This is a genomic window from Deinococcus sp. LM3 (assembly GCF_002017875.1).
Classification (GTDB): domain Bacteria; phylum Deinococcota; class Deinococci; order Deinococcales; family Deinococcaceae; genus Deinococcus.
The window spans coordinates 1876735-1932380 of the sequence record NZ_MUFV01000001.1 but is presented as its reverse complement, the minus strand read 5'-3'; the positions used below and the strand labels follow the sequence as shown (position 1 = coordinate 1932380).

Below are 55646 nucleotides of genomic sequence, written 5' to 3'. Positions count from 1 at the left end.
AGCGCCAGGTCCCGCACGCGCTGGGTGTGGCCCTGCGTCTCGAAATCCCGCGCTTCGAGCGCCACGCCCAGCGTGTTCAGCGAGGCTTCCAGCGTGGCGCGCAGGTCGTTCAGGTGCGTGCCGCGCTCCATGACGCGCGTGCCGACGCTGGCGAGCATGGCGGCCAGCGCCTCGTCACTGGCCTGGAAGGGCCGGTGGGCGCTGCGCAGCAGGCACAGCACGCCCAGCGGCTGCCGCTGGTGCGACAGCAGCGGCACGGCCATCAGGGCGCGGCGGTCGGGTTCCAGGTTCTCCGGGCGGTACGCGCCGGGCGTGGTCATGATGTCCGCCACGCGCTGCACCTGCCCGGTTTCCAGCGCCAGCCACGACATGCCCTCGCCGCGCCGCAGCCGCACCGGGGGGCCGTCCAGCGGGCTGGCCCCGGCACGGGCCGCGCTGATCAGCATGTCCTGCGTGGCGTCGTAGCGCAGCAGGACGGTGTAACTGGTGCGCAGCAGGGCGTGGGCGGTGTCGGTCAGGTGCCCGGCGATGGCGTCGTCGTCGAGGCTGAGGCTCAGGTCGCCGTGCAGCCGCGCCAGCTGCTCGAGTTCCCGCCAGCGTTCCTGCAACTGCAGCAGCGCCGCGACCTGCTGCGCGAACACCCCGGCGTCCTGCATGACGGCCGGCGTGAACACGTCCTCGGAACTCATGGAATCCAGGTTCAGGTGCGCGATCACCTCGCCGCCCAGCACGACCGGCAGGCACAGGTTCGCGCGCAGCTGATCGCGGCGTCCCAGCTGCGCGAACAGCTGGTCCTGACCGGGCTGGTGCGACTCGTCGGCCGACGCCCAGGCCCGCTGGATCTCGCCGGGCCGCAGCACGCGCGGTTTGCCCGCCAGCCAGTCCTCCAGGCTTCCGCCGTACCATTTGCGCTGCGACCGCTCGGTCAGGGTCAGGCCGGTCAGGCCCTCGTCGTACCCCTCGGAGGCGCACACGCGGAACACGCTGCCCTCGCGGACGTTCAGGGTGCCGGCCTCCACGCCGTCCACGGTCTGCACCGCCAGTCGCAGCAGCTCGTGCCAGTCGTCGTCGGTCAGGGTGCGGCGCTGCGTGAGCAGATTGACGGTGGTGCGCTGCGCCTGCCACAGCGAGTAGCGGGGGCGGATGTCCGGCAGCGCCACCTCGGCCGTGGTGGGCCGCGCGCTGTACTGCTGCACGACCAGCCGGTTACGGCCGTTCGTCTTGGCGAGGTACAGCGCCTCGTCCGCGCGGGACATCAGCTCGCTGGGCGTCTCGTGCAGCAGGCGGGTCGCCATGCCGGCCGACAGGGTCAGGTTCGCCCAGGGCAGGCCGCCGGGCTCCGTGACCTGCGCCTGGATCCGCTCGACCAGCGCGCGCGCTCCGGCCTCGCTGCCCACGTTCAGCAGCAGCGCGAACTCCTCGCCACTCAGTCGGTACGCGGCGTGCGGCGCGACGTCCGTCATGACCTGCCCGATGTAGCGCAGTGCCCGGTCCCCGACCGGCGTGCCGTGCCGCTCGTTCAGCGACCGGAAATCGTCGATGTCCAGCATCACGAGCTGTCCGCCCGTCTCCAGCCGCGCGAGATCCAGATCGAAGCGTCGCCGGTTGCCCAGTCCGGTCAGTTCGTCGGTCAGAACCTGCCGTTCCAGTTCGGCGGTGGCGCGCAGCAGGCGCAGCCGGGCATTCAGGACGCCCAGCACGGCCACGGTCGCCAGCGAGTGCAGCGCCAGCATGGACGGGTACAGCACCCACGGGGACACGCCGGGCGGCTGGGGCGTGAAGAACAGCATCAGACCCACGCCCAGATAAGGAAGCGGCAGTTTCCAGAGGTCCCTGCGCCCCAGGTCCCGGAAGTTCAGGTATCCGCGCAGGATTCCCGACAGGCCCACGACGCTCAGGGCGTTCACGAGCGCCGACAGGCCGCCCAGGTCGGACTCCAGCACGCGCAGCACGACCGGCCCGGCCGCAACCAGCAGGCCCGGCCCGACGCCGTACCGCAGGGTGATCAGCGCCAGCGGCACGAACCGCAGGTCGATCTTGTACGGCCCGACCTCCTGGGTGTTCAGCAGCAGCAGCACCGAGGCGACCGCCGCCAGCACGATCCGCAGCTGATGCTCGGCCGAGCGCGCCGGCACCGGCCACTGACGGTACGTGAGACTCAGCAGAAACGTGCAGGTCAGTAATAAACAGAAATTCAGCAGCACGTCCCCCCCCTTCCTCACGGTAAGGGACCGGCCCTTACATGCCTCTTATCACCCGGAAGCTACAGGAGAGCCTCAATCAGCCCTTCACCGGCCCCGTCCGGCCCGCGCCCACCACCAGGGCCCAGGCGGAGTGGCGTAGCGCGCTGACCGCCCAGCCGACAGAACCGGTCCGGGAGGACTGGACGCGCGCCGCGCACCCAACTCCCCGGACCGGAATCCCGCCCCATCCACAATGTCGAATTTCTTACAGGCCCCTCCCCGTCGGGCAGCCTGTCAGCGGGACCGCAGGGTGGTCTGCACGGCACTCATGAATTCCGCGCGGGTACGCGGGTCGCTCTTGAACAGGCCGCGCATGGCACTCGTGCTGGTGCTGCTGTTCTGCTTCTGCACGCCCCGCATCGCCATGCACAGGTGCACGCCCTCCATGACGACCGCCACGCCCTTCGGCGCCAGCAGTTCCTGCACGGCGTCCGCCACCTGCGTCGTGATGCGCTCCTGCACCTGCAGGCGGCGCGAGTACAGGTCCACGATCCGCGCGAACTTACTCAGGCCCAGAATCTGCCCGTCCGGAATGTACGCGATGTGCGCCCGGCCGTAGAAGGGCAGCATGTGGTGCTCGCACATGGAGTAGAACTCGATGTCCTTCACGATCACCATCTCGCTGCCATCGGCGGCGAACACGGCGTCCCCCACCGCCTCGTGCAGCGTCTTCTGGTACCCGGCCGTCAGGAACCCCCAGGCTTTCGCCACGCGGTGCGGCGTCTTGATCAGCCCCTCGCGTTCCGGGTCCTCCCCGATGGCGCCCAGCCAGCTGTGGGTCAGGGCGCTCAGGCCCGGCACTTCCTGCTTCTCGTCAGCGGCGCTGATCACTGTTTCAATCGTCAAGGGAATTGCTCCTTCTCACGCGCTCCCGGTCCGGGGGCATGAACATGAATGCCGCGAGTGTAGGCCGTAGCCCCTCGCGGCAATTGTCAAAAAAGATTCAGGAACCCCCCACGCCCCTCCCGGACATGAGGGAATCCGCCGTCACATGGAAGCCGCTCGGATTGAACGGTTTTTGCAAAAACCATTCAATCCGAGTCCGGGTTACTTCCAGCTGACCTCGCCGTACGTCTGCTCGCGGGCCGGGCCGGCCGAGAAGATCACCACGGGGCAGTTCACGGTCTCCTCGATCAGGTCCAGGTACGCCTGCGCATCTTTGGCCAGGGTCGCGCGGCTGTCGGCGCCCTCGGTGGTCGCCCAGCCCTTCATGCGTTTCATGACCGGCTGACCGTCCGCGTCGTAACCCACGCAGACCGGCACCTCGTCCAGACCCGCCAGGACGTCCATCTTGTTGATGACCAGCCCGTCCAGGCCGTTCACGTCCACCGCGTACTTCAGCAGGTGCAGGTCCAGCCAGCCCACCCGGCGCGGACGGCCGGTCGTCGTGCCGAACTCGTCCCAGGGTTTGCTGCCGTCGCCGCGCAGGCGCAGGATGCCCGCCTCGTCATGCACCTCGGTCAGGAACGGCCCATGCCCGACACGGGTGTTGAAGGCCTTCGCCACGCCGTACACCTTGTGAATGGCCTTGTGGTTCACGCCCGCCCCCACCAGAATGCCGCCCACCGTGGGGTGGCTGCTGGTCACGAACGGGTACGTGCCGTAGTTCAGGTCCAGCAGGGTCGCCTGCGCGCCCTCGAACAGCACGTTGCGGCCATCACGGATCGCGGCGCGCAGCTGCTCGCCCGTATCCTGAATGAACGGCGCGAGCGCCTCGCGGGTCGGGGCGAGGGACTCCATCGCCACGTCCACGCTCGTCCAGCCCGCGTCGCGGGTGCTGTTCGGCTTGGCCTCCAGCAGCCGCTCGATCCGCTCGCGCAGCACGCCGTCGTCCAGCAGATCACCGAACCGGATGCCCACGCGGCGCGCCCGGTCCGCGTACGCCGGGCCGATCCCGCGCCCGGTCGTGCCCACGAAGTCCTTCCGGCCATCCACGAACTTGTGGTGAGGCAGCACCAGGTGCGCCCGGTCACTGATGCGCAGGTCCGGGGTCAGGCCACCCGCGATCAGGTTCCGGCGTTCCTCCATGAACTTGTCCGCGTCGATGACCATCCCGTCACCCAGCACGCTGACCGTCCCGTCATGCAGCACGCCGCTGGGCAGCAGGTTCAACTTGAACGTCTGCCCCTTCGCCGTGACCGTATGCCCGGCGTTCGCGCCGCCCTGATACCGCACCACGAACTCGGCTTCCGGCGCCAGGAAATCCGTGATCTTCCCCTTGCCTTCATCGCCCCACTGAGCGCCAACAATCGCAATTCCAGGCATTCAAGCCCTCCACGCCACGCGCACAGACTTGCTCCCCTTACCCGCACCCCACCAGGGGGCCAGAGCAAAAAAAACACGGCGCGCAGCACCGTAACTCAGTGTACGGGAAACGGCAGGCCACCCGGCGGGACTTGTTTACCAGAGACGGACAGACGACGCCCGAACATCTCTGAAAAAACCTCAACCCCTATGCCGTTCAGACTGGCCTGCCATCCCGGTAATGCTCGTGTGGACGGTACGCACTCGTGAACCGACCGATGAATGTCGGCGTGGTGTGTTCAGATCGTTTCGGACGGAAGGGGCTGTGCGTGACTGCCCAGTCGTACAACCCTTCATCCAGAGGGTAGGAGGTCAGCAGGCCTGTCAGGCCATGACGTCGAATCCAGGCTTCCGCCTGCTCGCGCGTGGAAAACACACCTGAAGCCAGCTGGGCCTGCTCGGCATGAAAGATCCAGACCTCGTTCACCCTTCCTGCCCCGTCAGTGTGAGGATCAGTCTTCTGGGGCCGCCGTGGTCGCGGTGTTCGCAGAGGTACACGCCCTGCCACGTGCCCAGCGCCAGCCGACCGTCCCGCACCGGCAGCGTCAGGCTGGGGCCCAGCAGGCTGGCCTTGATGTGCGCCGCCATGTCGTCCGGTCCCTCCAGGGTGTGCGTAAAGGGCTCCCAGCCGTCCGGGACGGCGTGATCGAAGTACGTTTCGAAGTCACGGCGGACGTCCGGGCTGGCGTTCTCGTTCAGGGTCAGGCTGGCACTCGTGTGCTGAATGAACACGTGCAGCAGCCCCGCGCGGGTGCGGGCCAGTTCCGGGACGGCCCCCGCGACCTCCCGCGTGATCAGGTGAAAGCCGCGCCGCCGCTCGGGCAGGGTCAGAAGATGCTGCGCCCACATACGGCCCAGGGTAAACGCCGTGGCGCCCTCATGCACGCCCGTTACCCTGAACGCCTGATGCGCCGCGCCCCCACCCGACCCCTGACGCGCCTTCTCACGCCCCTGGTGTTCACTGGACTCATGACCGCCCAGGCCGCCCCCAGCACCGCCAGCAGCGCCCCCACCAGCACCCTGACCGTGCCGGTCACCGTGCCCCTGGCGGGCGTGCAGGTGGCCGCGAACGCCCGCGTGCCACTGGAATTCGCGCGGGTCGACGAGGAACGCGCCTTCCTGGGCGGCCTGCTGCGCGTCACGCTGAAAGGCACCGTCACCCGCGCCGGGCACGTGCAGATCAGGGCCCTGCCGGACGGCTCCGGGCTGCGCATCAGCGTCCCCATCCGCGCCGCCTTCCGCGCCGAACCGGGCGGCGCCGGCGCGTTCCTCGCGCGGGACTTCGGAGGCGAGGCGACCGTCACCCTGACCGTCACGCCCACCATCACCCCCGACTGGGAAGCGGACGTCACCATTCGCGGCGAAGCCAACTGGACCGACCCCCTCAGCGTCGAACTCACCCAGGGCGTGCGCGTCAGCGTGCAGTCCCTCGTCGACACGCAGGTACAGGCCCAGCTGGACACCCTGGCCGCGCAGGTCCGCACCACCGTCCGCGAACAGGCCCGCCTCCGCCAGCGCGCCACCACCCTCTGGACCCGCGCGCAACAACCCTGGACGCTCCCCACCCCCGACCCCGCCTACGCCCACGCCACCCCCCTCACCCTCAGCGTCACCCCCTTCCAGTTCACGCCCGACGCCCTGAACATCACCCTCGGCGCCCAGGTCCGCCTGAACGCCAGCCTCGGCCGACCCACCCCCCACACCCCCACACCCCTCCCACCCCTGCGCCGCACCCCCACCCTCACCCCCGACCTGCACCTGCGCGTCCCCGCCCGCCTCCCCTACCCCGAACTCTCCGCCGCCGCCACCCGCGAAGCCGCCCGCCGCACCCTCACCCTCCCCGTCCCCACCTCACCCACCCTGCGAGTCACCCGCGTCACCCTCAGGCCCACCGGCACCACCCTCACCGCCACCATCAACCTCCAGATCACCGGCCCCCTCGGCCTGAAACTCAACGCCACCACCGACGTCCGCGGCACCCCCACCCTCGACCCCGCCACCCAGACCCTCACCCTCGAGAGCCCCACCGTCACCACCCGCCGCCAGGGCCTCACCGGCCGCGCCCTCGCCTGGCTCGCCGACGCCCGCGCCCAGGCCTACATCAAACAGGCCGCCCGCATCGACCTCACCCCCCACCTGAACGCCGCCCAGAGCAACCTGCAACGCCGCCTCCCCTTCACCCCCGCCCCCGGCATCACCCTCGCCGGACAGGTCCGCACCCTGCGCCTGACCAGCCTGAACGTCACGCCCGACGCGCTGATCGTCACCGCCGAGGCGACCGGGACTCTCGGGGCCAACGTTCAGGTGGAGTAAGGGGGACTTGGACTCCTGACGGTGTGCTGCTCTCTGACTGGAAGGTGGGCACCTGTGGCCAGCTTTCCGGGTGCTGCCCCACCCCCCAGCCCCCTACCCCAGGGGGGCAGGGGGAGCAGTCGCTGCGCTCGGCAAGAGATTCGACTGATAGTGCTTGGGTCGTGCTGAGCGGTGACGTGTCCGGCTTCGACGCCATCCTGCCGCCCCCCCGCAAGGCCCGCGCGCTGCGCGCACGACGGCCGATGGAAGCCTGCGGAAACTGGCCGGGCAACGGGTCGAGGGCCGCTGATCGACTTCAAAACCCGCTTTGGCAACAGCCCACAAAGTAGAACCTTCCAGCACGCACCGAGGTGGCTGGCCCGCCCGGCGTCGTGGCAACGCGGCCCGTCGTGCGCGAAGCGCGCGGGGCGAACGGCGCGAAATCGAAGGATGGCGTCTAGGACGTGGCCGTACCCGCCCAACCCTCCCCCAAAAAACCCGCGGAATACCTGCCCAGTGCCAACGCTGGCTCCCCCTGCCCCTCTGGGGTAGGGGGCTGGGGGTGGGGAGGCCCGCCGCCAGGCGCACCCCCTCCATCGGGAAAGCCCGCCGCGCAGCCGAAACCCCCGCCTGTTAGCCTGAGCGCATGACTGATCACCCGAACTGGACGTCGTTGATTGAGGATGAGGTTCAGCCGTGGGAGACGCTGGAGTCCCGGCAGCTCGTGTCGGGGTTCCGCACGGTGTTCGAGGACCGCGTGCGGCTCCCGAATGGCGCGGAGACGACTTATCAGTACCGTCCGCGTGGGCCGCGCGCCGTGTTTGTGTTGCCCGTGACGGCTCAGGGTGAGGCGGTCCTGATCCGTCAGTACCGCTACCCGCTGCGCGCGACCGTCACTGAGGTCGTTGCGGGTGGCGTGGAGCGCGGCGAGGACCTGCTCGCGGCGGCCCGGCGGGAACTGCACGAGGAGGTTGGGGGTGTGGCGGCGGAGTGGGTGGCGCTGCCGGGCTTCTACCCGCAGCCGAGTATCAGTGGCGTGATCTTCTACCCGTTCCTGGCGTTGGGGGTGTCGCTGGGCGACATGCATCATGAGGACACCGAGACGATCGAGCGTGTGGTGGTGCCTCTGGCGGAGGCGTACCGTCGCCTGGATGCCGGGGAGATCCTGGATGGGTCGAGCAGTCTGACGTTGTGGCATGCGCGGGCGGTGCTGGCCGGGCGGGGGCTGCTCTGATACGGATTCCGTTTGTTTCGTTAACAACCCGGTACAGCACCGGGTTGCCAACTCCACGTCCGGAAACCGCTTCGCTCCTACTCGCATCCGCTCGGATTAAACGGTCTTTGCAGCCCATTCAATCGGAGTCAGTATGAGCGTGGTGGGTTCGGATCTGCCGGCGCCGTTCGTGACTCTGGCGGGGCCGCACCGGTCTGATGCGGTGATCGAGAACAGTGAGTTTCTGGCGTTCGCGGACCGGGCGGATTCGCCGGAGGAGGCGCTGGCGCAGCTGGGGGCGTTGCGGGAGCGGTACCCGGATGCGACGCATCACTGCTGGGCGTACCGGATTGGGGGTGCGTACCGCTTTGGTGATGATGGCGAGCCGGGTGGAACGGCGGGCGCGCCGATCCTGCGGGCCATCGAGGGGCAGGGCGTGGACCGCGTGATGGTGGTCGTGGTGCGGTTTTACGGTGGGGTGAAGCTGGGCACGGGCGGGCTGGTCCGGGCGTATGGGGGCGGGGCGGCGGAGTGCCTGCGGACGGCGGCGCGGGTGACGGTGCGGGCGCGGCGGGCGCTGGCGGTGTCGGTGCCGTTCGAGTTTCTGGGGGGCCTGTATCACCTGCTGGGGTCGCTGGATGTGGTGCGCGGCGAGGAGGCTTATTCGGGGGCCGGGGTGTCGCTGCGGGTGGAGGTGTTTCCGGAGGACGTGGCGGGGTTCGTGGTGGCGTTGCGGGATGCGTCGCGGGGGGCGGCGGAGGTCGTGGAGTTGCCGTGGGGTGAGGAGTGACGACCTGACTGGCGGGCTGACTGGCCGGGCGGTTGGGGTGCGGGGAACGCGCTAGCATGGGCGCTTGATGAGTCGGGAGGCGGGGACGTTGATCACGCTGGGGGACCTGCATCTGGGGTCGTTCCGGAAGGTGAAGTCGCTGCTGCTGCTGGTGTTCGTGGGTCTGGAGGGGCCGGCGCCGCGCCGTCAGCTGGCGGCGCTCCTGTGGCCGCGCGCGGCGAAACCGGAGGGGAGCCTGCGGGTGGCGTTGCATGCGCTGCGCGAGCATGACGGGTCGGCGCTGGGCGGTGATGAGCGGCTGGTGGCGGGCGTGGCGTGTGACGCGGCGGCGCTGCTGACGCTGCGGGGCGAGGCGGCGTGGGAGGCGTACCGGGGGCCGTTCCTGCATGGCGTGAACCTGCCGGACGTGTCCGGGGAGTTCGAGGAGTGGGTGCTGGCGCAGCGGGAGCGGCTGGCGCGGCATGTGCAGGATGAGGCGTTGCGGGTGGCGGAGGGCAGTGATCCGGCGCGGGCGGCGGTGTGGGCCCAGCGGGCGCGGGACGTGGCGGGGGCGCCGCCGATGGAGCCGGCCAGTCTGGCGCGCCTGCTACCGCTGACGCTGCCGGGCAGCGCGCTGGAGACGGAGGTGCGTGCGGAACTGGCGGACCTGACAGCCGGGGCGCCCGCAGAGGCGCGCGGTTCAGGGAAGGCACCCGCTCACCGGATGCTGGGCCGCGAGGCGGAACTGGACGCGCTGCTGGCCTGGGCGGCCGCGCCGGGTGGGGGGGCGGCGGTGGTGGTCGGGCCGGGCGGGATCGGGAAGAGCACCCTGACGCGCGAGGTGCTGCGGGAGTTGACGCGGCTGGAGCGTCCGGTGGTGCTGGTGAACGCGGAGGGCGCGCAGTCGGACGCGGACGTGGCGGTGCGCGTGGCGGCCGCGTGCGCGCCGGGCCGGCCGGTGCCGCAGGGCTTCGGGTTCCTGCGGGACGTGCTGGGGGCGGGGTCGGTGGTGCTGTTGGACGGCCTGGACGCGCTGGATGACCTGTCGGGGCTGCTGTCTGTCGTGCGGGAGGACCTGCCGGACGTGCGGTGGGTGCTGACGGGTCGCCGTGTGCCGCGCGGCGGGCCGGACGGTGGGCTGGACACCGGGACGTTCCTGCTGCCGCTGGCGGGCCTGGAGCAACCGGGTCCGGAGGCGGACGTGACGCAGATCGCGGCGTCGGGCGCGGCGCAACTGTTCGTGCGGGAGGCGGGGCGGGTCCGGCGGGACTTCACGCTGGGGGCCGGGAACGCCGCGCTGATCGCGGGCATCACGCGGCGTCTGGTGGGGCATCCGCTGGCGATTGCGCTGGCGGCGTCGTGGTTGCGGGTGGAGGACCTGGATGCCGTGTACGCCCGCGTGCTGCACGAGGCGGGCGCGCTGACGGCGGCGGGCGGCGACAGTGACGGACGGCGCGGCCTGAACGTGGTCGCGCAGCGGTCCTGGGACCTGCTGCCTCCCGGCGCGCGGGCGGCGGCGCTGCGCCTGAGTGTCGCGCCGGACTTTGATCCGCTGCACGCGCCGGCGCTGGGCGTGACGCCCGACGAACTGGACGCGCTGCTGACGCATTCGTTCGCGGAGGCGTACCTGCCGGGCTCGGAGCGGTTGCGGCTGTACCCGGCGCTGGGGGGCCTGCTGGCCGGGCAGGGCGAGGCGCACCCGGATCTGATGCGTGGGGCGCGGGAGGCGCACGCCGCGCACTACCTGGGGTGGTTCACGGCCCGGCCACCCGAGGACCCGGCCGTGGACGCCGAGCGGGAGAACATCCTGATCGCGTGCCGCGCCGCCCTGACGCTGGGCACGCTGAAGGCCGAGCACGCCGAGCACCTGCTGGCCCACCACGACCGCCGGGGCCTGCACGGGTCCGGCACCGAGACCTTCGCGGCGCTGGCCGACGACGCCGAGGACGCCCAGGCGCCCGCACAGGTGCAGGCAGCGTTGCAGGTGGCGTGCATGTGGCTGGCCTTCGGCGCTGGGCGGCTGCTGGATGCACAGACGCTGGCGGGGCAGTTCCTGGCCGGGCCGCTGGCAGCAGATCCGGCCAGCCGCATGAAGGTGCTGAACACCCTGTCTTCCGTGCGAGGCGTGCAGGGGCAGATTCAGGCATCCGTGGACCTGCTGGGGCAGGCGCTGGCGCTGGCCGTGGAACTGGGCGACCGGACGCGGACGCTGTACTACCGTCTGAACCTGCTGACGCACCTGACCTTCCTGGGCAACTCGCCGGAGTTACGCCTCCAACTGGCGGCGCTGGAGGCGCAACTGCCGGACCTGCCGCCCATGCTGGCGTGGCAGGTCCGGCAGTCGGCGCTGGGTGTGCGCGTGTACCTGCCCGCAACCGACGAGGAACGCGGGGCGCAACTGGTCGAGGCCGGCGCGCTGCTGGAGGCCGGGCGGACCCTGCGCGTGCAGTCGCTGGAATTTCACGGGCACGAGTTCCGGACGCAGCTGGCGCTGCACCTGCGCCGCTGGCGGCAGGCCGAAGGCTGGCTGGCCGAGTGGAGGGCGCACATCGCCGGTTCCGGGAAAGTGCCGGACGAGACCAGCCTGACCCTGGTGGACACCGAACTGCACTACGCGCGGGGCCGCACACCGCAGGCCCGGCGCAGCGCGCGACTGGCGCTGCGGGCCTCGGAACGCAGCGGGAATCCCTGGCAGGTGCTGCAACTGCTGCTGCTGAGCGCCCGCGACCTGAGTGCCCGCGACCCGGACGGGCTGCGGCGCTGGCTACTTCAGGCGGCGCAGGCTCCGAACGCCCACAGCCAGCAGCGCGCCCAGGCCGGGGCGCTGCTGCTGGAACTGTTCGGGCTGCCGCCACAGGGTTCAGCCGACCTGTTGGATGTCCCGGCCCTCCGGGTCTGGCTGACCGGACACCTGGCAGGCTAGGCAACGGACCGCGCCGGGGAGTGCGGCACCCTTCAGGGGCCCCAGACGCCCGGAGGCCAGCCCGGATCGCCGTCGTCCGGCGCGCCCTGCGGGTCGCCGCCCTGGACCATGGGCGGGTCCATGCCGTCGCGCGCGGGTTCGAACATGGCGGGCTGGGCGTCGTTGGTGCCGCTGGCGTCCAGGCCCGGCACGTAGTACAGCGGCCAGCCCCGGTACACCATCTGGTTCCAGGGCCGCTCGGGGTCGCCGGTGCGGGCCTGCTGGGTGATGTCGGCTTCCAGGGTGTCGGGCAGTTGTTCGGGCGTCAGGACGGGCATGGGCACGTACTGCGTCACGAAGTCCACGGTGTACGGCGGCCACTGCGGCGCCAGGGGCACGTCGTAGCGGCCCGCGTAGGCCTGCCGCAGCGGGGCGTACACGTACAGGGGCATGGGCTGCCCGGCCCGGTTGATGGCGTACAGGCGCCCGCCGAAGACGGTCAGGGTCAGGAAGTCCAGGGGGGGCTGGGTGGGTTGGGTCATGAAACCTCCGGGTGGGGTGGGGTGCCAGGGCAGTCTGGCAGACATGAGAATCAGATGAAGATAAGTTTTATACGCCTCGTCTCCGGGCGAATGGTCTGCAAGAACCGTTCAATCCGGGCGAAGGCGAGTAGGAGCAAAGAGGATTCCAGGCATGGAGTGGGCCACCCGGTACCGCTACGGGTTGCCCACGAAGCAGACGGAATCCGTATCACGGCCCGTGCCCGCGTGCGCCGGAGGGCGGCAGGGTCGGCTGGCCCACCAGGACCACCTCGAACAGGTCCGCGACCTCGCCTGCCGCCGCCGCGCCCGGCTGGTCGTGCAGGAACAGGTACAGCGGCCACCCGCCGTACGTGGACTGGTCCCAGGGGCGCAGGCCGTGCGGGTCGCGCGGTTGCGTGCCCAGCTGCGCGGCGTACGGGCCGGTCGCGTGCGGCAGCGTGGGCAGCGGCTGGTAGCGGTACAGGAACAGTTTCATGTGCTCGGGCCACTCGGCGGCGTAGGGCACGCGTTCGCCGCACAGCACGGCCGCCTGCAGGGGCGTGAACCGGTACAGCGGCAGCGGGCCGCGCGGGGTGGTCACGTGCAGTTGTTCGCCGCGCACGGTCAGGCCCAGCAGGTCCGTGCGGACAGGAAAGCGCGCCAGTCGGCGGCTGCGCGCCGCGCTCAGGACGCGGGAGGATTCGGGCGGCATGGAGAGCGTCACAGCGCGGCACTCAGGTTGTTCAGTCCGGAGGGTTCGGCCGTGGTCACGCGGCCCAGCAGGCGGCCCAGTTGCGTGGTCAGGCCGCCCCGCCGGTCGCGTTTGCTGCGGGTCAGCTGGGTGTCGGCGTGCTGCAACAGGGCGTGCAGCGTGTCGCCGTGCTGCGGCGCCTGCGCCAGTCCGTACGAGAAACTGCCGCTCGGGATGCCCAGGCGGCCCAGCGTCTCCCGGAACCCGACTTGCAGGGGGCGCAGGTCCTCGCCGGTCAGGGCGTGCGGGGCGCACAGCACGAACTCGTCGCCGCCCAGGCGGTAGGCGTGCAGGTCGCCGGCGCGGGCGGCTCCCGCCAGCAGGCGTGCCAGCGCTTCCAGCACGCGGTCCCCGGCGGCGTGACCCAGGGCGTCGTTCACCTGCTTGAAGCGGTCCACGTCGATCAGGGCGAGGCTCACGGTGGGCTGCGCGGCGTCCAGCAGCAGGGCGCGGCGGTCCGGCAGGCCGGTCAGCGGGTCCAGGTGGTAGGCGTGCACGTCCTCGACCACGGCCAGCCGGTCCCCGTTCGGCAGGGTGCTGAGGGTCACGCGGCACACGCGCGGCTCGCCGGTCCGGCTGGGCAGCCGGGTCAGGTGCGCGCCGTCCGTCCAGTGCGGCAGCGGGCTGCACAGCGCGCCGGGGCGGAACGCGCGGCTGAAGGCGGGGTTCACGCGGGCGTGACCGTCACGCCTTCCCTCTCGCACGGAGGGCCACTGAACGGCCGGAACGGGCAGCTGCTGGAACAGGTCGTTGTCGAGGTGCATCGGTGTCTCCAGGGGGAGGGAGGCGGAGGGAACAGCGGGCTTTCTGACCTTCAGCGTGCCGGACGGGGCGTTAAGGAGGCGTTACGCCGCGCCGCGCGATGCGCCAGACTGCGTGAATGAGTGCATTGCCGTTCCGGATCGGATTTGGAGAGGACGCGCACCGCCTGGAAGCCGGGCGGCCGCTGGTGCTGGGAGGCGTGCCCGTGCCGCACGCGGAACTGGGGGCCGTGGCGCACAGTGACGGGGACGCCGTGCTGCACGCCGTAGCCGACGCGCTGCTGTCGGGGCTGGCGCTGGGGGACATCGGGCAGTACTTTCCGGACACGGCGGCCGAGTGGGCCGGCATGGATTCCCGCGTGATCGTGGCCCGCGCGCTGGAACTGGTGGCGGCGCGCGGGTACGTGCCGGGCAACGTGGCGGTCGTGGTGACCCTGGACCGCCCGAAGCTGGGGCCGCTGCGCGCCGAGATCGCCCGGTCGGTCGCGGAACTGCTGAACCTGCCGGAATCCGAGGTGGGCGTCAGTTTCAAGACCTCCGAGGGACTGGCGCCCGCGCACGTGCAGACCCGCGTGACGGCGCTGCTGGTCCGCGCGCCCGGCACCGGTGCAGGATGACGGCAGAAGTGCCGCCGGCCGCTGTGATCCCGCCGGCCCCTCCCCTGCTGCGCGTGGTGCTGTTCGAACCCGAGAAGGCCGGGAACGTGGGGAACGTCGCCCGGACCTGCTCGGTGCTGGGCGCGGACCTGCACCTGATCCGCCCGTTCGGCTTCCACCTGCACGACCGTGAGTTCCGCCGCGCCGTCATGGATTACCTGGAGGGCGTGACCCTGCACGAGCACGCCAGCTGGACCGCCTTCCAGGGCACGCTGGGCGCGGGCGCGCGGGTGTGGGCGTTCAGCACGCACGCCACCGAACTGCACACCCGCGCGGGCTTTGCGCGGGGCGATTACCTGCTGTTCGGCCCGGAATCGCGGGGGTTGCCCGCGTGGCTGCGCGACGCCCTGCCGAAGCTGAAGTTGCCGCAGCCGGGTGGGGGCCGCAGCCTGAACCTGAGCGTCGCGGCGGGCGTCGCCGCCTTCGAGGCCGGGCGGCAGATCGAGGGCTGGTAACGCCCGGCGGGGCGGCTGGCGTGACAGCCCCCCCCGGTACACCCGCCGCCTGAACGCAGTTCAGACCCGAATTCCGGCCGCGCGCCCCCACCCGGCCCCCCTACACTGGACGCACATGCCCCGTCCCGTCATTCCGCCGCAGCAGGTCCACCGGCTGCGGGAACAGCAGCACGCCGCGCACCTGTCGCTGTCGCTGCTGTCCACTGCCGTGCATTCCGGTCTGCTGTGGCTGGCGCTGACCGGGGACCGGCAGAACGTGGTGTCCCTGACCGGGGCCGCGCTGCTCAGCGTGTTCATGGTCGCCACCGTCCTGTCGCGCCGGGTGCCGCTGCGGGTCCTGACCGGCGGGGTCGCGTACCTGCTGCCGCTGTGGCTGACAGCGCAGGTGATCGTGGTCGGCATGCAGGGGCGTGACATTCAGCCCGCGTTCTTCCTGTCGCTGGGCGTGGTGGCGCTGCTGACACTGGCGTGGCTGCCGCTGAACCAGGCGGCGGCGCTCCTGCTGCCCGTGACGGGCTTCATGCTGGCCGCCACGCTGCTGTTCAACCCGCAGGACCTGCCCCTGATGATCTACGCGGGGTTCCTGGTGGCGCTGATGGTCCTGATGGCCCTGCACGGGCAGCTGGTCAGCACCGAACGCGCCCGGAACCTCAGCGTGCAGCACGCCGCGCAGCTCGACCCGCTGACCGGCGTCCTGAACCGGCAGGCGGCGTGGGACACGCTGGAGGCCGCCACGCGCTCCCCGCTGCACGCCGCGCGGGTCGCGGTGGTCCTGGTCGACATCGACCACTTCGGGCGGATCAACGACCTGCTGCGCCACCGCGCGGCCGATCAGGTGCTGCGCGAGGTCGCCACGCTGCTCGTCAACATGACCGAGCAGCAGGTCAGCGTGACCCGCTGGAACGGCGATCAGTTCCTGCTGATCCTGCCGGACGTCAGCGTGGCCGCCGCGCACGACGTGGCCGACCGGATCGTCCGCGCGGCCCGCAACCTGAACCTGACGGACCTGAACGGCGTGCCGGTCAGCGTGGGCCTGGCCTTCGCCGCCGAGACCGAGGACCTTGACGCGCTGATTGACCTGGCCGTGCAGCGCCTGCACCGCGCGCAGGAGAGCGGCGGGAACCGCTGGGCCTGACGGCGAACTCGCCCGGCTCCCCACCCCGCCCCAGTCTGCCCAGCCGGACGCCCCGCCCGGCACGCCCGGTAGAGTGACGGGCATGACTGCCTCCAGCCCGCACGATCCCCAGGCCAGCGCCAGTGACGCTCCAACCGGCGACTTCAGCGCCCACCTCGCCCGGTACGCCGAGCTGCTCGTCCGGACCGGCGTGAACCTCCCGGCCGGCGGGAAGCTCCGGATCGCCGCGCCGGTCGAGGCGGCGCCGCTCGTGCGCCTGACCGCCCGCGCCGCCTACCGCGCCGGGGCCAGCGACGTGCGCGTCACGTACCTCGACCCGCACCTGGACCTCGCGCTGTTCGAGGACGGCACGGACGACGCCGTGAACTTCCTGCCCGCGTGGCACGCGCAGCAACGCGAGGCGATGATTGAGGACGGGTACGCGTCCATCGGGATCGTCGGGGAGGACCCGTCGCTGCTCGCGGGCGTGAATCCTGCGCGGGTCGCGGCGCGCAGCAAACTCACGGCGCAGGCCATGCGGCAGGTCAGCGAGGCGACCGGCAGTTTCCGCGTGAACTGGACGGTCGCGGCGATGGCCACGCCCGCCTGGGCCGCGCGGGTGTACCCGGACTTGCCCGCCCCGGAGGCCGTGGCGCGCCTGTGGGCCGACATCTTCGCCGTCACGCGCGCCGACCAGCCGGACCCGGTGGCCGCCTGGGACGCGCACCTAACCCGCCTAGAACGCCTCACCACCTACCTGAACGGCCGGCAGTACGCCGCCGTCCACCTGAAAAGCGACCTGGGCACCGACCTGACCGTCGGCCTCGCCGAGAACCACGTCTGGCAGGGCGGCGCCGAGACCGCCCGCAACGGCGTGCGCGGCGTCCCGAACCTGCCCACCGACGAGGTCTTCACCGCCCCGCACCGGGAGCGCGTGAACGGCTGGGCGGTCGCCAGCAAACCCCTCAGCGCGCGCGGACAGCTGATCGAGGGCATCCGCGTGCGCTTCGAGAACGGCCGCGCCGCCGAGGTCAGCGCCACGCGCGGCGAGGACACCCTGCGCCAGCTGATCGGCACCGACGAGGGAGCCGCGCACCTGGGCGAGGTGGCCCTGGTGCCCGCCAGCGCGCCCGTCGCGCAGACCGGCACGCTGTTCCTGAACACCCTGTTCGACGAGAACGCCGCCTCGCACATCGCGCTGGGCCGCTGCTACCCCACCAACGTGCAGGGCGGCACCGACGAGGCCACCCTGACAGCCGCCGGCGGGAACGACAGCCTCATTCACGTGGACTGGATGATCGGCACGCCCGCCACCGACGTGGACGGCATCACGAAGGAAGGCACCCGCGAACCGCTCATGCGCGCCGGGGAATGGGTCGTGCAGGGGTGACCACTGGTGGTTGATGGTTGATGGACGAAGGGTGATGGCGTACGCTCTCCATCACCCTTCGCCCATCGACCATGAAAAGCCCCCCGGGCCGGAGGGGCACCGGGAGGCGATGGTACTGACGCTCTTGATTTACAGCGCGAGAATCTTGCTGAAGTCGCCGCTGAGGCCGTCGGGGTAGAAGCCACCCTTGACGGCGTCCACGGCCAGGAACACGATGTTCCCGACCTGGCGGGGCGTGCGGCTGTACGCGATGCCGTTCGAGTCAGCCAGCACGATGTTCGCCGCGCCGTTCTCCAGGATGCCCTGATCCACGTCCAGGGCTCCGTCCACGCTGTCACGCAGGTTGCTGATGGCCTGCACCACGTCACTGACCTTCAGGGCCGGCGTGACCTGCGTGTCGCGGAGCTGGTACAGGAGGGTGCGGATCATGCCCGCGTGGTACGCCTCGACGGCCAGGATGCCCGCCGCGTTCTCCAGGTTCCCGCCGGCGCTCGTGTCGCTCAGCAGGCGCGCCGCGCCCTTGTACGCGCTGACACCCACGTCCTCGAAGATGAACGCGCCGTGCAGGAAGAACAGGTCGTTCGCGAACGGGTTGAAGCCCGTGATCGCCCCGCCCGACGCGGCACTCCCGGCCGCCAGGAAGGCCGGACCCAGGTCCAGGGTCGGCTGCGCCACGGCGCCGAAGCCCAGCACCTTGCGGATGATGCGGACGTGGTTCAGTTCGTCGGTCGCCACCTCGTTCGCGTAGGCACGCACGTCGGCCGACTGGAATTTCACGCCGTCGCCGTTCTTGCCGGTGAAGCCGGCCGGCAGGATGACCTTGCTGCTGTTGCCGCCCACGCTGTCCAGTTCCTCCAGGCGACCCACGGCCGCGAGGTAGAACGCCGCTTCCAGGTACTCGAGGTTCAGCGCGAAGTTGAAGATCGTGGCGTCCAGGTTGGGTTTGGCCTGACCCATGCCCATGGCGGGCGCGCAGCTGGCCAGGGCGGTCGTGACGCCGACAGCGCCGGCAGCTCCGAGGAATTTACGGCGGTTCAGGGGGTTGCTCATGGTGGACCTCCAGGGAAAGAAAGCGGAAAGCGGCGGGCGGGCAAAGCGCACAGGGCCAGCAGGACGAACACCCGCACCACCAGTCACCGTCTGCGCTTCTGACCAGCCATATGCCGCCCACCCCGGATCGGATCACCCGCCCGCGCAACCGTGAAGGTCACATGAAGAAACGCCTCCAGGGCACCAGATCACAGGCAGCCCCAGAAGACAGAAAACGGGTGGCAGGCTCCCCTAAGGTCACCTGCCACCCACTTCCTGTACTGAACCGGGTCTTACTTGACCAGACCCAGCTTACGGACCTCGTCCCGCTCCTCGGTCAGTTCCTGCGCCGTGGCGTCCATCTTGCTGCGGCTGAAGTCACTGACGGGCAGGCCCTGCACGATCTCGTACTTGCCGCCGCTGCACTTCACGGGGAAGCCGTAGATCAGGCCCTCGGGAATGCCGTAACTGCCGTCGCTGGGAATCCCCATGCTGACCCACTCGCCCTCGGGCGTGCCCAGCGCCCAGTCGCGCATGTGGTCGATCGCGGCGCTCGCGGCCGAGGCGGCGCTGCTCAGGCCGCGCGCCTCGATGATCGCCGCGCCACGCTTGGCGACCGTCGAGATGTACGAGTTCTCGTACCAGTCGCGGTCCACCTGATCCAGCGCAGGCTGACCGTCCACCGTCGCCTGACTCAGATCGGGGTACTGGGTGCTGCTGTGGTTACCCCAGATCGTCAGGTTCTTGATGCTGCTCACGGGCTTCCCGGTCTTCTCGGCCAGCTGGCTGATCGCGCGGTTATGGTCCAGACGCACCATCGCCGTGAACTGCCCCGCGTCCAGGTCCGGGGCGTTCTGCTGCGCGATCAGGGCGTTCGTGTTCGCGGGGTTCCCCACCACGAGCACCTTCACGTCACGGCTCGCCACAGCATTCAGCGCCTCACCCTGCGGCTTGAAGATCCCGCCGTTCGCGCCCAGCAGGTCCCCGCGCTCCATCCCGGCCTTCCGCGGCATCGCACCCACCAGCAGCGCGTAATCCACGTCCTTGAACGCCACCATCGGATCATCGCTCGTCACGATGTCCGCCAGCAGCGGGAACGCGCAGTCACGCAGCTCCATGACCACGCCGTTCAGCGCCTTCAGCGCGGGCGTGATCTCCAGCAGTTGCAGAATGACCGGCTGATCCTTGCCGAGCATGTCGCCCGAGGCGATGCGGAAGAGAAGGCTGTAGCCGATCTGGCCGGCGGCGCCGGTGACGGCGACACGGACGGGTTGTTTGGTCGTCATGGGTATCCCTCCTGAGGATGGTTTTACGGCTCACGATAACGCGCGGCGGGACGGTTGGGGGGAAAGTTCCCCGGGCGGGAACAGGGGTGGGTGCCTGCGGCGGGCTGCCCCACCCCCAACCCCCTACCCCAGAGGGGCAGGGGGAGCCGTCGTTGGCACTGGGCAGGTATTTCGCGGGCGTTCGTGGTGGGTGTCGGGCGGGTTCGGCCACGCCTCACACTCCATCCTTCGCTCCCGCGCCGTGCGCCCCGCGCGCTGCGCGCACGACGGGCTCGGTTGCCACGACGGTTACGTCAGCCTGCCTTCAAGGCTCCCCTTGAGGGGAGCTGTCAGCGCAGCTGACTGAGGGGTCCTGCGCAGCAGCTGTGTTGCCTTTTCCTACTGCGTAGCAGCCTCCCTTCCCACGGATCACTCCCCACTTCCCTTTTACAGTGGCGCGTCGTCTGCGAAGTTCGGTTCGCGTTTTTCGCGGAGGCTGCTGAGTCCCTCGCGGACGTCGGGGCCGGTGAAGCCGAGGAATTCCAGTGCCAGGGAGGCGTCGAAGGTGGGGCCAGCCTGCCGGAGCCAGTTGTTCAGGGCGTATTTGGTCCAGCGGATGGCGGTGGGGCTGCCCTGGGCGAGTTGGTTGGCGACTGTCCAGGCGCGGTCCATGAGTTCGTCGTCGGGGACGGTGAGGCTGACGAGGCCGATGCGTTCGGCTTCGATGCCGCTGACCGGTTCGCCGGTCATGAGGTGGTATTTGGCTTTGTTCAGGCCGCACAGGAGGGGCCAGATGATCGCGGCGTGGTCCCCGGCGGCGACGCCTAAGCGGACGTGGCCGTCGAGGAGGCGGGCGGTGTGGGCGGTGATGCTGACGTCGGCGAGCAGGGCGACGGCCAGTCCGGCGCCGACGCAGGGGCCGTGGATGGCGCTGACGATGGGTTTTGAGCAGTTGATGACGTTGTACACGAGGTCGCGGGCTTCTTTCCAGACGCGGGTGAGGGTGGTGAAGTCGCGGCTCATGTCCTCGATGAGGGTGAAGTCGCCGCCGGAGGAGAAGCCGCGTCCGTCGCCGCGCACGAGGACGCAGCGGATGCCTGGGGTGTCGTCGATGTCGCGCCACACGCGGGTCAGGGCGCGGTGCGCGTCGGCGTTCACGCTGTTCAGGGTCCGGTCGTTGCGGATGACGACTTCCAGGATGCCGCTGTCGTGCAGTTGCAGGTGCAGGCCGGGGTACGCGCCGGGCGCGGTGAGTTGGGTTGTGTTCATGGGGGCAGGGTAGCGGGTGGCCGGGTGGGGGTGTCCGGCGCGTCGGGATGGGGGGGGGTGTTCATGAGGTGGGGGTGCCGGTCCCCTGGGGTGGTCAAATCCGGCAGCGGCGGCGGGCGGCGGCGCCTACGCTGTGGGGATGAAACTGATTGGGTGGGGAGCGGGTGCGGTGGTGGCGGTGGCGTTGGTGGCGTGTGATCCGGGGCCGTCTGCTCCGTCGGATGGAAACGGCGGGAATGCCGGTGATGAGCTGGTGACGGTCACGGTCATAGACGCGTCGTACAACGTGACGTTCGATTACAAGACGACGAAGTCCTTCTCGGTGAGCCGTTCGGCGCTGCCGGGCTTCCCGCAGTCTCAGGCAGAGCGGGAGATGCTGGAGGCCATCAATGCGGAGCGGGCGCGGGGTGGGGTGTGTCCGTCCGGGGTGTTCCCGGCGGCGGCGCCACTGAAGTTCGAGGGGCACCTGCACAAGGCGGCGACGCTGTACGGGCGGGAGCTGGCGGCGTCCGGGCGGATGGATTTACCGCACCGCAGCCAGGTGGATAACCGGGTGCCGTCGCAGCGGATGGTGGACGCCGGGTACCGTCCGGTGCCGCCGAGTGGTATCGAGTGGGTGTTCGGGGAGAGTCTGGCGGCCGGGATGAACCTGACCAGTCCGGCCGAGGTGATCGCGGCGTGGAAGGGCAGCCCGTCGCACTGCGCGGCGCTGTTCGAGAAGGTGCTGGACGGCACGGCGGCGCAGGTGACCGGCGCGGCCGGAACGTACTGGGTGCTGAACATCGCGGGCTGGTGACAGGCCCGGCCTGCGCGCCCGGAACGGCCGGGCGCGCGCGTCAGGGCAGGCCGGATCAGGGCAGGCCGGTCAGGCCGTGTTCGTTGACCAGGGCGGTCGTTTCGCCCAGGTGGGCGGCGCGGCCCGGGTCGTTCAGGCCGGGCGGGCCGGGGATGAGCAGGGTGGGCCGGGCTTCGAGGGCGACGCTGCCGGCGCTGTCCAGGCGCTCCAGGACGGCTTCGAAGGCCCAGTCGTGTGCCCAGAGGCGTTTGACGGCGTGCAGGGCGGCGGTGCCGCTGGCGTGCGTGCCGGGCGGCTGGTGCGGGGCGCTCTCGGCGTGCAGTGTGCCGGGGCGGCGGGCGTGCAGGGGGGTGTGGTCCAGGCTGGCGGCGCGCAGGGCGCGGTGGAAGTGCTGCACGGCGTCGTCGAGCAGGTAGCTGGTGCGGATCAGCGCCTGGGCCTGCGCGGTCAGGGGTTCCAGGGCGTCCTCGTCGATGCGGGCGGGGCGGATGGGGCTGAACAGCCGCCGCAGTTGTTCCGGGAGGTTGTTCTGGCGGTAGAAGGCTTCCTCGAAGGTGGCGGGGACGAGCAGGCCGCTGACGCCGTGGCGGGCCAGCCGGCCGGGTTCGTTGCCGTGCAGGGTGGGGTTCCGGGCGGCCTCTGCGAAGCTCAGCATGTGTTCAGCGTAGCGCGCAGCGGGCGGGTCCGTTGGCGGGTTACGGCCGGGTCAGTGCAGGCCGTGGCTCAGGCGGGCGCGCATCCAGGATTTCACGCTGCTGGCGCCGGGCGTGTCGCGTACGACGACGGCCACGTACCCGAACGGGACGGGGCACACGACGAGTACGCGGTCCTGGAATTCCAGTTGCACGGCCCGGACGGGCGCGGCGGCCTGAAGGTGGTGCGCGACGCCCTGCGCGGCCGTGCCGAGGAAACGGACGTACGCGCCGACCTCGGCGTCCAGGGGGGTGGGGGTCAGGGGTACGCCGGCCGGGTCGAAGGCGCAGGCGGCGGTCACGCCGGGCAGGACGTTCAGGCCGGCGGTGAACATCTGAGCCTGCGCGGCCTGCTGGGCGCGGCGCGCGGCGCTCTGGTCCGGGTCGGGTTCGGGGGCGGGTGGCGTGGGGCTGGGTGGGGTGCGGGTGGGTGGGGGAACGGTGTCCGGCGGTGCGGGGGCCACTGGGGGGGCAGCCGGAGGCACGGCGGGCGTTCCGAGGGCAGGCGCGCTGTCGGCCAGCCATTCCTGAAGCGCCGGGAACAGCACGCCGGGCCGCAGGGGCTTACGCAGCACGTCCAGCACGCCCAGCTCGCGGGCCTCGGCGCGCAGGTCGTCCTCGACGATGCCGGTCATGAACACCACGGGCAGGTGCGGGTGGGTGCGGCGCAGCGTGCGGGCCAGTTCCACGCCGTCCATGCCGGGCATGCGCACGTCGGTCAGGACCAGGGCCGTGTCGGGCGTCAGGGCGGCCAGGGCCGCCTGTCCGCTGTCGGCCACGCGGACCGGCAGGTGCGGCGAGAGCAGGAACTCCATGGTCTGGAGCACCCCGGGGCTGTCGTCCACGATCAGGATCGAGGGTCGCCGGGGCAGGTGGGCGGTCATGTCTGTCAGCGTAACTGAACGGCCGTCACCCGGCCGTCACGGTTGCGCGGGCACGCGTGACATTTCGCACACCGCGACCCGCCGGGGCGACTGGCATACTGCGCCCGTGACCTCCCGACCTGCCCGATCCGCTGCCCGGCCGCCCGGCCCGCTGGAACCGCTGCTGGCCCTGGATGCCCGCCTGGAGGGCGTGTGGGCCTGGGTGCAGGCGCAGATGCGCCCGGACGCCGCGCACGACGACGCGCACCTGCTGCGGGTGGCCCGCTGGACGCTGCGCTGCGCGCCGGAGGTGGCGCCGGTCCTGGCGGTCGCGGCGGCCCTGACGCACGACGTGGTGAACCTGCCCAAGAATCACCCGCAGCGGGCGCAGGCCAGCGAACTGGGCGCGCAGGCCGTAAAGGAGGCCCTGCCGGCGCTGGGGTTCACGCCCGCCGACGCGCACGAGGTCGCGCTGGCCGTGCGGGACCACAGCTACTCGCGCGGCGCAGTGCCGCAGACGCCGCTGGGCGCGGCCCTGCAGGACGCCGACCGCCTGGACGCCCTGGGCGCGCTGGGGGTGCTGCGCGTGGCGGGCGTGGGCGGTCAGCTGGGGCGGGCGCTGCTGGACCCGCTCGATCCCTGGGCGCAGACGCGCGAGCCGGACGACCTGGCGTTCACGGTCGATCACTTCTTCACCAAGCTGCTGCGGCTGGAAGGGACCTTTCACACGCCGGCCGGTCAGGCCGAGGCGCGCCGCCGCACCCGCACCATGCGCGCCTTCCTGGCGGAACTGGCCGCCGAACTGGAGGTCGCGCCGCCCGGCGAGTGACGGTCAGCTCTCCCCGGTCAGCTCTCTTCCAGGTGGGCGTGGTCGTTGTAGGTCAGCAGGGTCCAGCGGTCCCCGGCGCGGGTCAGGGTGGTCAGGCTGGTGTGCGCCAGCTGGTAGCTGAAGGGCAGCACGTAGCCGGGGACGGGCCGGGCGGGCCAGTCGAACAGGCGGCACAGCAGGGCGCGGATGGCGGCGCCGTGCGTGAAGGCGATCACGCGGCCCGGCGAGAGTTCGTCGGCCCAGTCGCGCAGTCGCTCGCCGACCTGCGCGAGGCTCTCGCCGCCGCCGGGGGCAGGCAGGGTCCAGGGGTCGCGTTGCCAGTCGTGGTAGGCGGGGTCCCGCTGCACGTCGGCGGTGGTGACGCCCTCGAACTGCCCGAAGTTCAGTTCGCGCAGGCGGGCGTCCAGGGTCAGGGGCTGGCCCGGCAGGGTCAGTTCGGCGGTGCGGGCGGCGCGGCTCAGGTCGCTGCTGTGCACGCGGTCGAAGGCGCGGCCCCGCAGGCGGGCGTGCAGGCGCGCGGCCTGCGTTTCACCCAGGGTGCCCAGCGGGGTGTCGGTCCAGCCCTGCCAGCGGCCGGCTCCGTTCCAGTCGGTCGCGCCGTGCCGGACCAGGGTCAGGTGCAGGGTGCGGGGGTCAGGGGCGGTCATGGGCGGGCCTCGTGGTCCGGGTGGGCGCTGCTGGTGTCGTGCCCGTCGGCCAGGGCGGGAACGGGGCGGGGGCGGTTGTGGTCGTCGAGCGCCACGAACACGAAGTACCCGGTGGTGGCGAGTTCCTGCTCGCCGGTGGGCATGTCCTCGCGGTACACGTCCACGCGGATGGTCATGCTGGTCCGGCCGACCTTCACGACCTGCGCGTCGAGGGCCACGGCGTCGCCCACCCGGATCGGCACGTGGAAGTCCACGCCGTCCATGCGGGCGGTCACGACGTTGCCCCCGGCGTGCCGGACGGCGGCGATGCTGGCGGCCTTGTCCATCAGGGACAGCACCCAGCCGCCGAAGGCGGTGCCGTGGTAGTTGGTGTCCTTGGGGAACACCAGTTCCAGCATGCGGGCGCGGCTGCGGGGGGCCGGGTTGCGGGTGGGGGCGGGGTCGGTCACAGCTCATCAGTGTAGAGCGCGGCTGCGCGGGCAGGGGTGTTCAGGTCTGGATGGATTTCTCCGCTTACCGTTCGCTCGTCCTTGGGGCGTCACTTCGAGCATTTGATCTGTTGAAACGGGTTCAACCTGTCACCCGCCAGAACTCCGGTGTGCCCTGCGGGGTGATTGACACCCTTCCGGGGGCGTGCCACCATGGTTTGCACTCACAACTTGTACTACGTTCAGCGTTTCAGATGTCGGGGCAGCTGGTGTCCCTTCGCGCTGTCCACGGGAGGTTCCTATGAACAAACGTCTCCTCTTCCCCGCCCTGTTCGCGGCCCTGGCCGGTTCTGCGCTGGCCGACAAGGTCGTCAGCATCGGGTACTCCGGCCCACTCTCCGGCGGCGCCGCCTTCTACGGTAAAGACGTGCAGAGCGGCCTCGAGATGGCCATCAAGGAACTGAACCAGACCGGCGTGACCGTCAAGGGCGAGAAGGTCACCTTCAAGCTCGTCTCGCTGGACGACCGCTACCTGCCCAACGAGACGGCCACCAACGTGCGCCGCCTGACCAGCCAGGGCGTGAGCATCGTGTTCGTTCCGCACTCGGGCGGCATCCTGACCGTTCAGCCCCTGACGGCCCGCGATCCGGAATTCCTGCTCGTGGCGTACTCCAGCGAACCCAAGATCCTGGAAGCCAAGAACCCCATGACGTTCATGCTGCCGCCGCGTTTCGACAACTACTTCCAGCCGTTCACGGCCACCCAGATGAAAGCCTACGGCAAGAAACTGGGTCTGATTCCCACCACCAGCGCCTACGGCAAGCAGTGGACCGAGGGTCTGGTCGAGGAATGGAAGAAGCAGGGCGGCACGGTCGGCGCGAACAACGGCGTGGACTACAACACCACCGTGGACTACTCCAGCGCCGTCAGCAAGGCCCTGGCCGAGAAACCCGACGTGCTGTTCATCGGCGGCCCCAGCCAGCCGACCGCGCTGGTCGTGAAGGCCGCGCGCGAGCAGGGCTTCAAGGGCGGGTTCATCGTGATGGACCAGGCCAAGTTCGAGCAGATGGACACCATCGTGCCCCGCTCGTACCTGGATGGCAGCGTGGGCATCCTGCCGACCATCGAGTACGCCGGCACGCAGGTGTTCAAGGCGCAGTACCAGCGTCAGTTCAAGAAGATCCCCACCAGCGAGGCCGCGCTGAACTACATGGGCATGAACATCATCGCCAAGGCGATGGAACTCGCGGGCACCACCGAGGATCCCAAGGCGATCCGCGCGAAGCTGGACGCCGCCGCCAAGGCCCTGCCGCTCGGCAAGACCGTGTACAAACTCGCGGGCGTGACCGCCGGCGGGCACGTGGACGCCGAATTCGTGATCGCCAGCGTCAAGAACGGCAAGTACACCAAGCTGCGCATGACGAAAGTCTTCAAGTAAGCGCCCCTCTCAGCGCCCCGCATCGGTCGGGGCGCTTTTTTTCCAGCGTGATCCGTCCCTGCCTTTCCCACGGAGTGTTCCCTTGACCCTGTTCCTGCAACAACTTTTCAATGCCGCGGCGCTGGGCGGCGTGTACGCCCTGGTCGCCCTGGGGCTGACGCTGGTGTACGGCGTGATGCGCGTCCCGAACTTCGCGCACGGCGGCCTGTACATGCTCGGCGCGTACTTCACCTTCGCGGGACTGACCCGGCTGGGCTGGCCGTACCTGCTGTCGCTGCTGGTGGCGGCGCTGCTGGTGGCGGCCATCGCCGCGCTGATGGAACGCTTCATCTTCTACCCGCTGCGGGACGCGCCGCACGTGCAGCCCATGATCGCCGCGATCGGGGTGCTGTTCTTCATGGAGGCCGCCATCGCGCACCCGCTCGTGTTCGGCCCGGAATTCCAGACCATGCCGTCGCCCATCAATACCATCGTGAACGTGGGCGGCGTGACCGTCACCGGGCAGCGCCTGCTCGTGATCGCGGCGAGCGTGCTGGTGGTGTTCGGCCTGAACTACTTCCTGAAACGCACCCTGACCGGCGCGACCATCGAGGCCATGAGCCAGAACCGTGAGGGCGCGCGGCTGGTGGGCATCGACACGAACCGGGTCGGCATGCTGACCTTCGCGATCAGCGGGGCGCTCGCGGCGGTCGCGGCGGCCCTGATCGCGCCCATCAATCTGGTGTCGCCCAGCATGGGTGAGGTCATGAACCTCAAGGTGTTCGCCATCATCATCCTGGGCGGCATGGGCAGCGTGCCGGGCGCCATCGTGGGCGCGTTCCTGCTGGCCTTCGCCGAGACGTTCGGCGGGGCGTACATCAGCACGGACTTCGCGGACGTGATCGGCTTCGCGGTGCTGGTGCTGGTCCTGGCCCTCAAGCCGCAGGGTCTGTTCCGGAGGAGCGCATGAAACGCATTTCCTGGGGCTGGGCGGCGCTGCTGGTCGTCGCGGCGCTGCTGCCGCTGCTGCGGCCCAGCGGGTACCTGCTGGACATCGGCGTGAACATCATGATCTTCGCGATGGTCGCGTACGGCATGAACGTGCTGCTGGGCTACACCGGGCAGCTGCCGCTGGCGCACGCGGGCTTCTTTGCCATCGGCGCGTACACGGTCGGCATTCTGACCCTGAAGGCCGGGTGGAGTTTCTGGCTGGCGTGGCCGGCGGCGGTGCTGCTGTGCGCGGCGCTGGGCCTGCTGCTGGGGCTGGTGGCGTTCCGCACGCGCGGGGACGTGTTCGCGATCTTCACGCTGGGCGTGGGCGTGATCATCATGCTGGTCATCAACAAGTGGGACTCGCTGACCGGCGGGAACGAGGGCCTGAACGGCGTGAACCCCCCCGCCGGACTGGAAGCCTTCGCGCAGGCGCTGGGCCTGAAACTCTCGGCCGGTTTTTATTACCTGGCGCTCGTGTCGCTGGTCCTGACGGTCGTGGCGGTCGCCCGCGCACGCGGGAGCACCTTCGGGCTGTCCCTGATCGCCATCCGGGGCGGCGAGGACCTCGCGCGCAGCGCCGGCATCAACGTGTACGCCCACAAGCTGCGCGCCATGATGTTCTCAACGGCCATCGCGGGCTTCGCGGGCGGCGTGTACGCCGTGTACATCGGGTTCCTGGGATCGGCGGCGGCGTCCCCGGCGCAGACGTTCACGATCCTGCTGTACCTGCTGGTCGGCGGGCTGGGCACCCTGGCCGGGCCGCTGCTGGGCACCGCACTGATGTACGGCCTGACGCAGGCGCTGCAGGGCCTCGAAGACTACCGCTTCCTCATTTTCGGGCCGCTGCTGGTGCTGCTGGTCATGTTCGCGCCGCAGGGACTGGTGGGACTGTGGCTGCGGGAACGCGCCAAACGGGCCGTTCGGGCACAGGGACGCGCGCAGGAGGTGAAACGTGCTTGAAGTTCAGGATCTGGGAATTCGTTTCGGCGGGCTGCACGCCGTGAAAGACGTGACGGCCAGCATTCCCGCCGGGCAGATCACGGCCATCATCGGGCCGAACGGCGCGGGCAAGAGCACCTTCTTCAACCTGATCAGCGGGTTCTACCAGCCCACCTCGGGCCGCATCCAGTTCGCCGGGGAGGACATCACGCGCCTGAAAACGCATGAGGTCGTGTCGCGCGGCATTGCCCGCACCTTCCAGACGACCACCATCTACCGGGAACTGACGGTGCTGGAAAACGCCATGATCGGCCACCGGGTCCGCACGCGCGCCGGGCTGCTGGACGCGCTGCTGCGCACCGGCCGTGAACGGCAGGACGTGCAGGGCAGCCGCGACGGGGCCATGGCCGCCCTGACCCGCGTGGGACTGGCCGCCCAGGCGCACCTGCCCGCCGGGGCGCTCACGCAGGAGGGGCAGAAACGCGTCGGGATCGCCATGGCGCTGTCCAGCGACCCGAAACTGCTGCTGCTGGACGAACCGGCCGCCGGCATGAACCCCGAGGAGACCGTGAACCTGATGGCCCTGATCCGCGAACTCGTGGCGGGCGGCCTGACGGTCGCGCTCGTGGAACACAAGATGAGCCTCGTGATGGGACTGGCCGACGGCATCGTGGTGCTGCACCACGGGCAGAAGATCGCGCAGGGCACGCCCGCGCAGGTCAGCCGCGACCCGGCCGTGATCGAGGCGTACCTCGGGTCGCACGCGCACGGTGGGCAGATGGGCCAGACCACCCCGGCCGAGAAGGGAGGCGCGCATGCTTGAGGTCCGCGACCTGAACGTGAAGTACGGGCATTTCATGGCGCTGCGCGGCGTGAACCTGACCGTGCAGCCCGGCGAGATCGTGGTGCTGCTCGGCGCGAACGGCGCGGGCAAGAGCACGCTGTTCCGCACCCTGAGCGGCCTGCAACGCCCCAGCGGCGGCAGCGCCACATGGAACGGTAAGAGCCTCACGACCGGACGCCCGGAAGTCAACGTGGCGAACGGCGTGGCGCAGTGCCCGGAAGGCCGCCTGCTGTTCCCGGAACTGAGCGTCGAGAAGAACCTACGCCTGGGTGCCTTCGTGCACCGCCGCGACGCCAGCGGCACCACCCGTGAACTGGAACGCGTGTACGAACTGTTCCCCGCGCTGGTCGAGAAACGCGGCGCGCCCGCCGGGAGCCTGTCGGGCGGGCAGCAGCAGATGGTCGCCATCGCCCGCGCGCTGATGGCCCGCCCGCAACTGCTGCTGCTGGACGAACCCAGCCTGGGCCTCGCGCCGCTGGTCGTCGAGCAGGTGTTCCAGGCAGTGCAGCGCGTGAACGCCGAGGGCGTCTCGGTGCTGCTGGCCGAGCAGAACGCCTTCGCGGCGCTGGGCATCGCGCACCGTGGGTACGTGCTGGAAGGTGGGCAGATCACGCTGGACGGCCCGCAGCAGGCGCTGATGACCGACGACCGCGTGCGCAGCGCGTACCTGGGCGTCTGATGACCCTCACCGCGCCCGCCGGGCCGGGCCTGGACGCCGGCCTGGACCCGGCCCGCCTGGACCGCTGGGAAACGCACCTGAAAACCCGCTACCTGGACACCGGCATCCTCCCGAATGCCCTGACCCTGGTGTACCACCGGGGACAGGTCGTGCATCAGCGCGTGCAGGGCCTCGCGGATGTGGAGGCCGGTACGCCGCTGCGGGACGATCACATCTTCCGCATCTACTCCATGACCAAACCCATCACCAGCCTCGCGTTCATGATGCTGGTCGAGGACGGCCTGACGACCCTGAGCGACCCGGTCAGCAGCGTTCTGCCGGAGTGGTCGAACCTGGGCGTGTGGACCGGCGGCACACTGGGCAACTTCACGGGCGAAGCGCCGCGCCGCCCCATGCAGATGGTGGACCTGCTGCGCCACACGTCCGGCCTGAGTTACCACATCCAGCAGGGCGGGCACCTGGACGGCGCGTACCGCGACCTGGGCCTGGGTGTGAAGACCACCCTGCCGGAATTCGTCGCGGCCCTGGCACACCTGCCGCTGGAGCACGAGCCCGGCGAGCACTGGCACTACTCGGCCGCCACCGATGTGCTCGGGTACGTGATCGAACGCCTGAGCGGACAGCCCTTCGAGGACTTCGTGCAGGACCGCATCCTGACGCCGCTGGGCATGACCGACACGGCCTTCGAGGTCCCGGCCGACAAACTGGGCCGCTTCCTGCCCTGCTACGCCCTGACCGGGCAGGGCCGCGTGCTGTTCGACCCGACCGCCGGACGTTTCGCGCGCCCACCTCACTTCGTGTCCGGCGGGGGCGGCCTCGTCTCCACGGCCGCCGACTACCTGCGCCTGTGCCGCCTATTCCTGCGCGGCGGCGAACTGGACGGCACGCGCCTCATCAGCCCCAAGACCATGGAACTCATGACCCGCAACCACCTGCCCGGCGGGGCCGACATCGCCCGCATGGCCCTGTCACCCATCGCCGTGTCCGAGACCAGCGCCGCCGGGGTGGGCTTCGGGCTGGGCTTCGCCGTCACGCTCGACCCCGTGCGCACCCTGCGCGCCGGAAACGCCGGGGATTACTCATGGGGCGGCGCGGCCGGCACGTACTTCTGGGTCGACCCGGTCGAGGACCTCGCCGTGATCTTCATGACCCAGCTGCTCCTCTCCCCCGACCGCGTGCGCGACGACCTGCGGACCTTCGTGTACGCCGCCCTGACCGACACGCCCACCCGGCCCCGCAGCCTCGCCTGAGAAGAACTCCGGTGGCGTGGCGCTCTCTGCCACGCGACCCGAGCGGATGCGAGTAGGAGTAGAGCGGGTGCCGGGCGTGAAGCGGGTGACCCGCTGCCGTATGCGGGTTACCAGCGGAACAGACGGCATCCGTCCGGCACACCCTTCACCCCCTGCTACGCAGGGCCCTCTCCCCACGGAGAGGGTTTTTTATTTGTGTAGGGAGATGTTTACATTTCTGTACCCGTCTGCTTACACGGGTGGCTTACTCTGGGTTCAGTCGCCCCCAGAGGGGCTGCACTCCGGACGAGAGCACCGCCGTACCCGGTCAAGACAAGACGGCGCGACACTCTGGAGGTGTCACATGGCATGGACGCTGCTGTTTCTCGCCGGTCTGCTGGAAGTCGGCTGGGCCATCGGTCTGAAGTACACGGAGGGCTTTACCCGCCCGCTCCCCACGGTCCTGACGGTGGCCAGCATGATCGCCAGCATGGCGCTGCTGGGACTGGCGACCAAGACGCTGCCCATCGGCACGGCGTACGGCGTGTGGGTGGGGATCGGCGCGGTCGGGGCCGGGATTCTGGGCATCGTGCTGCTGGGCGAGTCGGCCAGTCCGGCGCGGCTGGCGTTCATGGCGCTGATGGTCGTGGCGATCATCGGTCTGAAAGTCACGAGCTGACGGGCGGGGACGGGCGCGGCTGGCGGGTTCAGGCGTCCGCGCCGACGGCCTCGCTGACGCTGCGCAGGCCGTCGCGTTCCAGCAGGTGGCTCAGGCCGGTGTGGAGGCGGCGCACAAGACCGGGGCCTTCGTAGACCAGGGCGGAGTAGACCTCGGTCAGGGAGGCTCCGGCGCGGATCTTGTCGTAGGCGTCCTGCGCGGTGAAGATGCCGCCCACGCCGACGATGGGGGTGCGTCCGGCGGTCTGGCGGTACGCGGCGCGGATCAGCTCGGTGCTGCGGGTGGTCAGGGGGCGGCCGCTGAGGCCGCCGGTCTGCGTCTGGTGCGGGTGGGTGAGGCCCGCGCGGTCCAGGGTGGTGTTGCTGATGATCAGGCCGGACGCTCCGGCGTTCACGACGGCGTCCACGCTGGCCTCGAAGTCGGCGGGGTGCAGGTCCGGCGCGAGTTTCACCAGGACCGGCGGGGCGCTGAGGGTCCGCACGCGCCCGGCTTCCACGCCGTCCACGACGGCCCGGACGAGCGCGGCGAGTTCACCGGCGGCCTGCAGGGCGCGCAGGCCCGGCGTGTTGGGGCTGCTGACGTTCACCACGAAGGCGTCGGCCACGTCCTGCAGGGCGGTGACGCATTTCAGGTAGTCGTCGGTGGCGGCCTCGTTGGGCGTGACCTTGTTCCGGCCGATGTTTACCCACACGGGCGCGGTGCGGTGCGGCAGGGCGCTCAGGTGGGCGTGCAGGGCGGCCGCGCCGCCGTTGTTGAAGCCCATGCGGTTGATGAGCGCCTGATCGGGCGGCAGGCGGAACAGGCGGGGGCGGTCGTTCCCGGCCTGCGGGAGCGGCGTGACCGTCCCGACTTCCAGAAAGCCGAAGCCCAGGGCGCTGAAGGCGGGGACGGCCACGCCGTTCTTGTCGAGTCCGGCGGCCAGGCCGACCGGGCTGCTGAAGGTGCGACCCCACAGCGTCTGCGTCAGGGCGGGCGTGGCGGGCGCGGTCACGCGGCGGGCCAGGGCGGGCCACGCGGGCACGCGTGACGCGAGTTCCAGTCCGGCGACGGTCAGGTGGTGGGCGTCCTCGGCATCCAGGCGGAACAGCAGCGGCTTGATCAGCGAACGGTACACGGCCCCCAGGATAGCGGAGGGGGGAGAGAAACCGGCGCGGCCCCTCTCCCCCTCTCCGGTATGTGCGGTTACCCCAGGGGTGGGTAGTGGGGTTCGAGTTGCACGAGGCGGGCGTGCTGCTGGCGTTCGCTCTCGGCGATCAGGTCGGCCAGGGTGGTGTTGCCCAGTACGTCGCGCAGGGCGGTGTCCACGCGGTACCAGAGGTCCTGGGTGCCGCAGACGTTCTGGCTGTCGCAGACGTGGTCGTCCTCGACGCACTGCACGGGCGCGATGCTGCCTTCCATGGCGGTCACGACGTCGTAGGCGTTGATCTCGTGGGCGGGGCGGGCGAGGCGGTAGCCGCCGTGCGCGCCGCGGATGCTCTTGATGAACCCGGCGCGGCGCAGGTTGCTGGCGATCTGCTCCAGGTAGTGCTGGCTGATGCCCTGGCGTTCGGACACGTCCTTGAGGGGTACGGCCTCGCCGCCGCGCCGCGCGATCTCGATCAGGGCGCGCAGGCCGTACTGTGCTTTGGTCGACACCCACATGCTGCCCATTCTACGCCCTAATTCCGGGCGCAGTGTAAGGAATTCAGGAGTAGATAGGAATGATTCTCGAGTATCATTAAGGTTCAATTCTGCAACACTCTTTCCGGCGTGGGCGTGCCATCCTCCGGGCATGCCGACCCAGCTCGTCCCGCTCATCGCCGGTCACGAGGCCGCGCTGCTGGCCCTCACATACGGACTCCGATTGAATGGGCTGCAAAGCCCGCTGGGTCCGAGCGAAGCGAGTGGGAGAGAAACGGGTTCCGGACGTGAAGCTGACAAGCCGGCGATGTTCCGGGTTGTCGGCGAAACAAACGGAATCCGTATCACTCGCGCCGGAACAGCTTCCGTTCACGGCACACCCGGCCCATTGGGGCCGCAGTGGGTCATGAGTCTGCCGCTGCCCACCGGGCCCTGACGGACACGGGTAGCATGGGCGCATGCCGGTCGTGTTCATCCATGGGGTCGCGGTGCGCGAGCAGGGCGAGAGCGGCTGGGAGGACGTGCGCCGCGCCACGCAGGGCATCGAGTGGCCCGCCGTGCAGGCGGCGCTGCGCCTTCACCTCGCGCCGGTCCTGAATCCGGACGCGCCGGAGCGGGTGAGGGTGGACCGCGTGTACTGGGGGGACCTGGGCGCGCAGTACTCGCGGGGCGGGTTGTTCCGCGCCGCCCGCGCCCCGGCCGCGCCGGACCCCGCACCCGCCAGCCTGAGCGACGAGGATCTGGGCGAGGCGCTGGAAGCCCGCCTGCGGGCCGCGCACGCTCTGGCCGACTGGCCGGACGTGATCGCGGCGGCGTGGGAGGCCGCCCGCGACCGTTCATTGCAGGCCATGGTGGCGGACCTGCCGGCCGCCGAGCAGTGGGGCGTGCTGGAGGCGGCGGTCGAGGGACGCCTGGGCCGTGGCCCCGCGCCCCGTTCGCACCGCCGGTCCCGGCGCGGAGCGTTCCGGCGGCTGGACCTGCCACCGGCCCCGCACCTTCCGGCGGGGCTGCAACTGTCGCAGCGGCGGAACGTGCAGCGGGCCATGCTGGAACTGCGCCGCCCGCTGGAGGCGTTCGTGCCGCTGTTCGTGGGGGACGTGCTGGCGTACCTGAACACGCGCGGCACGCCCACGGCGCCCGGCCCGGTCCCGCAGCGGGTGCTGGGGGCACTGCGCGCGGCGCACGCGGCCCGCACGCACCCGCGCGAGCCGTTGGTGGTCCTGACACACTCGATGGGCGGGCAACTGATGCATGACGCCCTGAGTGCGTTCCTGCCGGCCGATCCGGAGTTACGTGACCTGCGGGTGGACTTCTGGTGCGCGGCGGGCAGTCAGGTGGGGTTGTTTCATGAGCTGGGCGTCACGCTGGGCGGCCTGCCGGGCACGCCGGACGCCGTTCCGTCTGCGCGGCTGGGGTACTTCTGGAACGTGTGGGCGTACTCGGACCTGCTGAGTTTCCGGGCACAGGGGGTCGTGCCGGGCGCGCACGACACGGCCTTTCCGCTGCCGGGACTGGTGCGGTCCGATCACGTGGCGTACCTGACCGACGCGGACTTCTACCGCACGCTGGCCGCGAAGGTGCGGGTGCACGCGGGGCCGGGACTGTCCGGGGCACCGCGCCCGTTAGAATCCGGCCCGTGAACGGCCCCGCTGCCCTGCCTGACCGCCTCTTCCCTGCCCGGCCCTCCCCGGCGGACGTGCTGCGCCGCCTGCGCGCGGCGGGCGCGCCGGGCGTGGTGCTGCTGGAGTCGCTGGGGCCAGCCGTGCCGTACGGGTCGCGGTCGTTCCTGAGCGCGTGGCCGCGGCGGGTGTCGCACGAGCTGCCGCCCCGCCCGCCTGGGAACGCGTTCTTTCCGGCGTGGCTGGGCGGCCTGAAGTACGAGGCGGCCCGCGCGTTCGGGCTGGCCGCGCACGCCCCGCACGGGCAGGCGATGTGGTGGGGCGAGTACCCGTCCGGGCTGATGTGGGACCGCGCGGCGGGCACGCTGGAGGTCGTGGGCGAGCCGCACGTGGACTGGGCGGCGCTGCTGGCGCTGGAACCGGGGCCGGAGCCGGCACTGAGCGTGGGGCCGTTCGGCGCGGACGACGTGGATTACCCGGCGGGCGTTCGGGCCGTGCAGGACCTGATCCGCGCCGGTGAGGTGTATCAGGTGAACCTGTCGCGCGGCGTGCGGGCCGGGGCGACCGGTGATCCGCTGGCGGCGTACCTGCGACTGCGGGAGGTGAACCCCAGTCCGTTCATGGCCTTCGCGGACCTGGGCACCGAGGTGGTCGTGTCGTGCAGCCCGGAGCGGCTGGTGCGCTGGCAGCGTGACCCGGGCGGGCAGGAGGATGAACTGAGTGCGCGGCCCATTGCGGGCACCCGGCGGCGCGGCGAGACGCCCGCCGAGGACGCCGCCCTGGAAGCCGAACTGCGCGCCAGTGGCAAGGAGGTCGCCGAGCACACCATGCTGGTGGACCTCGTGCGGCACGACCTGGGCCGCGTGGCCGCGCCGGGCAGCGTCAGCGTGCCCGACCTGATGCTGGTCGAGCGTTACAGCCACGTGATGCATCTGGTGTCGGAGGTCACGGCGCAGGCCCGCCCGGACACGACGCTGCGCGAGGTGCTGGCCGCCACCTTCCCCGGCGGGACGATCACGGGCGCGCCCAAGGAGCGGGTCATGGAGGCCATCGCGGCGCTGGAGCCGGGGCCGCGCGGCTGGTACACCGGGGCGCTGGGCCTCGTGAGCGGCGCGGCCGTGGACCTGAACATCCTGATCCGCACGGCGGCCTTCACGCGGACCAATGGGGAGAACTGGACGGTGGAGGTCCGCGCGGGCGGCGGCACCGTCATCGACGCCGACCCCGCGCGCGAGGCGCAGGAGACCGTGCACAAGGCCCAGGCTCTCCTGAGCGTGCTGGCGGGCGTGCCGGGCCGCGCCGCGCAGCCGCCCGCGCCGCCCACGCCGGGCGTGCCGTGGTCGCCTCCGCCTGCCGCCACGCGCACGGGGCTGCGGGTGCTGCTGCTGGACAACCGCGATTCGTTCACCTGGAATCTGGTGCATGACCTGCGGGCGCTGGGCGCGCAGGTGGACGTGCGCTCCCAGGACGAAGGGCTGGCGGACCTGCTGGCCCTGACCCCAGACGCCGTGCTGGTCGGCCCCGGCCCCGGCACGCCGGACTCCAGCGGGGTCACGTTGCCCCTGACCCGCGCGTGCCTGGAAGGGAACGTGCCGCTGCTGGGTGTGTGCCTGGGACATCAGGCGCTGGGGCAGGTGCTGGGCGGCCGGGTGGAGCGGGCGCAGCCGGTGCACGGGCGGCCCGAGTTCGCGCGGCACGCCGGGACCGGCCTGTTCGCAGGCGTGCCGCAGGACGCGCCGTTCGGGCGGTACCACTCGCTGGTCGTGCGCGGCCTGAACCCGGCGTTCGTGACGGCCACCAGCGCGGACGGCGAGGTCATGGCGCTGGAGGTGCCGGGGCGGCCCGCGTGGGGCGTGCAGTTCCACCCGGAAAGCGTGCTGAGTCCCGCCGGGCGGACCCTGCTGGGCAACTGGCTGACCCTCAGCGCCGCGTGGCGGGGCCAGTGAAGGTCCTTCCGGACGCCGTGAACGACCCCGCTTGGCTGCACGGCACGTCCGCCTTCACCACCGTCCGTACCCGGCGGGGCGCGCCGCTGCTGTGGCCAGAGCACCTCGCGCGACTGCGACACACCTGCGCGTTCCTGGGCCTGCCCGACCCGGACCCCGACCTGCCCCCGCCCGACCCGCACGCCTGGGGCCTGCTGCGCGTGACCGTCACGGAAGGCGGCACCTTCGCCTCGCACCGCCCCCTGATGCCCGGCCCCCGCCCGAACGGGGGTGTGACCGTCCGCCTGACCAACGTGCAGGTTCACCCGCAGCTCGGCGCGCACAAGACCGGCAATTACTTCCCGTACCGCCTCGCCGCGCAGCAGGCCGCGCCCGCCTTCGAGGGCCTGCTGCTGGACGCGCACGGGCAGGTGGTGGACGGCAGCCGCACCTCGCCGTTGCTGGAACTGGACGGGCAGCTGATCGTCCCGGCGGGCGGCCTGCCCTCCGTGACCCGCGCCGCCTTCCTTCGAGGCCTGCCGCACGCCACCCGGCCTGTCCACGCAGCCGAACTGACCCGAGTCACCCGCGCCTGGGTGTGCGGCAGCGGCGTGGGCGTGGTGCCGGTGGCCCGCCTCGAAGGCCTGAGCGGCAAGTACCCGGCGCGTGACCTGGGTGTGCAGTGGCCGGACACGACCGACCCGGCGCTCGTCTGGCCCGGCGGTTGAAGATCGCCGCTTGACGGACCTCCGCCCGGCTGACAGCATGGCCTCCTGACACAACACACCAGCCCGGCGGTGGGCACGGCCCGCCACCTGGGCTTCATGTCTCTCAGGAGGTCCGCATGAGTGCACAGACCGTTACCGGCCCCGTTCCTGCCAGCGAACTGGGATTCACCCTGCCGCACGAGCACGTCCTGTTCGGGTACCCCGGCTATCAGGGCGACCTGACGCTCGGCCCGTTCGACCGGGAGGCGGCCCTGAGTGTCTGCGAGGACGTGGCCCGCAGCCTGCTGGCGCGTGGCGTGAGGACGCTGGTGGACGCCACCCCGAACGAGTGCGGGCGCGACCCGGCGTTCCTGCGGGACCTGAGCGAACGCAGCGGCCTGCGGATCCTGTGCAGCAGCGGGTACTACTACGAGGGCGAGGGGGCCGCGACGTACTTCAAGTTCCGGGCGTCCCTGGGCGGCGGCGAGGCCGAGATCGAGGAACTGATGCGTCACGAGGTCACGGTGGGTATCGGATCAAGCGGCGTGCGGGCTGGGGTGATCAAGCTGGCCAGCAGCCGCGACGCGATCACGCCGTACGAGCAGATGTTCTTCCGCGCGGCGGCGCGCGTGCAGCGGGATACGGGCGTGCCGATCATCACACACACGCAGGAGGGGCGGCAGGGGCCGCAGCAGGCGCAGTTGCTGCTGTCGCACGGCGCGGACCCGGCCCGGATCATGATCGGGCACATGGACGGCAACACGGACCCCGCATACCACCGCGAGACGCTGTCGCACGGCGTGAGCGTCGCCTTCGACCGGCTGGGGTTGCAGGGGCTGGTGGGCACGCCCACCGACGCGCAGCGGCTGGACGTGCTGACCACACTGCTGGGCGAGGGCTTCGCCGACCGGATCCTGCTGTCGCATGATTCCATCTGGCAGTGGCTGGGCCGCCCGATTCCCATGCCGGACGCCATCCTGGGCGCCGTGAAGGACTGGCACCCACTGCACCTGACGGACGACATCCTGCCGGAACTGGAGCGGCGGGGGGTGGGGGCCGAGCAGCTGCGGCAGATGACCGTCGGGAACCCCGCGCGACTGTTCGGCTGAGCCCGGCGTATCAACAGACGGGCGGCCCAGTCACCTCGACTGGGCCGCCCGAACTGCGCTACCGGGACTGCGCTACTGGTTCAGTGGCGTTCGCTCTGAAGCTGACCGCTGCCGACGGCATCTTCGAGTTTGACGGCGCCGTGCTTACGCATCAGGCTCAGGGCCTCGTCGGCGCGCGCGCCGCTGGGGTCGCGGGCGATGACCATGACGTGGCCGCCCTTCATGCCGGCGTAGAACTTCTCGGCCTGCGCGGCCGGGACGCCCATGCGGCGCAGCAGGTTCACGTAGTCGCCGTGGTCGCTGCCGGCCAGCGCGCCGAACAGACCGCCCAGGGCGCCGCCGCCGATCACGCCGAACAGCACGCCCAGCAGGCCGCCTTCCTGGTAGATGCGGGTGACGGGAATGATCAGCAGCAGCAGCCAGATCGGCACGGTGATGACCAGGCCACCCACGATGCCCAGCATCGCGCCCTTGATGACGGCGGCCGCTCCGGCGGGCTGACCGGCTTCGGGGCTGACGCCGGTCTGCTGGGCGATGTCTTCCTCGGCGACCACGTCGGTCAGCGCGAATCCGAGGTGTTCACGTTCGAAGCCGCGCTGCTGCAGGGCCTGCAGCGCACCCTGCGCCTGTTGTGGTTCGCGGAAGAGAGCAACGACACTTTCCATACGAGCGTTTTAGCATGAGGGACATGTGACTGGCGAGGGACAAGCGGGTACGGAGCGCGGCGTTTCTTCATGCAGGTCTTCATGCACCCTGTTTTCTCCCCTCGCCGGGGGTGTTTTGGCGGCGGGCGGTACGTTTTGCCCCCCGGGCGTTTCCTATACTGCGCGCATGACTGGTGTAGCTGACCTCTGCGTTCCGGACGTGACTTTCGACGCGCGTCTGCGCGAGGTGCTGCGCTCGGACGTGGAGTTCATCGAGTTGATCGGGGACGATCTGGTCGCGGCGGGCGGTAAGCGCGTGCGGCCCACGCTGGTGCTGCTGGCCGCGCAGGCGCTGGGAGCGCGTCCGGGCGGCGCGGCGGCCCGCTGGAGCGACGTGGTGGACCTGGGCGTGGGGGTGGAGCTGCTGCACTCGGCGTCGCTGCTGCACGACGACCTGATCGACGACGCCGACACGCGGCGCGGGCAGCAGGCGGCGTTCCGGCGTTTCGGGAACGTGGTGAGCGTCATGAGCGGGGATTTCATGCTGTCGCGGCTGCTGGTGCTGCTGTCGGGCCTGCCGGGCGGGCCGGCCCTGACGCGCATGTTCGGGCAGACGGCCAGCGTGATCTGCGAGGGCGAGGTGCTGCAGTTCCAGCTGGCGGCGTACCAGGAGTACGAGCTGCGGCATTACCTGCAGGTGATTCACGGCAAGACGGCCGCCCTGACCGAGCTGGCGGCGTCGGCCCCGGCGGTGCTGCTGGGGGCGTCCGCGCCGGCGCAGGAGGCGCTGGCGACCTTCGGGCGCGAGTACGGCATGGCCTTCCAGATGCAGGACGACCTGCTGGACCTGTCGGGCGAGGAGGCCGTGATCGGCAAGCCGGTGGGCGGCGACCTGCGCGAGGGCAAGGCGACGCTGCCGGTGCTGGCGCTGCTGGACGGCCCGCATGCCGACGAGGTGCGCGCGGTCGTGGAGCGGCGGGCGGCGCAGCCGGGGGATGTGGAGCGGGTGCGGGCGCTGGCGGTGCAGTCGGGCGCGCTGGAGCGCACGCGCGACGAGATCCGCCGCCGGGCGCGGCTGGCGATCCGGGCGCTGGACGTGCTGCCGGCCTCCGAGGCGCGTGAGGCGCTTTCCCGGCTGGCGCAGCGTGAAATCGACCGCCTGAACTGACAACCTGCCTGAAATGACGGCCCGCCCGGGCTGATCGGCCAGAGCTGATGGTCGTGCGCTGATGCGGGGGCGCTGACGGCGGGGCGCTGAGGGTGGGGCCGTCCCGAATGATACGGACTCCGATTGAATGGGCTGCAAAGCCCATTCAATCCGAGCGAAGCGAGTGGGAGCAAAACGGGTTCCGGACGTGGAGCCGGCAATCCGGTGAAGTTCCGGATTGTCGGCGAAACAAACGGAATCCGTATGACTGGGCTGTGGGGCCCGCCCGGTCCCGGCACCGGGGCGTGATGTCCTGTGGGTCAGGACGCCGGGCTTGGGGGGACGCAGGGGCAGGACAGGGTGGTCACCGCTGCCCGAACCTGCCGTTTGTCAGGTGGGCGGGAGGCCCGGCGCAAGAATACTGCGCTGGAATCGGTTCCTGTTTTACGCGTGCAGAGCGCACGCCGGGCGGGGTTGACGCCGGATTGAATACTGGATACAACTTGGGCGTAAGATCCGTTCAGCCCACCGGGCAGCGGGCCGACCGTGGCCCCGCACCTGTCTATGCGACTGCGGCGCGGCGTGTATGCTCTGGGGGCCAAAACCTCAGCTCATCGCCCCGACTTCCCGGAGCAGACTTCCCCGGAAGCACCCACCCCCCTTCCCTACCCGGAAGGACAAGGAGACCGTTCATGCGGGCATCAGGACTCAACTGGCAGGGGCTCATGGAGCAACTCCAGCAGGCACTTCCCCACTGCGAGGTCACCGACCAGTCCCTCGCGTACTTCAAATACCCCAAACGCACCGTCAGCGTGAACCTCCCGGTCCGCATGGACGACGGCAGCATCCGCGTGTTCCGCGGCTACCGCACCGTCCACAGCACCTCACGCGGCCCCAGCATGGGCGGCGTGCGCCTGCGCGCCGGCATCAACGCCCACGAGTGCGAGGTGCTGGCCGCGATCATGACCCTCAAGGCCGCCGTGGCCGACCTGCCGCTCGGCGGGGCCAAGGGCGGCGTGGACGTGGACCCCGCCACCCTCAGTCCCCACGAACTCGAGGGCCTGATGCGCCGCTACACCAGCGAACTGGTCGAACTGATCGGCCACCGCGAGGACATCCTGGCCCCCGACATCGGCACCGACGCGCAGGTCATGGCCTGGATGCTCGACACCTACAACGAGAACACCGGCCAGACCAGCAGCGGCGTGGTCGTCGGCAAACCCCTGGCGCTGGGCGGCAGCTACGGCAGCAAGGACGCCCGTGGCCGCAGCGCCGCGCTGGTCGCCGCGCGCGTCCTGCGCGAGAACGGCGAGAGCGTGGAGCGCGCCCGCGTGGCCGTGTACGGCTTCGGGGACGGGGGCCGCAAGGCCGCGCAGACCCTCGCGGCGGCCGGCGCGCTGATCGTGGCCGTCAGCGATCAGGACGGCGCGGCGTACGCCAGCGGCGGCCTGGACCTCGACGCGCTCAGCGCCCACCGCGAGGCGCACGGCACGGTGCGCGGCTTCGCCACCGACATCACCGCCGACGAGGTCATCGAACTGGACGTGGACGTCCTGATGCTCGCCTACGACTACGGCAGCGTGAACGCCGGGAACGCCCACGCCGTGCGCGCCCGCTACGTCGTGGAGACCACCAACCGCGCCGTGCTGCCCGAGGCCGAACGCTTCCTGCAGGGTCAGAACGTCACGGTGATTCCCGACCTGATCGCCAGCATCGGCGGGGTCGTCGTGAACTACCTGGAATGGGTGCAGGACGCCAGCAACTTCTTCTGGAGCGAGGAGGAGATCGAGTCCGCCATCGACGCGCGCGTGGACGCCGCCGTGGACGCCGTGCTGGAATTCATGCGCACCCGCCAGACCGACATGCGCACCGCCGCCTACGCCCTGGCGCTCAACCGCCTGCACAACGCGACCGTCATGCGCGGCCTGTACCCGTAACCAGCGCCAACCTGCCCCCACCTGCTTTCTCCCCTCCGAAGGAGGCCCCACCATGACCGCCACCCAGGACCCCAGCCATCAGGACCCCGCGCACGAGCCCCAGAAGAAGTACGGCGCGCACGACATTCCCAGCTACCTCGACCCGAACAACCTCGGGCCGTACGAGATCTACCTCGAGCAGGTCGAGCGCGTCACGCCGTACCTGGGTAAACTCGCGTACTGGGTCGAGACCCTCAAGCGGCCCAAACGCATTCTGGTCGTGGACGTGCCCATCCACCTCGACGACGGCACCGTCGCGCACTTCGAGGGGTACCGCGTGCAGCACAACACCTCGCGCGGCCCCGCCAAGGGCGGCGTGCGCTTTCACCAGGACGTGACGCTCAGCGAGGTCATGGCGCTCTCGGCCTGGATGACCGTCAAGAACGCCGCCGTGAACCTCCCGTACGGCGGCGGCAAGGGCGGCATCCGCATCGACCCGCGCAAGTACTCCACCGGTGAGCTGGAGCGCCTGACGCGCCGCTACACCACCGAGATCGGCCTGATCATCGGGCCGGAAAAGGACATTCCCGCGCCGGACGTGAACACCAACCCGCAGACCATGGCCTGGATGATGGACACGTACTCCATGAACGTGGGCCGCACCGCCACCGGCGTCGTGACCGGCAAACCCGTGTCGCTGGGCGGCAGCCTGGGCCGCGCGGACGCCACCGGGCGCGGCGTGTTCGTCTCGGGTGCCGAGGCCATGAAGAAACTCGGCATGCCCATGCAGGGCGCGCGGGTGGCCGTGCAGGGCTTCGGGAACGTCGGTGAGGCCGCCTCGCGCATCTTCCACGAGCACGGCGCGCGGATCGTGGCCATTCAGGACGTGAGCGGCACCGTCCACAGCAGCGCCGGCATCGACCCGAAAGCCGCGCTGGAGCACCTGCGCCGCACCGGCTCCATCCTGGGCCTGCCCGGCACCGAGGAACTGAAACGCGACGAGTTCTGGGACGTGGACTGCGACGTGCTGATCCCCGCCGCGCTGGAAAAACAGATCACGCTGGAGAACGCCGGGCGTATCAGGGCCCGCCTGATCGTCGAGGGCGCCAACGGCCCCACCATCCCCGCCGCCGACGACCTGCTCGCCGAGCGCGGCGTGACCGTCGTCCCGGACGTGCTGGCCAACGCGGGCGGCGTGACCGTGTCGTACTTCGAGTGGGTGCAGGACTTCAGCTCGTTCTTCTGGACCGAGGACGAGATCAACAAACGCCTCGACCGCATCATGAGCGAGGCCTTCGTGAGCCTCTGGGACGTGAAGGAACGCCACGGCGTGACCCTGCGCACCGCCGTGTACATCGTCGCCTGCACCCGCGTGCTCGAAGCGCGCGCCCTGCGCGGCCTGTACCCCTGAGGGCCACTGGTTGAAGGTCGATAGTTGATGGAGGATGGGTGATGGAGAGCGGGAACGCCTCCGTCACCCATCAACTTTCAACCATCAACCATTCACCGCCGTTCCTTCTCTGGGTTGCACGCGCAGGGGCAGGCCCGCCTGGGGGCGGAGGCTGATGGCGGGTTCCAGGCGCAGGGGGCGCACGGTCTGGTAGGTGAAGGCCTGCACCAGTCCGGTCAGGACGGTCGCGGCTTCCAGGCGCGCGAACTCCCGGCCGATGCAGATGCGGCCGCCCCCACCGAACGGGAAGTACGCGTACTTGGGCAGGCGGGCTTCCAGGCCGTCCAGCCAGCGTTCCGGCCGGAATTCCTCGGGCGCGTCGAAGAAGCGCGGGTCGCGCTGCGTGACCCAGTGGTTGATCACGAACAGCGTGCCGGGCGGGGCGACGTACCCGCCGACCGTCACCTCCTGCCGCGCCTCGCGCTGCGTGCTCCACGCGGCCGGGTACAGGCGCAGCGTTTCCTTGATGACGGCGTCCAGGAACGGCAGGCTACGCAGGTCGCCCAGTTCCGGCAGGCGGCCACCCAGCACGCCACCCAGCTCCTGCGCGAGCCGCTGCTCGGTGTCGGGGTGCGTGGCGAGCAGGTACAGCGCGAAACTCAGGGTGCTGGCGGTCGTGTCGTGCCCGGCGAGCAGGATGTTCTTCACCTCGTCCAGCAGTTGCGGGTCGGTCATGGGCTGCCCGCTGTCGTCCCGCGCCGAGAGCAGCATGTCCAGCAGGTCGTCGTGAGTGCCGCCCGCCGCGCGGCGCTCGGCGATCAGTTGCGTCATGACGGCGTCGATGTCGTCACTGCCCCGCCGGAACTGACGGCGGGCGGGGGTGGGGACGCCCGCCGGGAGCGGCACGCCGTAGTTGCGCCGGAAGCCGGTCAGCGCGTCGTCCAGCGCGCGTGAGATGCGCTCGACCTGTTCGCTGTTCTCGGGGAGGCCCATCACGCTGCGCATCACGATCCGCATGGTCATGCTCGACAGGTCGGCATTGACGTCCCGCACGCCGCCCGCCGCCCAGTCCTGGCAGAGCGCCTGCGTCTGCGTCTGCATGACGCTCAGGTACCCCTGGATGCGGGCGCTGTGGAAGGCAGGCTGCGCCAGTCGCCGTTGCCGCAGCCAGAAGTCCCCCTCCGAGAGCAGCAGGCCGCCGCCCAGCAGCCGCGCCAGCAGCGGGTCGCGCCGCAGGCCCTTGTCGAACAGGCGGCCCGTCTGGATGTGCAGCGTCTCGATGTCGGCCGGGTGACTCACCACCCACACCTCGCGCCCACCCAGCCCCACGCGCACCACGTCCCCGTACTCGCGGCTGATACGGGTCATGAAGCCCAGCACGTCCCGCATCAGGGCGGGCGCGTGCCCCACCAGAGGCAGGCCCGGCGGGCGCGGCGGCAGGGCAGCGGCGGTTGCAGAGGCAGTCATACCCGGAGTCTACCCAGACGGCCGATAGCGGATGGCAGATGGCAGATGGCGGATCGAAGCCTGCGCAGGCTCGCCCCTCCGGCCCCGCCTTCAGTACAGTTTGCCCAGCACGTCGTCCTTCATCACGAAGGAATTCTCCTTCGTGGGGAAGTGCCGCCCGCGCACCTCGGCGGCGTAGGTTTCGATGGCCTCGCGGGACAGGCGGCCCACCTCGGCGTAGCGTTTGGCGATCTTCTTGTCCTCACCCTCGTACACGCCCAGCAGGTCGTGCGTGACGAGCACCTGCCCGTCGCACCCGACGCCCGCCCCGATGCCGATGGTGGGCACGCTCAGGCGTTCGCTGATCAGGTTCGCCAGCCGGGCCGGAATGGCCTCCAGGACCACGCTGAACGCCCCGGCGGCCTCCAGCGCCACGGCACCTTCCAGGGTCGCGCGGGCCGTCTCGTCGTCCTTGCCCTGCACGCGCAGGCCACCCTGGGCGGTCGCGGTCTGCGGCATCAGGCCCACGTGACCCATGACGGGAATGCCGTTGCGGGTCAGGGTCTGCACCACCTGCAGGATTTCGGGCGTGGCGCCCTCCATCTTGATGGCGTCGGCGCCGGTCTCCTGGATGACCCGCACGGCGCTGCGCATGGCGTCCTGCACGCCCGTGTGGTACGTGCCGAACGGCAGGTCCACGACCATGAACGTGCCGGGCGCGCCGCGCCGCACCGCGCGGGCGTGGTGGATCATGTCGCCCAGCGTGACGGGCGCGGTGCTGTCGTAGCCCAGGACCACGTTCCCGAGGCTGTCCCCGACCAGGATCAGGTCCACGCCGGCCGCCTCGGCGTGCCGCCCGCCGGGGTAATCGTAGGCGGTGACCATCACCAGCGGTGCGTCGGAGTGCTGCAACTCCGGAATGCTGCGTTTCATGCGGGCAGGGTAGCAGAGGCGCGCCGCGCCCGCCTCCGCCGGCCCCCGGGCCTCATACAGATTCCGTTTGTTTCGCCGACAATCCGGGACTTCACCGGATTGTCGGCTCCACGTCCGGAACCCGTTTTGCTCCCACTCGCTGTGCTCGGATTGAACGGGCTTTGCAGCCCATTCAATCGGAGTCCGTATCAGCCCTTGATGACCTCGCCGTAACTGTGCAGCACGACGTAGATGATCCAGCCGGTCACGGCCACGTACAGCCAGACCGGGACGGTCCAGCGCACCCAGGCGCGGTGCCGGTTGAAGTAGCCGCGCGCGGCCGGCGCGTCGATGTTGCCCAGGTTCCCGGCGGCCTTGAGGCCCTTGACGGCGTTCCACAGCGCACCCAGGGCCAGCGGGAGGTTGGCGGTCGCCAGGATGATGTGGCTGATCAGCAGCACGAAGTACGCGGTGCGCCACTCCTCGGGTCCGTCGTATTTCTTCTCGTAGCCCAGGCTCAGGCGCGTCAGGTACAGCACCAGGAACACGCTCGCCAGGGTGACGGCGACGATCATGGCGCGCATGTGCGCTTCACGCATGCCGCGCCGGATGAGGTACACGCCCACGCACAGGGCCAGGCCGCTCAGGACAATCGTGATGACTGCCCACTGGTTGATCGTTTCCGCCATATCGGCCCCAGTGTACGGGGGGCGGCGCAGGGCAGGTGTCCGCCCCCGCGCGGGGGGGACAGGGGGGACAATCGGCTGCCAGGGGGTGCGGGTAGAATGCGGGCCGCTGACCGCCGCCCCGCCAGGGTGCTCTGGCGGCGAGGAAGGTGAAACATGAGTGGAACGCGGACAGTTCCCCGCACGGGTGCGGGTGCGTGGCTTCCCCGGCTGGCCTGGGCAGCCCTGATCTACAACGTGCTGGTGATCCTGTGGGGCGCCGTCGTGCGTATCAGCGGGGCGGGGGCCGGGTGCGGGGATCACTGGCCGCTGTGTAACGGCGTGGTCGTCCCGCAGAGCCCGACGCTGCACACGGTCATCGAGTTCAGTCACCGCCTGACCAGCGCCGCGAGCGGCCTGCTGGCCATTGCGCTGGTCGTCATGGCGTTCCGGTCCACGGGACGCGGGCATCCGGTGCGCCTGGGGGCCGTCCTGAGCCTGGGCCTGATCATCCTGGAGGGTCTGGTGGGCGGCGTGCAGGTGCTGCTGGGCCTGACGGCCGACAGCACCGACCCGGCGCGCGGGTTCGTACAGGGCATTCACCTGGCGAACACCTTCCTGCTGCTGGGCGCGCTGCTGCTGACGGTCCTGTGGGCGTCCGGCGAGCCGAACCTGCGGCTGCGGCGGCAGGGCCTGGTGGGCGCCTGGAGTTTCGTGGGGCTGGCGCTGCTGCTGGTGCTGGGCATGGCGGGCGCGGTCACGGCGCTGGGCGACCTGCTGTTCGCCCCGGCGGACGGCAGCACGCCCATCGAGACGGTCAAGCGGGACTTCGGCGTGACGGCCAGCGTGATCGAGAACATGCGCGTCGTGCATCCCATGCTGGCCGTGCTGACCAGCGCGTTCCTGGTGTGGCTGGGCGTGTTCCTGCGCCGGGAACGGCCGGGCGCCGGGACGAACCGCTGGAGCGCGGTCCTGTGGGCGCTGCTGGGCGCGCAGATGATCGCGGGCCTGACGAACGTGGTCCTGAAAGCCCCGGCGTGGATGCAGCTGACGCACCTGCTGCTGTCGTGTCTGCTGTGGCTGGCGACCGTTATGCTGGTGTACCGCGCCCTGACGGCCCTGCGTGCCCAGTCGCACGCCGGACCGGCCACCGGCGGGGATCATTCAGTCAGTGACGGCCCCGGACGGGCCGCGAGGAACGTGAACGTATGACGACCGAAACCATCCCGGCTGACGCCGGAGCCGTGCGGGAGCGCGCCACCTGGCGTGACTACCTGTCCCTGACCAAACCGAAGGTCATCAGCCTGCTTCTCTGGACGACCGTGACGGCCATGTTCATGGCCGAGCGCGGCTGGCCCGGCGGGTGGCTGCTGCTGGTGGTCAGCGTGGCCGGGTACGCGTCGGCCGGGTCGGCGGGCGTGTTCAACATGATCATCGACCGCGACATCGACATCAAGATGGCCCGCACGGCGCAGCGGCCCACGACCAGCGGCCTGATCAGTACGCGCAGCGCCGCGATCTTCGGCGGGGTGCTGCAGGTCGCGTCGTTCCTGATGCTGTGGGTGTGGGCGACGCCGCTGGCCGCCTGGATGAGCCTGGCGGGCTTCCTGACCTACGTGGTCGTGTACACGCAGCTGCTCAAGCGCAACACCTGGCACAACATCGTGCTGGGCGGCGCGGCCGGGTGCTTCCCGCCGCTGGTGGGCTGGGCGGCCGTGACGGGCGACCTGAACCTGTTCGCGTGGTTCCTGTTCGCGATCATCTTCTTCTGGACGCCCGTGCACTTCTGGGCGCTGGCGCTGATGATCAAGGACGAGTACCGCGAGGTCGGGATTCCCATGCTGCCCGTCGTTCATGGCGACAAACTGACGGTCGCGCAGATCGGCCTGTACGCCATCTACACGGTGGTGCTGTCGGTGATGCCGGTGTTCTTCCGCGAGGTCGGCGCGATCTACTTCGTGACGGCCGCCGGGCTGGGCGCGTGGCTGCTGGTGCTGTCCTGGCGGCTGTACCGGCACGTGATGACCGGGAAGGCCGTGGAGCGCCGGGTGGCGGTGCCGCTGTACCTGTACTCGATGCTGTACCTGGCGCTGCTGTTCGTGGCGGCCGCCGCCGACCGCATGGTGTTCGCGCACCTGCTGTAACCGTTGCCGGAAATCGGTCGCGCAGGCCCCTCCCGAACGTGGTGGGGCCTGCTGCCGTGTGAGTTCCATGTGGTGGCGGGCGGCGCTCAGGCGGGGGCTCAGGCGGGGGCTCGGGCGGGTGAGGATGCCCGGCCGTGTCCGGAAGGCAGGTGCGGCCCCACTGGGAGCCGGTCAGGACACTTGCCCGCTCCTCATGGTGTCTCATGGCGGGTATGCCTGACCGGTCGGTAGAATGCTGGGTGTGTCGCCTCCCCGGGTCCGGCGCCCGGTGGCAGGCTGCGTGAGGCGCATAACCCGGCGTGACGCTTTAGACTGCAAGCAGAGGAAAGGAGTGAAGTTGAACACCACCAAACACCGCCACAGCGGCACACGGAGGCGACCCATCACGCGGCCCATCGCGGCGGCGGCGCTGGGCGCCACACTGCTCACCGGCTGTCAGCAGGCCAATCAGTCCCTGTTCATCGGGGACATGTCGTCTGCTTACAACCGCGAAATCTGGTGGATGAGCGTCTGGGCCATCGTCCTGTCGATCATCATCTTCGTCGGCGTGTCGTACGCGCTGTTCTACACGGTGCAGAAGTTCCGTGAGGACCGGCACGACGCGCCGCCCGCGCAGTTCCACGGGAACAACCGCCTGGAAGTCATTCTGGTGGCCGTCCCCGTGATCATCGTGTTCGGCCTGAGTGTCCTGACGGTGCGGTCCATGGCCATCCTGAACCCCACGCCCGAGCAGGCCACCAAGATCGACGTGCTGGGCAAGCAGTTCTGGTGGAACTTCGCGTACCCCGAGACGACCAGCGACGCCGGCGGCGTGGTCACCAACGGCAACGAGCTGATCATGCCCACCAAGCAGCCGGTCGCGCTGACCATCACCAGCGGCGACGTCATTCACGGCTTCTGGGCGCCGAACATCGGCGGTCAGCGCGCCGCGATGCCGGCCGTGCAGAAGACCTGGCAGGTCGACACGGAACGTGCCGGCGTGTACCAGGGCAACTGCTCGCAGCTGTGCGGGGCCAGCCACGCCAACATGCGGTACAAGGTCGTCGCGCTCGATCAGGAACGCTACGACGCGACCCTGGCCGCCATGAAGGCCTACCGCGCTCCCGAACCCGCCCCCGGCAGCGCCGAGGCGCGCGGGTACGCGCTGTTCATGCAGGGCAAGGGCAGCACGGGCGCCGTGTCCTGCGCCGCCTGCCACCGCGTGCAGGGCACTCCCGCAGCGGGCGTGGCCGGCCCGGACCTGAGCTTCTTCGGCACGCGCCGCACCCTGGGCGCCGGCATGTGGGAAGCCATGACCGCAGACAAGTGGGAAGACGAGGAAGCGAAAAAACACCTGACCGCGTGGCTGAAGAACAGCCCCCGCGTCAAGCCGGGCAGCCTCATGCCCACGTACGACGGCAGCGAGTACCGCAACACCAAGGGTGAACTCGTCAAGGGCGGCACCCTGACCGACGCCGAGATCGACGACATCGCCGCGTACCTGCGCAGCCTGCAACTGCCTGAAGAGGCGGACTACTGGCGCGGCAGCCCCGTCATCGGCGCCGGCGCCACCGGAGGCACCCAGTGACCGTTCAGCACGCACCCCTGAAGGACACCCACGCCCGCCCGGGCGTCTGGGCGGTCCTGAAGGACTACATGATGACCACCGATCACAAGAAGATCGGGACGCTCTACATCCTGACCAGCATCCTGGGCTTCGCGGTCGCGGGCCTGCTGGCCGTCGGGATCCGCCTGCAGCTGGCCGTGCCGGACAACACCTTCCTGGTGGGCAACACCTACAACCAGGTGCTGACCGTGCACGCCGCCCTGATGATCTTCTTCTTCCTGATTCCGATCGGGCTGTTCGGCTTCGGGAACTGGTTCCTGCCACTGCAACTGGGCATCCGGGACGTGGCCCTGCCGCGCATCAACACGTTTGCGGTGTGGCTGTTCATCTTCAGCCTGATCCTGGTGATTCTGGGCCTGTGGAACGGCGGCGCGCCCGGCGTCGGCTGGACCTTCTACTACCCGCTGAGCGTGGACGCCAACCAGACCGGCGTGAGCGTGCTGATGGTGGCCCTGACCCTGAACGGCATCGCGTCGCTGCTGGGCAGCGCGAACTTCGCGGCGACCATCGTGAACATGCGCGCCCCCGGCATGAGCCTGTGGAAGATGCCCATCTTCGTGTGGAGCATCTTCGCGACCTCCATCCTGCAGCTGATCTCGCTGGGCGGCCTGACCGCCGCGGCGCTCGTCACGTACCTGGAGCTGAAGCTGGGCCTGAGCATGTTCAACCCCGGCATCGGCGGCGTGCCCGTCATGTTCCAGCAGTTCTTCTGGTTCTACTCTCACCCGGCCGTGTACGTGATGCTGCTGCCGTACCTGGGTATCGGCGCCGAGATCGCCAGCACCATGGCCCGCAAGCCGCTGTTCGGGTACCGCGTGATGGTGTACTCGATCCTGGCGATCGTGCTGGTCAGCCTGCTGGTGTGGGTGCACCACATGTTCGCCGTGGGCCTGCCGGACTCCTGGCAGATCGCGTTCATGATCGCCACGCTGATCGTGGCTGTCCCGACCGGCGTGAAGATCTTCAACCTGATCGGCACCCTGTGGGGCGGGCGGATCGTGCTGAAATCCCCCACGTACTGGCTGGTGGGCTTCATCTTCAACTTCCTGATCGGCGGGATCACCGGCGTGAGCCTGGGCATGATTCCCTTCGACTACCAGGTCACCATGTCGTACTACGTCGTGGCGCACTTCCATAACGTGATGATGTTCGGCACGGCGTTCCTGGCGATGGGCGGCCTGTACTACTGGTGGCCCAAGATGACCGGCCGCTTCATGAGCGAGAAGCTGGGCCTGTGGCACTTCTGGCTGTTCATGATCGGCTCGTGGATGACCTTCCTGCCGCAGTACATCCTGGGTCTGCTGGGCATGCCGCGCCGTTACTACACCTACCCGGCCGGGAACTTCGCCTGGAGTGAACTGAACCTGATCTCCACGGTCGGCGCCCTGATCCTGCTGGCCGGCGGCATCGTGTGGGTCCTGAACATGCTGCAGAGCTTCCGTGCGCCCGCCACGGCCAGCGCCAACCCCTGGGGCGGCTTCACGCTCGAGTGGACGGCTGCCAGCCCGCCCGCCGCGTACAACTTCGCGCACGAGTTCCCCACCAACTTCCCCACCGAACGCCCCCTGTACGACTGGGAGCAGAGCGGCGAGACCCTGACCCCCGTGGACCCCAAGAGCATCCACCTGCCCGTGGACAGCTGGGGCCCGTTCCTGACCGCCGCCGCGCTGCTGCTGATGGGATACGGCCTGAGCTTCGGCTGGTTCACCAACTACACCCCGGCCGGCGGTCTGAAGCCCTTCTTCGAGATGGCGCCCGGCGCGCTGTTCGCGTCCATCGTGCTGTACATCAGCATCCCGCTGTTCCTGTTCGCGCTGTTCAAGTGGGCCGGCACCCGTGAATACGACGTGCCCGTCGCGCACCACCACCTGACCAAATACGACAACGGCTTCATGGGCATGGCGTGGTTCATCATCAGCGAAGTCGGTCTGTTCGGCGTGCTGATCGCCGGGTACGTGTACCTGCGCGTGATCGGCGCCGCCGAGCCGCCCGCGCTGCGTCCCGCCATCTGGCTGGCCGCGCTGAACACCCTGATCCTGGTCGCGAGTTCCTTCGTGATTCACCGCGCCGAGCAGGACAACCACCACGGCAAGCTGACCCGCTTCCGCCTGGGCCTGTTCATCACGCTGCTGCTGGGCGCCGTGTTCATGATCTTCCAGGTGTACGAGTTCACGCTGTTCGGCGTGGAAAGCGACTGGAAACAGAACCTGTGGCAGTCGTGCTTCTTCATCATCGTCGGCCTGCACGGTCTGCACATCCTGATCGGCGGCACCGGCGTGGCCCTGCCCTTCTACCAGGCCATGACCGGCAAGATGGACAAGTACAACCACGGGTCCATCACGCCCGCCAGCCTGTACTGGCACCTGGTGGACGTCGTGTGGCTGCTGATCGTCGCGATCTTCTACGCCTGGTAACACCGGCCTGCTAACACCGGACCGTAGAAGCGAAAAGGGGGGCGCCTGCAAGGGCGTCCCTTTCGCGTTGTGTGGCGGGGGACACCCCACCCCGCGCTTCTCCCCTACCCTGCGGGTATGACAGGGTTCTCGAGGGTGCTGACGGTGGGTCTTCTGGTGGTCGCGGCGGTGCTGGGCGGGCTGCTGCTGTTCCGGCAGGGGCAGTCGCCGGCGCTGGGGGGCGAGGCGCTGGACACGCCGCTGGCGCTGCCCGCCCTGGCGCTGGTGAATGACCGGGGGCAGCCGACCACGCTGGCCGTGACGGACGGGCGGCTGCGGCTGGTGTTCTACGGCTTCGTACGCTGCCCGGACGTGTGCCCGGCGACCCTGGCGAGCCTGAAGAACACCCTCGCGGCCCTGCCGGACGATCAGCGCGGGCGGGTGCAGGTGCAGTTCATCACGGTGGACCCGGTGCACGACACGGCCCCGGTGGTTCGGGCGTACCTGGAGCGCTTCGATCCGGCGTTCACGGGCCTGACCGGCGAGGCCGCCACCATCGACGAGGCGGCGCGGGTGATGTTCGTGGCGAACGTGAAGCCGCCGCTGGAAGGCGTGGACCACAGCGCGCACCTGGGCGGCGACGCGCAGACGGCCGGGGACGGAGCAGTGGGGGACGGAGCGGCGAATGCGCAGGCGGCCGGGGCGTCGGCGGCCGTCGCGGCGCGGATGCATGGCGATCAGGTGAGCGTGGTGGACGGCCAGGGCCGTTTCGTGCGGGTGTACGGGAACGAGGCGGTCGTGAACGGCGAACTGGACCGCGACCTGCCGCGCCTGATCCGCGAGTACGCGACTCCCTGAAGCGATACGGGCTCCGGGAACTGGATAGTCATGCAGTTCCCTGCTGGCCGGGACGGAAATGGTGGGCCGTCCGCATGAGGGTGGGTGCCCGGCTGAACGCACGGTATTCCGCCCACAGCGAAGTTAGGGTACACTCTCTGTTATGACCGAACCGCTCGACGCCGCCCTGCGTCCCAAGACCCTGACCGAGTACGTGGGTCAGGAGAAACTCAAGGACAAACTCGGCGTGTACCTTCAGGCCGCGCGGGGCCGCAAGGAAGCGCTGGACCACACTCTGCTGTTCGGCCCACCCGGACTGGGCAAGACCACCCTGGCGCACATCATCGCCGCCGAACTGGGCGTGAACATCCGCGTGACCTCGGGACCCGCCATCGAGAAACCCGGTGATCTGGCCGCCATCCTCACGAACAGCCTGGAGGAAGGCGACGTGCTGTTCATCGACGAGATCCACCGCCTGGGCCGCGTGGCGGAGGAACACCTGTACCCGGCCATGGAGGACTTCAAGCTGGACATCGTGCTGGGCCAGGGTCCGGCGGCGCGCACCATCGAGCTGCCGCTGCCGCGCTTCACGCTGGTCGGCGCGACCACCCGTCCCGGCCTGATCAGCGCGCCCATGCGCAGCCGCTTCGGGATCATCGAACACCTGGAGTACTACACGCCCGAGGAGATCGCCCAGAACCTGACCCGCGACGCGCGCCTGCTGGGCTTCGGCCTGAGCGACGACGCCGCGCTGGAAGTCGGGGCGCGCTCACGGGGCACCATGCGCATCGCCAAGCGCCTGCTGCGGCGCGTGCGTGACTACGCCGACGTGGCCGGCGAGACCACCATCGCCCTGCCCCGCGCACAGGACGCCCTGGACCGCCTGGGCCTGGACAGCGCCGGACTGGACGACCGCGACAAGAAGTACCTGGAAACCCTGATTCACCGCTTCGCGGGCGGCCCGGTCGGCGTGGACACCCTGGCCACCGCCATCAGCGAGGACGCCCTGACCCTGGAGGACGTGTACGAGCCGTACCTGATCCAGCTGGGCTTCATCAAGCGCACGCCGCGCGGCCGGGTCGCCACCGCGCACGCCTACGACCACCTGGGCCTGCCGGTCAGCGGCGATCAGGACCTGGGCTTCTACACCAACTGACGACCACCGAAGGGGACCGCGCGGCGGGACGCCCGTCCGGGGTGGTCCTCACCCGGCTGCATTACCCTGGCGGGATGCTGGACGTTCTGTGGGGACTGGGAGGCGTGGCCGTACTGATCGGCCTGGGCCTGCTGCTGAGTGTGAATCGCCGCGCCGTGAACTGGCGCACCGTGGGGCTGGCGCTGCTGCTGCAACTGGCCTTCGCGGTGATCGTGCTGCGCTGGCCGCTGGGCCGCCGCGCCCTGGACGGCGTGTCAGCGGCGGTGCAGGGCGTGGTGGGGAACGCGCAGGAGGGCATCAACTTCGTGTTCGGGAACCTCACGAACGGCGCGCTGGACGGCGCGGGGTTCATCTTCGCGTTCGGGGTGCTGCCGATCATCGTGTTCTTCAGCGCGCTGATCGCCGTGCTGTACCACCTGGGCATCATGCAGGCCGTGGTGC

53 protein-coding genes and 1 riboswitch (2 of these 54 only partly in view) are annotated in these 55646 nt (G+C 70.2%); of the genes, 32 read left to right on the top strand and 21 right to left on the bottom strand.

Annotation, left to right across the window (positions count from 1 at the left end; all coding sequences use genetic code 11):
* The 5 genes from BXU09_RS20935 to BXU09_RS09010 all read right to left on the bottom strand — a co-directional run.
* Positions 1-2204: the 5' portion of an HD domain-containing phosphohydrolase gene (locus BXU09_RS20935; RefSeq protein ID WP_078301980.1), read on the bottom strand. It extends 586 nt beyond the left edge of the window; the window shows 2204 of its 2790 coding nt (coding positions 1-2204); it begins with the start codon at positions 2202-2204; its stop codon lies off the left edge, out of view.
* Between the two features lie 273 nt (positions 2205-2477).
* Positions 2478-3035, bottom strand: coding sequence for a GTP cyclohydrolase I FolE (folE, locus tag BXU09_RS09025; protein WP_240501338.1), 558 nt, complete (start codon positions 3033-3035; stop codon positions 2478-2480).
* A 255-nt stretch (positions 3036-3290) separates the two neighbouring features.
* The gene (locus BXU09_RS09020; protein WP_078301977.1) at positions 3291-4508 is read right to left on the bottom strand and encodes an adenylosuccinate synthase; all 1218 of its coding nucleotides are present in this window, start codon (positions 4506-4508) and stop codon (positions 3291-3293) included.
* Between the two features lie 196 nt (positions 4509-4704).
* Entirely contained in the window at positions 4705-4974 is a 270-nt protein-coding gene (locus tag BXU09_RS09015; RefSeq protein WP_078301975.1) for a hypothetical protein, read from the bottom strand.
* On the bottom strand, positions 4971-5396 hold the full coding sequence (locus tag BXU09_RS09010) for a secondary thiamine-phosphate synthase enzyme YjbQ (RefSeq protein WP_078301974.1): 426 nt from the start codon (positions 5394-5396) through the stop codon (positions 4971-4973). Before BXU09_RS09010 ends, BXU09_RS09015 begins: the two co-directional genes overlap by 4 nt.
* A gap of 30 nt (positions 5397-5426) precedes the next feature.
* On the opposite strand from BXU09_RS09010, the gene BXU09_RS09005 reads away from it, so the two are divergent.
* From BXU09_RS09005 to BXU09_RS08990, 4 genes are all read left to right on the top strand, one after another.
* Entirely contained in the window at positions 5427-6860 is a 1434-nt protein-coding gene (locus BXU09_RS09005; RefSeq protein WP_240501136.1) for a DUF4403 family protein, read from the top strand.
* 625 nt (positions 6861-7485) lie between these two features.
* Positions 7486-8073 carry an NUDIX hydrolase gene (locus tag BXU09_RS09000; protein WP_078301971.1) on the top strand — a complete coding sequence of 196 codons (588 nt, stop codon included), beginning with the start codon at positions 7486-7488 and terminating at the stop codon, positions 8071-8073.
* 133 nt (positions 8074-8206) lie between these two features.
* Positions 8207-8842 carry a YigZ family protein gene (locus BXU09_RS08995; protein ID WP_078301969.1) on the top strand — a complete coding sequence of 212 codons (636 nt, stop codon included), beginning with the start codon at positions 8207-8209 and terminating at the stop codon, positions 8840-8842.
* A gap of 67 nt (positions 8843-8909) precedes the next feature.
* Positions 8910-11744 carry a hypothetical protein gene (locus BXU09_RS08990; protein ID WP_144012040.1) on the top strand — a complete coding sequence of 945 codons (2835 nt, stop codon included), beginning with the start codon at positions 8910-8912 and terminating at the stop codon, positions 11742-11744.
* Positions 11745-11776: 32 nt separating this feature from the next.
* Here BXU09_RS08990 and BXU09_RS08985 read toward each other — a convergent pair whose 3' ends face one another.
* The 3 genes from BXU09_RS08985 to BXU09_RS08975 all read right to left on the bottom strand — a co-directional run bounded on the left by BXU09_RS08985 (position 11777) and on the right by BXU09_RS08975 (position 13759).
* Complete coding sequence (locus BXU09_RS08985) at positions 11777-12265, bottom strand: hypothetical protein (RefSeq protein WP_078301966.1); 489 nt, start codon at positions 12263-12265, stop codon at positions 11777-11779.
* 208 nt (positions 12266-12473) lie between these two features.
* A complete protein-coding gene (locus tag BXU09_RS08980) occupies positions 12474-12968 on the bottom strand; it encodes a hypothetical protein (RefSeq protein WP_078301965.1) in 495 nt (164 codons plus the stop codon).
* Entirely contained in the window at positions 12965-13759 is a 795-nt protein-coding gene (locus BXU09_RS08975; RefSeq protein WP_078301963.1) for a GGDEF domain-containing protein, read from the bottom strand. The genes BXU09_RS08980 and BXU09_RS08975 overlap by 4 nt, the downstream gene beginning before the upstream one ends.
* A gap of 116 nt (positions 13760-13875) precedes the next feature.
* Between BXU09_RS08975 and ispF the strand changes: the two genes are divergently transcribed.
* The 4 genes from ispF (at position 13876) to BXU09_RS08955 (ending at position 17371) form a co-directional block, all read left to right on the top strand.
* Positions 13876-14373, top strand: a complete 498-nt coding sequence (ispF, locus tag BXU09_RS08970) for a 2-C-methyl-D-erythritol 2,4-cyclodiphosphate synthase (protein WP_078301962.1) — start codon at positions 13876-13878, stop codon at positions 14371-14373.
* A 26-nt stretch (positions 14374-14399) separates the two neighbouring features.
* Entirely contained in the window at positions 14400-14867 is a 468-nt protein-coding gene (locus BXU09_RS08965) for a tRNA (cytidine(34)-2'-O)-methyltransferase (RefSeq protein WP_240501337.1), read from the top strand.
* Positions 14868-14982: 115 nt separating this feature from the next.
* Entirely contained in the window at positions 14983-16002 is a 1020-nt protein-coding gene (locus BXU09_RS08960) for a GGDEF domain-containing protein (protein ID WP_078301959.1), read from the top strand.
* An 82-nt stretch (positions 16003-16084) separates the two neighbouring features.
* Positions 16085-17371: an aminopeptidase gene (locus BXU09_RS08955; RefSeq protein WP_078301957.1), complete on the top strand. Its 1287-nt coding sequence runs from the start codon at positions 16085-16087 to the stop codon at positions 17369-17371.
* 129 nt (positions 17372-17500) lie between these two features.
* On the opposite strand, the gene BXU09_RS08950 is transcribed toward BXU09_RS08955, so the two are convergent.
* The 3 genes from BXU09_RS08950 to BXU09_RS08940 all read right to left on the bottom strand — a co-directional run bounded on the left by BXU09_RS08950 (position 17501) and on the right by BXU09_RS08940 (position 20934).
* Positions 17501-18421, bottom strand: coding sequence for a ferritin-like domain-containing protein (locus BXU09_RS08950; protein WP_078301956.1), 921 nt, complete (start codon positions 18419-18421; stop codon positions 17501-17503).
* 272 nt (positions 18422-18693) lie between these two features.
* On the bottom strand, positions 18694-19686 hold the full coding sequence (locus BXU09_RS08945) for a malate dehydrogenase (protein ID WP_078301954.1): 993 nt from the start codon (positions 19684-19686) through the stop codon (positions 18694-18696).
* Positions 19687-20112: 426 nt separating this feature from the next.
* Positions 20113-20934, bottom strand: coding sequence for an enoyl-CoA hydratase/isomerase family protein (locus BXU09_RS08940; protein WP_078301953.1), 822 nt, complete (start codon positions 20932-20934; stop codon positions 20113-20115).
* A gap of 139 nt (positions 20935-21073) precedes the next feature.
* Between BXU09_RS08940 and BXU09_RS08935 the strand changes: the two genes are divergently transcribed.
* On the top strand, positions 21074-21730 hold the full coding sequence (locus tag BXU09_RS08935) for a CAP domain-containing protein (RefSeq protein WP_144012039.1): 657 nt from the start codon (positions 21074-21076) through the stop codon (positions 21728-21730).
* A 55-nt stretch (positions 21731-21785) separates the two neighbouring features.
* Here BXU09_RS08935 and BXU09_RS08930 read toward each other — a convergent pair whose 3' ends face one another.
* Positions 21786-22385, bottom strand: a complete 600-nt coding sequence (locus tag BXU09_RS08930) for a hypothetical protein (RefSeq protein WP_078301950.1) — start codon at positions 22383-22385, stop codon at positions 21786-21788.
* A 51-nt stretch (positions 22386-22436) separates the two neighbouring features.
* A complete protein-coding gene (locus BXU09_RS08925; protein ID WP_078301948.1) occupies positions 22437-23306 on the bottom strand; it encodes a response regulator in 870 nt (289 codons plus the stop codon).
* 106 nt (positions 23307-23412) lie between these two features.
* Here BXU09_RS08925 and BXU09_RS08920 point away from each other — a divergent pair, with 106 nt between their 5' ends.
* Positions 23413-24114, top strand: a complete 702-nt coding sequence (locus BXU09_RS08920) for an HD domain-containing protein (RefSeq protein WP_240501134.1) — start codon at positions 23413-23415, stop codon at positions 24112-24114.
* Positions 24115-24131: 17 nt separating this feature from the next.
* On the opposite strand, the gene BXU09_RS08915 is transcribed toward BXU09_RS08920, so the two are convergent.
* Together BXU09_RS08915 and BXU09_RS08910 are read right to left on the bottom strand one after the other, a co-directional pair.
* Entirely contained in the window at positions 24132-24761 is a 630-nt protein-coding gene (locus BXU09_RS08915) for a histidine phosphatase family protein (protein WP_078301945.1), read from the bottom strand.
* Entirely contained in the window at positions 24758-25159 is a 402-nt protein-coding gene (locus tag BXU09_RS08910) for an acyl-CoA thioesterase (protein WP_078304898.1), read from the bottom strand. The genes BXU09_RS08915 and BXU09_RS08910 overlap by 4 nt, the downstream gene beginning before the upstream one ends.
* Positions 25160-25490: 331 nt before the next feature.
* On the opposite strand from BXU09_RS08910, the gene BXU09_RS08905 reads away from it, so the two are divergent.
* The 7 genes from BXU09_RS08905 to sugE all read left to right on the top strand — a co-directional run bounded on the left by BXU09_RS08905 (position 25491) and on the right by sugE (position 31969).
* Complete coding sequence (locus BXU09_RS08905) at positions 25491-26627, top strand: ABC transporter substrate-binding protein (protein ID WP_078301944.1); 1137 nt, start codon at positions 25491-25493, stop codon at positions 26625-26627.
* 82 nt (positions 26628-26709) lie between these two features.
* Entirely contained in the window at positions 26710-27576 is an 867-nt protein-coding gene (locus tag BXU09_RS08900) for a branched-chain amino acid ABC transporter permease (protein ID WP_055363936.1), read from the top strand.
* Positions 27573-28559 (top strand): branched-chain amino acid ABC transporter permease, encoded by a 987-nt coding sequence (locus tag BXU09_RS08895; RefSeq protein WP_078301942.1) that lies wholly within the window; start codon positions 27573-27575, stop codon positions 28557-28559. Before BXU09_RS08900 ends, BXU09_RS08895 begins: the two co-directional genes overlap by 4 nt.
* The gene (locus tag BXU09_RS08890) at positions 28552-29361 is read left to right on the top strand and encodes an ABC transporter ATP-binding protein (RefSeq protein ID WP_078301941.1); all 810 of its coding nucleotides are present in this window, start codon (positions 28552-28554) and stop codon (positions 29359-29361) included. Before BXU09_RS08895 ends, BXU09_RS08890 begins: the two co-directional genes overlap by 8 nt.
* Entirely contained in the window at positions 29354-30061 is a 708-nt protein-coding gene (locus tag BXU09_RS08885) for an ABC transporter ATP-binding protein (RefSeq protein ID WP_055363937.1), read from the top strand. Before BXU09_RS08890 ends, BXU09_RS08885 begins: the two co-directional genes overlap by 8 nt.
* Positions 30061-31311, top strand: coding sequence for a serine hydrolase domain-containing protein (locus BXU09_RS08880; RefSeq protein WP_078301939.1), 1251 nt, complete (start codon positions 30061-30063; stop codon positions 31309-31311). The genes BXU09_RS08885 and BXU09_RS08880 overlap by 1 nt, the downstream gene beginning before the upstream one ends.
* A 256-nt stretch (positions 31312-31567) precedes the next feature.
* Positions 31568-31638: riboswitch (guanidine-III (ykkC-III) riboswitch) on the top strand.
* Between the two features lie 16 nt (positions 31639-31654).
* Positions 31655-31969 carry a quaternary ammonium compound efflux SMR transporter SugE gene (gene sugE / locus BXU09_RS08875; protein WP_055363939.1) on the top strand — a complete coding sequence of 105 codons (315 nt, stop codon included), beginning with the start codon at positions 31655-31657 and terminating at the stop codon, positions 31967-31969.
* Positions 31970-31997: 28 nt separating this feature from the next.
* Here the strand turns inward: sugE and BXU09_RS08870 are convergent, their stop codons facing one another.
* On the bottom strand, positions 31998-33083 hold the full coding sequence (locus BXU09_RS08870) for a quinone-dependent dihydroorotate dehydrogenase (protein ID WP_078301937.1): 1086 nt from the start codon (positions 33081-33083) through the stop codon (positions 31998-32000).
* A 68-nt stretch (positions 33084-33151) separates the two neighbouring features.
* Positions 33152-33610 (bottom strand): RrF2 family transcriptional regulator, encoded by a 459-nt coding sequence (locus BXU09_RS08865; RefSeq protein ID WP_078304897.1) that lies wholly within the window; start codon positions 33608-33610, stop codon positions 33152-33154.
* Between the two features lie 130 nt (positions 33611-33740).
* Here BXU09_RS08865 and BXU09_RS20215 point away from each other — a divergent pair, with 130 nt between their 5' ends.
* The 5 genes from BXU09_RS20215 (at position 33741) to BXU09_RS08845 (ending at position 38949) form a co-directional block, all read left to right on the top strand.
* Positions 33741-34025 carry a hypothetical protein gene (locus tag BXU09_RS20215; protein WP_144012038.1) on the top strand — a complete coding sequence of 95 codons (285 nt, stop codon included), beginning with the start codon at positions 33741-33743 and terminating at the stop codon, positions 34023-34025.
* Positions 34026-34047: 22 nt separating this feature from the next.
* Positions 34048-35229 carry a hypothetical protein gene (locus BXU09_RS20930; protein WP_078301936.1) on the top strand — a complete coding sequence of 394 codons (1182 nt, stop codon included), beginning with the start codon at positions 34048-34050 and terminating at the stop codon, positions 35227-35229.
* Complete coding sequence (locus tag BXU09_RS08855; RefSeq protein WP_240501133.1) at positions 35226-37154, top strand: chorismate-binding protein; 1929 nt, start codon at positions 35226-35228, stop codon at positions 37152-37154. The genes BXU09_RS20930 and BXU09_RS08855 overlap by 4 nt, the downstream gene beginning before the upstream one ends.
* A gap of 17 nt (positions 37155-37171) precedes the next feature.
* Positions 37172-37861: an aminotransferase class IV gene (locus tag BXU09_RS08850; RefSeq protein ID WP_240501125.1), complete on the top strand. Its 690-nt coding sequence runs from the start codon at positions 37172-37174 to the stop codon at positions 37859-37861.
* A 116-nt stretch (positions 37862-37977) separates the two neighbouring features.
* Complete coding sequence (locus tag BXU09_RS08845; protein ID WP_078301933.1) at positions 37978-38949, top strand: phosphotriesterase; 972 nt, start codon at positions 37978-37980, stop codon at positions 38947-38949.
* 80 nt (positions 38950-39029) lie between these two features.
* Here the strand turns inward: BXU09_RS08845 and BXU09_RS08840 are convergent, their stop codons facing one another.
* Complete coding sequence (locus BXU09_RS08840; protein ID WP_078301931.1) at positions 39030-39614, bottom strand: hypothetical protein; 585 nt, start codon at positions 39612-39614, stop codon at positions 39030-39032.
* A gap of 166 nt (positions 39615-39780) precedes the next feature.
* Between BXU09_RS08840 and BXU09_RS08835 the strand changes: the two genes are divergently transcribed.
* From BXU09_RS08835 to BXU09_RS08825, 3 genes are all read left to right on the top strand, one after another.
* Positions 39781-40761 carry a polyprenyl synthetase family protein gene (locus BXU09_RS08835; protein ID WP_078301930.1) on the top strand — a complete coding sequence of 327 codons (981 nt, stop codon included), beginning with the start codon at positions 39781-39783 and terminating at the stop codon, positions 40759-40761.
* Positions 40762-41432: 671 nt separating this feature from the next.
* Positions 41433-42677, top strand: a complete 1245-nt coding sequence (locus tag BXU09_RS08830; RefSeq protein WP_078301928.1) for a Glu/Leu/Phe/Val dehydrogenase — start codon at positions 41433-41435, stop codon at positions 42675-42677.
* Positions 42678-42729: 52 nt separating this feature from the next.
* Entirely contained in the window at positions 42730-44067 is a 1338-nt protein-coding gene (locus tag BXU09_RS08825; protein ID WP_078301927.1) for a Glu/Leu/Phe/Val dehydrogenase, read from the top strand.
* A gap of 84 nt (positions 44068-44151) precedes the next feature.
* Here BXU09_RS08825 and BXU09_RS08820 read toward each other — a convergent pair whose 3' ends face one another.
* The 3 genes from BXU09_RS08820 to BXU09_RS08810 form a co-directional block, all read right to left on the bottom strand.
* A complete protein-coding gene (locus BXU09_RS08820) occupies positions 44152-45513 on the bottom strand; it encodes a cytochrome P450 (protein ID WP_078301925.1) in 1362 nt (453 codons plus the stop codon).
* A 90-nt stretch (positions 45514-45603) separates the two neighbouring features.
* Positions 45604-46425 (bottom strand): 3-methyl-2-oxobutanoate hydroxymethyltransferase, encoded by an 822-nt coding sequence (gene panB / locus BXU09_RS08815; RefSeq protein WP_055363534.1) that lies wholly within the window; start codon positions 46423-46425, stop codon positions 45604-45606.
* 188 nt (positions 46426-46613) lie between these two features.
* Positions 46614-47093 carry a DUF420 domain-containing protein gene (locus BXU09_RS08810; protein WP_055363533.1) on the bottom strand — a complete coding sequence of 160 codons (480 nt, stop codon included), beginning with the start codon at positions 47091-47093 and terminating at the stop codon, positions 46614-46616.
* A 153-nt stretch (positions 47094-47246) separates the two neighbouring features.
* Between BXU09_RS08810 and BXU09_RS08805 the strand changes: the two genes are divergently transcribed.
* The 7 genes from BXU09_RS08805 to BXU09_RS08775 all read left to right on the top strand — a co-directional run.
* Positions 47247-48281 carry a COX15/CtaA family protein gene (locus BXU09_RS08805; RefSeq protein WP_078301924.1) on the top strand — a complete coding sequence of 345 codons (1035 nt, stop codon included), beginning with the start codon at positions 47247-47249 and terminating at the stop codon, positions 48279-48281.
* Positions 48278-49213, top strand: coding sequence for a heme o synthase (locus tag BXU09_RS08800; protein WP_078301922.1), 936 nt, complete (start codon positions 48278-48280; stop codon positions 49211-49213). The genes BXU09_RS08805 and BXU09_RS08800 overlap by 4 nt, the downstream gene beginning before the upstream one ends.
* A 331-nt stretch (positions 49214-49544) precedes the next feature.
* Positions 49545-50780 (top strand): cytochrome c oxidase subunit II, encoded by a 1236-nt coding sequence (gene coxB / locus BXU09_RS08795; RefSeq protein WP_240501123.1) that lies wholly within the window; start codon positions 49545-49547, stop codon positions 50778-50780.
* Positions 50777-53233 carry a cbb3-type cytochrome c oxidase subunit I gene (locus tag BXU09_RS08790; protein WP_078301919.1) on the top strand — a complete coding sequence of 819 codons (2457 nt, stop codon included), beginning with the start codon at positions 50777-50779 and terminating at the stop codon, positions 53231-53233. Before coxB ends, BXU09_RS08790 begins: the two co-directional genes overlap by 4 nt.
* Positions 53234-53350: 117 nt before the next feature.
* Positions 53351-54070: an SCO family protein gene (locus BXU09_RS08785; protein ID WP_078301917.1), complete on the top strand. Its 720-nt coding sequence runs from the start codon at positions 53351-53353 to the stop codon at positions 54068-54070.
* Between the two features lie 142 nt (positions 54071-54212).
* Positions 54213-55205, top strand: a complete 993-nt coding sequence (ruvB, locus tag BXU09_RS08780; protein WP_078301916.1) for a Holliday junction branch migration DNA helicase RuvB — start codon at positions 54213-54215, stop codon at positions 55203-55205.
* A gap of 74 nt (positions 55206-55279) precedes the next feature.
* On the top strand, positions 55280-55646 hold the 5' end (the start) of the coding sequence (locus BXU09_RS08775) for a NupC/NupG family nucleoside CNT transporter (RefSeq protein WP_205684139.1). 869 nt of this gene lie beyond the right edge of the window; only the first 367 of its 1236 coding nucleotides appear in the window; the start codon lies at positions 55280-55282; its stop codon lies off the right edge, out of view.

What these genes read in the sequence shown, in the direction of transcription:
- BXU09_RS09010 (WP_078301974.1), bottom strand. Translation starts at nt 5,396, where the DNA reads ATGTGGGCGCAGCATCTTCTGACCCTGCCCGAGCGGCGGCGCGGCTTT.
- BXU09_RS20215 (WP_144012038.1), top strand. Translation starts at nt 33,741, where the DNA reads ATGCCGACCCAGCTCGTCCCGCTCATCGCCGGTCACGAGGCCGCGCTG.
- BXU09_RS09005 (WP_240501136.1), top strand. Translation starts at nt 5,427, where the DNA reads ATGCACGCCCGTTACCCTGAACGCCTGATGCGCCGCGCCCCCACCCGA.
- BXU09_RS08905 (WP_078301944.1), top strand. Translation starts at nt 25,491, where the DNA reads ATGAACAAACGTCTCCTCTTCCCCGCCCTGTTCGCGGCCCTGGCCGGT.
- BXU09_RS09020 (WP_078301977.1), bottom strand. Translation starts at nt 4,508, where the DNA reads ATGCCTGGAATTGCGATTGTTGGCGCTCAGTGGGGCGATGAAGGCAAG.
- BXU09_RS08990 (WP_144012040.1), top strand. Translation starts at nt 8,910, where the DNA reads ATGAGTCGGGAGGCGGGGACGTTGATCACGCTGGGGGACCTGCATCTG.
- BXU09_RS08810 (WP_055363533.1), bottom strand. Translation starts at nt 47,093, where the DNA reads ATGGCGGAAACGATCAACCAGTGGGCAGTCATCACGATTGTCCTGAGC.
- BXU09_RS08935 (WP_144012039.1), top strand. Translation starts at nt 21,074, where the DNA reads ATGAAACTGATTGGGTGGGGAGCGGGTGCGGTGGTGGCGGTGGCGTTG.
- ruvB (WP_078301916.1), top strand. Translation starts at nt 54,213, where the DNA reads ATGACCGAACCGCTCGACGCCGCCCTGCGTCCCAAGACCCTGACCGAG.
- BXU09_RS08975 (WP_078301963.1), bottom strand. Translation starts at nt 13,759, where the DNA reads ATGCACCTCGACAACGACCTGTTCCAGCAGCTGCCCGTTCCGGCCGTT.
- BXU09_RS08800 (WP_078301922.1), top strand. Translation starts at nt 48,278, where the DNA reads ATGACGACCGAAACCATCCCGGCTGACGCCGGAGCCGTGCGGGAGCGC.
- BXU09_RS09000 (WP_078301971.1), top strand. Translation starts at nt 7,486, where the DNA reads ATGACTGATCACCCGAACTGGACGTCGTTGATTGAGGATGAGGTTCAG.
- BXU09_RS08830 (WP_078301928.1), top strand. Translation starts at nt 41,433, where the DNA reads ATGCGGGCATCAGGACTCAACTGGCAGGGGCTCATGGAGCAACTCCAG.
- BXU09_RS08945 (WP_078301954.1), bottom strand. Translation starts at nt 19,686, where the DNA reads ATGACGACCAAACAACCCGTCCGTGTCGCCGTCACCGGCGCCGCCGGC.
- BXU09_RS08995 (WP_078301969.1), top strand. Translation starts at nt 8,207, where the DNA reads ATGAGCGTGGTGGGTTCGGATCTGCCGGCGCCGTTCGTGACTCTGGCG.
- BXU09_RS08785 (WP_078301917.1), top strand. Translation starts at nt 53,351, where the DNA reads ATGACAGGGTTCTCGAGGGTGCTGACGGTGGGTCTTCTGGTGGTCGCG.
- BXU09_RS08960 (WP_078301959.1), top strand. Translation starts at nt 14,983, where the DNA reads ATGCCCCGTCCCGTCATTCCGCCGCAGCAGGTCCACCGGCTGCGGGAA.
- BXU09_RS08925 (WP_078301948.1), bottom strand. Translation starts at nt 23,306, where the DNA reads ATGACCGCCCACCTGCCCCGGCGACCCTCGATCCTGATCGTGGACGAC.
- BXU09_RS08985 (WP_078301966.1), bottom strand. Translation starts at nt 12,265, where the DNA reads ATGACCCAACCCACCCAGCCCCCCCTGGACTTCCTGACCCTGACCGTC.
- ispF (WP_078301962.1), top strand. Translation starts at nt 13,876, where the DNA reads ATGAGTGCATTGCCGTTCCGGATCGGATTTGGAGAGGACGCGCACCGC.
- BXU09_RS08865 (WP_078304897.1), bottom strand. Translation starts at nt 33,610, where the DNA reads ATGTGGGTGTCGACCAAAGCACAGTACGGCCTGCGCGCCCTGATCGAG.
- BXU09_RS08825 (WP_078301927.1), top strand. Translation starts at nt 42,730, where the DNA reads ATGACCGCCACCCAGGACCCCAGCCATCAGGACCCCGCGCACGAGCCC.
- BXU09_RS08885 (WP_055363937.1), top strand. Translation starts at nt 29,354, where the DNA reads ATGCTTGAGGTCCGCGACCTGAACGTGAAGTACGGGCATTTCATGGCG.
- BXU09_RS08950 (WP_078301956.1), bottom strand. Translation starts at nt 18,421, where the DNA reads ATGAGCAACCCCCTGAACCGCCGTAAATTCCTCGGAGCTGCCGGCGCT.
- BXU09_RS08835 (WP_078301930.1), top strand. Translation starts at nt 39,781, where the DNA reads ATGACTGGTGTAGCTGACCTCTGCGTTCCGGACGTGACTTTCGACGCG.
- sugE (WP_055363939.1), top strand. Translation starts at nt 31,655, where the DNA reads ATGGCATGGACGCTGCTGTTTCTCGCCGGTCTGCTGGAAGTCGGCTGG.
- panB (WP_055363534.1), bottom strand. Translation starts at nt 46,425, where the DNA reads ATGAAACGCAGCATTCCGGAGTTGCAGCACTCCGACGCACCGCTGGTG.
- BXU09_RS20930 (WP_078301936.1), top strand. Translation starts at nt 34,048, where the DNA reads ATGCCGGTCGTGTTCATCCATGGGGTCGCGGTGCGCGAGCAGGGCGAG.
- BXU09_RS08805 (WP_078301924.1), top strand. Translation starts at nt 47,247, where the DNA reads ATGAGTGGAACGCGGACAGTTCCCCGCACGGGTGCGGGTGCGTGGCTT.
- BXU09_RS08910 (WP_078304898.1), bottom strand. Translation starts at nt 25,159, where the DNA reads ATGCTGGAACTGGTGTTCCCCAAGGACACCAACTACCACGGCACCGCC.
- BXU09_RS08955 (WP_078301957.1), top strand. Translation starts at nt 16,085, where the DNA reads ATGACTGCCTCCAGCCCGCACGATCCCCAGGCCAGCGCCAGTGACGCT.
- BXU09_RS08915 (WP_078301945.1), bottom strand. Translation starts at nt 24,761, where the DNA reads ATGACCGCCCCTGACCCCCGCACCCTGCACCTGACCCTGGTCCGGCAC.
- BXU09_RS08820 (WP_078301925.1), bottom strand. Translation starts at nt 45,513, where the DNA reads ATGACTGCCTCTGCAACCGCCGCTGCCCTGCCGCCGCGCCCGCCGGGC.
- BXU09_RS08895 (WP_078301942.1), top strand. Translation starts at nt 27,573, where the DNA reads ATGAAACGCATTTCCTGGGGCTGGGCGGCGCTGCTGGTCGTCGCGGCG.
- BXU09_RS08930 (WP_078301950.1), bottom strand. Translation starts at nt 22,385, where the DNA reads ATGCTGAGCTTCGCAGAGGCCGCCCGGAACCCCACCCTGCACGGCAAC.
- BXU09_RS08940 (WP_078301953.1), bottom strand. Translation starts at nt 20,934, where the DNA reads ATGAACACAACCCAACTCACCGCGCCCGGCGCGTACCCCGGCCTGCAC.
- BXU09_RS08880 (WP_078301939.1), top strand. Translation starts at nt 30,061, where the DNA reads ATGACCCTCACCGCGCCCGCCGGGCCGGGCCTGGACGCCGGCCTGGAC.
- BXU09_RS08840 (WP_078301931.1), bottom strand. Translation starts at nt 39,614, where the DNA reads ATGGAAAGTGTCGTTGCTCTCTTCCGCGAACCACAACAGGCGCAGGGT.
- BXU09_RS08845 (WP_078301933.1), top strand. Translation starts at nt 37,978, where the DNA reads ATGAGTGCACAGACCGTTACCGGCCCCGTTCCTGCCAGCGAACTGGGA.